The organism is Faunimonas sp. B44 (assembly GCF_052655945.1).
In genome coordinates this window covers 54,673-108,941 of sequence record NZ_JBQYEX010000009.1, presented here as the reverse complement: position 1 = coordinate 108,941, position 54,269 = coordinate 54,673, and the positions used below count along the sequence as shown (strand labels likewise).

55 protein-coding genes and 1 pseudogene (2 of these 56 only partly in view) are annotated in these 54,269 nt (G+C 68.6%); 29 read left to right on the top strand and 27 right to left on the bottom strand.

Annotated elements, in window-relative coordinates; all coding sequences use genetic code 11:
- The 4 genes in view from ACUN0C_RS15495 to ACUN0C_RS15480 are tightly spaced (at most 37 nt apart) and all read right to left on the bottom strand, a layout consistent with a single transcriptional unit that may run on beyond the window.
- Positions 1–377 carry the 5' portion of a Na+/H+ antiporter subunit D gene (locus ACUN0C_RS15495; RefSeq protein ID WP_445467300.1) on the bottom strand. 1,168 nt of this gene lie to the left of the window's left edge, so the window shows 377 of its 1,545 coding nt (coding positions 1–377); its start codon is at positions 375–377; its stop codon lies off the left edge, out of view.
- A 37-nt stretch (positions 378–414) separates the two neighbouring features.
- Entirely contained in the window at positions 415–792 is a 378-nt protein-coding gene (locus tag ACUN0C_RS15490; RefSeq protein ID WP_445467292.1) for a Na+/H+ antiporter subunit C, read from the bottom strand.
- Positions 792–1,208, bottom strand: coding sequence for a Na+/H+ antiporter subunit B (locus ACUN0C_RS15485; protein WP_445467291.1), 417 nt, complete (start codon positions 1,206–1,208; stop codon positions 792–794). The genes ACUN0C_RS15490 and ACUN0C_RS15485 overlap by 1 nt, the downstream gene beginning before the upstream one ends.
- Positions 1,205–3,550 carry a putative monovalent cation/H+ antiporter subunit A gene (locus tag ACUN0C_RS15480; protein ID WP_445467290.1) on the bottom strand — a complete coding sequence of 782 codons (2,346 nt, stop codon included), beginning with the start codon at positions 3,548–3,550 and terminating at the stop codon, positions 1,205–1,207. The genes ACUN0C_RS15485 and ACUN0C_RS15480 overlap by 4 nt, the downstream gene beginning before the upstream one ends.
- A 229-nt stretch (positions 3,551–3,779) precedes the next feature.
- On the opposite strand from ACUN0C_RS15480, the gene ACUN0C_RS15475 reads away from it, so the two are divergent.
- Positions 3,780–5,861 carry a S9 family peptidase gene (locus ACUN0C_RS15475; protein ID WP_445467289.1) on the top strand — a complete coding sequence of 694 codons (2,082 nt, stop codon included), beginning with the start codon at positions 3,780–3,782 and terminating at the stop codon, positions 5,859–5,861.
- Between the two features lie 60 nt (positions 5,862–5,921).
- On the opposite strand, the gene ACUN0C_RS15470 is transcribed toward ACUN0C_RS15475, so the two are convergent.
- Positions 5,922–6,158 carry a tautomerase family protein gene (locus ACUN0C_RS15470; RefSeq protein ID WP_445467288.1) on the bottom strand — a complete coding sequence of 79 codons (237 nt, stop codon included), beginning with the start codon at positions 6,156–6,158 and terminating at the stop codon, positions 5,922–5,924.
- A 139-nt stretch (positions 6,159–6,297) separates the two neighbouring features.
- On the opposite strand from ACUN0C_RS15470, the gene ACUN0C_RS15465 reads away from it, so the two are divergent.
- Positions 6,298–6,897 (top strand): superoxide dismutase, encoded by a 600-nt coding sequence (locus tag ACUN0C_RS15465; RefSeq protein WP_445467287.1) that lies wholly within the window; start codon positions 6,298–6,300, stop codon positions 6,895–6,897.
- A 99-nt stretch (positions 6,898–6,996) separates the two neighbouring features.
- Here ACUN0C_RS15465 and ACUN0C_RS15460 read toward each other — a convergent pair whose 3' ends face one another.
- Positions 6,997–7,200 (bottom strand): YgaP family membrane protein, encoded by a 204-nt coding sequence (locus tag ACUN0C_RS15460; protein ID WP_445467286.1) that lies wholly within the window; start codon positions 7,198–7,200, stop codon positions 6,997–6,999.
- 386 nt (positions 7,201–7,586) lie between these two features.
- On the opposite strand from ACUN0C_RS15460, the gene ACUN0C_RS15455 reads away from it, so the two are divergent.
- Complete coding sequence (locus tag ACUN0C_RS15455) at positions 7,587–8,042, top strand: c-type cytochrome (protein ID WP_445467285.1); 456 nt, start codon at positions 7,587–7,589, stop codon at positions 8,040–8,042.
- Between the two features lie 7 nt (positions 8,043–8,049).
- Positions 8,050–8,997 carry a c-type cytochrome gene (locus tag ACUN0C_RS15450; protein WP_445467284.1) on the top strand — a complete coding sequence of 316 codons (948 nt, stop codon included), beginning with the start codon at positions 8,050–8,052 and terminating at the stop codon, positions 8,995–8,997.
- A 3-nt stretch (positions 8,998–9,000) separates the two neighbouring features.
- Here the strand turns inward: ACUN0C_RS15450 and ACUN0C_RS15445 are convergent, their stop codons facing one another.
- Both ACUN0C_RS15445 and ACUN0C_RS15440 read right to left on the bottom strand, forming a co-directional pair.
- Positions 9,001–9,345, bottom strand: a complete 345-nt coding sequence (locus tag ACUN0C_RS15445) for a hypothetical protein (RefSeq protein ID WP_445467283.1) — start codon at positions 9,343–9,345, stop codon at positions 9,001–9,003.
- Between the two features lie 66 nt (positions 9,346–9,411).
- On the bottom strand, positions 9,412–10,263 hold the full coding sequence (locus ACUN0C_RS15440) for a branched-chain amino acid aminotransferase (RefSeq protein ID WP_445467282.1): 852 nt from the start codon (positions 10,261–10,263) through the stop codon (positions 9,412–9,414).
- Between the two features lie 123 nt (positions 10,264–10,386).
- Here ACUN0C_RS15440 and ACUN0C_RS15435 point away from each other — a divergent pair, with 123 nt between their 5' ends.
- Both ACUN0C_RS15435 and ACUN0C_RS15430 read left to right on the top strand, forming a co-directional pair.
- Positions 10,387–11,046, top strand: a complete 660-nt coding sequence (locus tag ACUN0C_RS15435; protein ID WP_445467281.1) for a haloacid dehalogenase type II — start codon at positions 10,387–10,389, stop codon at positions 11,044–11,046.
- A 152-nt stretch (positions 11,047–11,198) separates the two neighbouring features.
- Positions 11,199–11,378, top strand: a complete 180-nt coding sequence (locus ACUN0C_RS15430; RefSeq protein ID WP_445467280.1) for a hypothetical protein — start codon at positions 11,199–11,201, stop codon at positions 11,376–11,378.
- 6 nt (positions 11,379–11,384) lie between these two features.
- Here ACUN0C_RS15430 and ACUN0C_RS15425 read toward each other — a convergent pair whose 3' ends face one another.
- From ACUN0C_RS15425 to ACUN0C_RS15415, 3 genes are read right to left on the bottom strand one after another with little or no spacing between them, the layout of a single operon-like run.
- Positions 11,385–11,966 carry an LOG family protein gene (locus ACUN0C_RS15425; protein WP_445467279.1) on the bottom strand — a complete coding sequence of 194 codons (582 nt, stop codon included), beginning with the start codon at positions 11,964–11,966 and terminating at the stop codon, positions 11,385–11,387.
- On the bottom strand, positions 11,966–13,357 hold the full coding sequence (locus ACUN0C_RS15420) for a dipeptidase (protein WP_445467278.1): 1,392 nt from the start codon (positions 13,355–13,357) through the stop codon (positions 11,966–11,968). The genes ACUN0C_RS15425 and ACUN0C_RS15420 overlap by 1 nt, the downstream gene beginning before the upstream one ends.
- A 4-nt stretch (positions 13,358–13,361) precedes the next feature.
- Positions 13,362–14,888, bottom strand: coding sequence for a helicase HerA-like domain-containing protein (locus tag ACUN0C_RS15415; protein WP_445467299.1), 1,527 nt, complete (start codon positions 14,886–14,888; stop codon positions 13,362–13,364).
- Positions 14,889–15,015: 127 nt separating this feature from the next.
- On the opposite strand from ACUN0C_RS15415, the gene ACUN0C_RS15410 reads away from it, so the two are divergent.
- The 10 genes from ACUN0C_RS15410 to ACUN0C_RS15365 all read left to right on the top strand — a co-directional run bounded on the left by ACUN0C_RS15410 (position 15,016) and on the right by ACUN0C_RS15365 (position 26,160).
- On the top strand, positions 15,016–15,393 hold the full coding sequence (locus tag ACUN0C_RS15410; RefSeq protein ID WP_445467277.1) for a DUF2267 domain-containing protein: 378 nt from the start codon (positions 15,016–15,018) through the stop codon (positions 15,391–15,393).
- A 105-nt stretch (positions 15,394–15,498) separates the two neighbouring features.
- The gene (locus ACUN0C_RS15405; RefSeq protein ID WP_445467276.1) at positions 15,499–15,909 is read left to right on the top strand and encodes a DUF4332 domain-containing protein; all 411 of its coding nucleotides are present in this window, start codon (positions 15,499–15,501) and stop codon (positions 15,907–15,909) included.
- 71 nt (positions 15,910–15,980) lie between these two features.
- Positions 15,981–17,408, top strand: a complete 1,428-nt coding sequence (locus ACUN0C_RS15400; RefSeq protein ID WP_445467275.1) for a methylmalonyl-CoA mutase family protein — start codon at positions 15,981–15,983, stop codon at positions 17,406–17,408.
- Positions 17,405–19,564: a methylmalonyl-CoA mutase gene (gene scpA / locus ACUN0C_RS15395; RefSeq protein WP_445467274.1), complete on the top strand. Its 2,160-nt coding sequence runs from the start codon at positions 17,405–17,407 to the stop codon at positions 19,562–19,564. The genes ACUN0C_RS15400 and scpA overlap by 4 nt, the downstream gene beginning before the upstream one ends.
- 63 nt (positions 19,565–19,627) lie before the next feature.
- Positions 19,628–20,050, top strand: a complete 423-nt coding sequence (locus ACUN0C_RS15390) for a dihydrofolate reductase (protein ID WP_445467273.1) — start codon at positions 19,628–19,630, stop codon at positions 20,048–20,050.
- Between the two features lie 78 nt (positions 20,051–20,128).
- On the top strand, positions 20,129–21,397 hold the full coding sequence (locus ACUN0C_RS15385; protein ID WP_445467272.1) for a hypothetical protein: 1,269 nt from the start codon (positions 20,129–20,131) through the stop codon (positions 21,395–21,397).
- A gap of 92 nt (positions 21,398–21,489) precedes the next feature.
- The gene (locus tag ACUN0C_RS15380; RefSeq protein ID WP_445467271.1) at positions 21,490–22,830 is read left to right on the top strand and encodes a cytochrome P450; all 1,341 of its coding nucleotides are present in this window, start codon (positions 21,490–21,492) and stop codon (positions 22,828–22,830) included.
- Positions 22,823–23,791, top strand: coding sequence for a methylmalonyl Co-A mutase-associated GTPase MeaB (gene meaB / locus ACUN0C_RS15375; RefSeq protein WP_445467270.1), 969 nt, complete (start codon positions 22,823–22,825; stop codon positions 23,789–23,791). The genes ACUN0C_RS15380 and meaB overlap by 8 nt, the downstream gene beginning before the upstream one ends.
- A gap of 98 nt (positions 23,792–23,889) precedes the next feature.
- On the top strand, positions 23,890–24,732 hold the full coding sequence (locus ACUN0C_RS15370) for an EamA family transporter (RefSeq protein ID WP_445467269.1): 843 nt from the start codon (positions 23,890–23,892) through the stop codon (positions 24,730–24,732).
- 63 nt (positions 24,733–24,795) lie between these two features.
- Entirely contained in the window at positions 24,796–26,160 is a 1,365-nt protein-coding gene (locus ACUN0C_RS15365) for a TIGR03808 family TAT-translocated repetitive protein (RefSeq protein WP_445467268.1), read from the top strand.
- Here the strand turns inward: ACUN0C_RS15365 and ACUN0C_RS15360 are convergent.
- On the bottom strand, positions 26,144–27,160 hold the full coding sequence (locus ACUN0C_RS15360) for an asparaginase (protein ID WP_445467267.1): 1,017 nt from the start codon (positions 27,158–27,160) through the stop codon (positions 26,144–26,146). The genes ACUN0C_RS15365 and ACUN0C_RS15360 overlap by 17 nt on opposite strands.
- Positions 27,161–27,221: 61 nt before the next feature.
- Here ACUN0C_RS15360 and ACUN0C_RS15355 point away from each other — a divergent pair, with 61 nt between their 5' ends.
- Positions 27,222–27,953, top strand: coding sequence for a DUF3750 domain-containing protein (locus tag ACUN0C_RS15355; RefSeq protein WP_445467266.1), 732 nt, complete (start codon positions 27,222–27,224; stop codon positions 27,951–27,953).
- Positions 27,954–28,010: 57 nt separating this feature from the next.
- On the opposite strand, the pseudogene ACUN0C_RS15350 reads toward ACUN0C_RS15355, so the two are convergent.
- Together ACUN0C_RS15350 and ACUN0C_RS15345 are read right to left on the bottom strand one after the other, a co-directional pair.
- Positions 28,011–28,922, bottom strand: a pseudogene (locus ACUN0C_RS15350) (alpha/beta fold hydrolase); the annotation flags it as partial.
- A 68-nt stretch (positions 28,923–28,990) separates the two neighbouring features.
- Entirely contained in the window at positions 28,991–30,154 is a 1,164-nt protein-coding gene (locus ACUN0C_RS15345; RefSeq protein ID WP_445467265.1) for an acetyl-CoA acetyltransferase, read from the bottom strand.
- Positions 30,155–30,609: 455 nt separating this feature from the next.
- On the opposite strand from ACUN0C_RS15345, the gene ACUN0C_RS15340 reads away from it, so the two are divergent.
- Positions 30,610–31,080 (top strand): cell wall hydrolase, encoded by a 471-nt coding sequence (locus tag ACUN0C_RS15340; protein WP_445467264.1) that lies wholly within the window; start codon positions 30,610–30,612, stop codon positions 31,078–31,080.
- Between the two features lie 171 nt (positions 31,081–31,251).
- Here ACUN0C_RS15340 and ACUN0C_RS15335 read toward each other — a convergent pair whose 3' ends face one another.
- Positions 31,252–32,430, bottom strand: a complete 1,179-nt coding sequence (locus ACUN0C_RS15335) for an aminotransferase (RefSeq protein WP_445467263.1) — start codon at positions 32,428–32,430, stop codon at positions 31,252–31,254.
- Between the two features lie 137 nt (positions 32,431–32,567).
- Between ACUN0C_RS15335 and ACUN0C_RS15330 the strand changes: the two genes are divergently transcribed.
- Complete coding sequence (locus ACUN0C_RS15330; RefSeq protein WP_445467262.1) at positions 32,568–32,873, top strand: hypothetical protein; 306 nt, start codon at positions 32,568–32,570, stop codon at positions 32,871–32,873.
- A 3-nt stretch (positions 32,874–32,876) separates the two neighbouring features.
- On the opposite strand, the gene ACUN0C_RS15325 is transcribed toward ACUN0C_RS15330, so the two are convergent.
- The 3 genes from ACUN0C_RS15325 to ACUN0C_RS15315 form a co-directional block, all read right to left on the bottom strand.
- Entirely contained in the window at positions 32,877–34,667 is a 1,791-nt protein-coding gene (locus ACUN0C_RS15325) for an SLC13 family permease (RefSeq protein ID WP_445467261.1), read from the bottom strand.
- Positions 34,668–34,840: 173 nt separating this feature from the next.
- Positions 34,841–35,299, bottom strand: a complete 459-nt coding sequence (locus ACUN0C_RS15320) for a PAS domain S-box protein (protein WP_445467260.1) — start codon at positions 35,297–35,299, stop codon at positions 34,841–34,843.
- A complete protein-coding gene (locus ACUN0C_RS15315) occupies positions 35,272–35,553 on the bottom strand; it encodes a DUF6522 family protein (RefSeq protein ID WP_445467259.1) in 282 nt (93 codons plus the stop codon). Before ACUN0C_RS15315 ends, ACUN0C_RS15320 begins: the two co-directional genes overlap by 28 nt.
- 158 nt (positions 35,554–35,711) lie before the next feature.
- Here ACUN0C_RS15315 and ACUN0C_RS15310 point away from each other — a divergent pair, with 158 nt between their 5' ends.
- Together ACUN0C_RS15310 and ACUN0C_RS15305 are read left to right on the top strand one after the other, a co-directional pair.
- Positions 35,712–35,921, top strand: coding sequence for a hypothetical protein (locus ACUN0C_RS15310; protein ID WP_445467258.1), 210 nt, complete (start codon positions 35,712–35,714; stop codon positions 35,919–35,921).
- A gap of 81 nt (positions 35,922–36,002) precedes the next feature.
- Complete coding sequence (locus ACUN0C_RS15305; protein WP_445467257.1) at positions 36,003–36,422, top strand: OsmC family protein; 420 nt, start codon at positions 36,003–36,005, stop codon at positions 36,420–36,422.
- 78 nt (positions 36,423–36,500) lie between these two features.
- On the opposite strand, the gene ACUN0C_RS15300 is transcribed toward ACUN0C_RS15305, so the two are convergent.
- The 9 genes from ACUN0C_RS15300 to ACUN0C_RS15260 form a co-directional block, all read right to left on the bottom strand.
- Positions 36,501–36,923, bottom strand: a complete 423-nt coding sequence (locus ACUN0C_RS15300) for a TIGR02588 family protein (protein WP_445467256.1) — start codon at positions 36,921–36,923, stop codon at positions 36,501–36,503.
- 13 nt (positions 36,924–36,936) lie between these two features.
- Positions 36,937–37,794: a TIGR02587 family membrane protein gene (locus tag ACUN0C_RS15295; RefSeq protein ID WP_445467255.1), complete on the bottom strand. Its 858-nt coding sequence runs from the start codon at positions 37,792–37,794 to the stop codon at positions 36,937–36,939.
- Positions 37,795–37,929: 135 nt separating this feature from the next.
- Positions 37,930–38,937 (bottom strand): FAD:protein FMN transferase, encoded by a 1,008-nt coding sequence (locus tag ACUN0C_RS15290; RefSeq protein WP_445467254.1) that lies wholly within the window; start codon positions 38,935–38,937, stop codon positions 37,930–37,932.
- Between the two features lie 9 nt (positions 38,938–38,946).
- A complete protein-coding gene (locus ACUN0C_RS15285; protein ID WP_445467253.1) occupies positions 38,947–39,534 on the bottom strand; it encodes a nitrous oxide reductase accessory protein NosL in 588 nt (195 codons plus the stop codon).
- The gene (locus ACUN0C_RS15280; protein WP_445467252.1) at positions 39,531–40,358 is read right to left on the bottom strand and encodes an ABC transporter permease subunit; all 828 of its coding nucleotides are present in this window, start codon (positions 40,356–40,358) and stop codon (positions 39,531–39,533) included. Before ACUN0C_RS15280 ends, ACUN0C_RS15285 begins: the two co-directional genes overlap by 4 nt.
- Complete coding sequence (locus ACUN0C_RS15275) at positions 40,355–41,275, bottom strand: ABC transporter ATP-binding protein (protein WP_445467251.1); 921 nt, start codon at positions 41,273–41,275, stop codon at positions 40,355–40,357. The genes ACUN0C_RS15280 and ACUN0C_RS15275 overlap by 4 nt, the downstream gene beginning before the upstream one ends.
- On the bottom strand, positions 41,272–42,528 hold the full coding sequence (locus tag ACUN0C_RS15270; RefSeq protein WP_445467250.1) for a nitrous oxide reductase family maturation protein NosD: 1,257 nt from the start codon (positions 42,526–42,528) through the stop codon (positions 41,272–41,274). The genes ACUN0C_RS15275 and ACUN0C_RS15270 overlap by 4 nt, the downstream gene beginning before the upstream one ends.
- Before the next feature lie 2 nt (positions 42,529–42,530).
- The gene (nosZ, locus tag ACUN0C_RS15265; protein WP_445467249.1) at positions 42,531–44,447 is read right to left on the bottom strand and encodes a TAT-dependent nitrous-oxide reductase; all 1,917 of its coding nucleotides are present in this window, start codon (positions 44,445–44,447) and stop codon (positions 42,531–42,533) included.
- 15 nt (positions 44,448–44,462) lie between these two features.
- Entirely contained in the window at positions 44,463–46,892 is a 2,430-nt protein-coding gene (locus tag ACUN0C_RS15260) for a 4Fe-4S binding protein (RefSeq protein ID WP_445467248.1), read from the bottom strand.
- A gap of 111 nt (positions 46,893–47,003) precedes the next feature.
- On the opposite strand from ACUN0C_RS15260, the gene ACUN0C_RS15255 reads away from it, so the two are divergent.
- From ACUN0C_RS15255 to ACUN0C_RS15220, 8 genes are all read left to right on the top strand, one after another.
- Positions 47,004–47,933 carry a hypothetical protein gene (locus ACUN0C_RS15255; protein ID WP_445467247.1) on the top strand — a complete coding sequence of 310 codons (930 nt, stop codon included), beginning with the start codon at positions 47,004–47,006 and terminating at the stop codon, positions 47,931–47,933.
- A 265-nt stretch (positions 47,934–48,198) separates the two neighbouring features.
- Positions 48,199–49,389, top strand: a complete 1,191-nt coding sequence (locus tag ACUN0C_RS15250) for a tyrosine-type recombinase/integrase (protein WP_445467246.1) — start codon at positions 48,199–48,201, stop codon at positions 49,387–49,389.
- On the top strand, positions 49,386–49,862 hold the full coding sequence (locus tag ACUN0C_RS15245; protein ID WP_445467245.1) for a hypothetical protein: 477 nt from the start codon (positions 49,386–49,388) through the stop codon (positions 49,860–49,862). The genes ACUN0C_RS15250 and ACUN0C_RS15245 overlap by 4 nt, the downstream gene beginning before the upstream one ends.
- An 83-nt stretch (positions 49,863–49,945) precedes the next feature.
- The gene (locus tag ACUN0C_RS15240; protein WP_445467244.1) at positions 49,946–50,068 is read left to right on the top strand and encodes a hypothetical protein; all 123 of its coding nucleotides are present in this window, start codon (positions 49,946–49,948) and stop codon (positions 50,066–50,068) included.
- Complete coding sequence (locus ACUN0C_RS15235; protein ID WP_445467243.1) at positions 50,065–50,277, top strand: hypothetical protein; 213 nt, start codon at positions 50,065–50,067, stop codon at positions 50,275–50,277. Before ACUN0C_RS15240 ends, ACUN0C_RS15235 begins: the two co-directional genes overlap by 4 nt.
- Positions 50,277–52,493: a phage/plasmid primase, P4 family gene (locus ACUN0C_RS15230; protein ID WP_445467242.1), complete on the top strand. Its 2,217-nt coding sequence runs from the start codon at positions 50,277–50,279 to the stop codon at positions 52,491–52,493. Before ACUN0C_RS15235 ends, ACUN0C_RS15230 begins: the two co-directional genes overlap by 1 nt.
- A 496-nt stretch (positions 52,494–52,989) precedes the next feature.
- A complete protein-coding gene (locus ACUN0C_RS15225; RefSeq protein ID WP_445467241.1) occupies positions 52,990–53,199 on the top strand; it encodes a hypothetical protein in 210 nt (69 codons plus the stop codon).
- Positions 53,200–53,269: 70 nt separating this feature from the next.
- A protein-coding gene (locus ACUN0C_RS15220; RefSeq protein WP_445467240.1) for a phage major capsid protein crosses the window boundary here: on the top strand, positions 53,270–54,269 show its 5' portion. It continues 95 nt past the right edge of the window; only the first 1,000 of its 1,095 coding nucleotides appear in the window; its start codon is at positions 53,270–53,272; its stop codon lies off the right edge, out of view.

The following is a 54,269-nucleotide window of genomic DNA, read 5'->3' as shown; positions in this document are numbered from 1 at the left end:
GCCATCATCAGGACGAGGCACGGGTAGAAGCCGAACCGGCGCAGTCCCGAAGGCACATCCCGCACGCCGTAGACGGCGACCGCAAGGGCCACGACCGACGCGGTCAAGGCGAGCGTTGCGCCCAGAACGTCCGCGCTGAAGGAGATGCCGAACGGCGGCAGCCACCGCCCCATCGTCATCGTCAGCGGCCCCTCCGCCGCGACCCGCACCAGAAGGAGCGAATTGCTCAGGACGAGCGTCGCCATGGCAGCGATCGCGATGATCGGCTGCAGGCGCGGGAACGACCTGAGCATCACCAGGACGCTGCCGGCCAGGATGGTGACGACGACCGGCGCAACGACCAGCCAGTCCGCCGCCGGCGTCGCCGCCGTCACCATCGCGCGCGCGATATCCACTCCCGGAGCTACGGCCAAGTCAGTACCCCTCAGGAGCGATCGGGCCGCCAGGCGGCTCGGCCGCGTCGAGCTCCGGCGTCCGGTCGGAGCCGACGGCCTGATAGGTCCGGAACACCAGCACCAGCACGAAGGCGAAGAGCGAGAACGAGATCACGATGGCGGTCAGGATCAGTGCCTGCGGCAGCGGATTGGCGACGACGTTCTCCGGCACCATCGCGTCGATCGCGATCACCGGCGGCACCTCGCGGATGATCCGCCCGGCCGTGAAGATCAGGAGGTTCACGGCGTTCGAAAGGATCACCAGCCCCAGCAGGATGCGGATGAGGGAGTTCGACAGCAGAAGATAGATGCTCGCGCCGAACAGGATGCCGACGAGCACGGCGAGCGGTGCCTCCATCAGCGCTCCCTCTCCTCGAGCGTGAGCCCGATGGCGCTGATCGCCCCGACCACCACGAAATAGACGCCGATGTCGAAGAGGACGGGCGTGGCGATCGGCAATTCCGTCTCGCCCACATGCGGCGTCCACCAGAGGCCCGTGAGATAGGGCACGCCGGCGATCAGCGACGGCAGACCGGCGAGGGCTCCAAGGAAAAGCCCGAACGCCGACAAAGCCATCGGCGAGAAGACGAGCGCCCGGCGCACCGCCCTCACGCCGCAGGCGATGCCGTAGATCGAAAGTGCGGATGCGGCGATCAGGCCGCCGATGAAGCCGCCGCCCGGCTCGTTGTGTCCGCGCAGCAGCACGAAGATCGAGAACAGGATCATCAGCGCGGTCAGGAACGGCGCGATCGTCCGGAAGATGATAGTCCTCATGCCGGGCCCTCTTCGTCGCGGCGGCTCCAGGCGGCGCGGACGCGGAGGAGCGCCAGGATCGAGAGGCCGGCGATCATGACCACGCTGATCTCGCCCAGCGTATCGAGCCCGCGGAAGTCGACGATGATGACGTTCACGATGTTGCGGCCGTGCGCGATCGTCCGCGCGTTCTCCGCGAAGAAGTCCGACAGGCGCGCATCGAAGGGCGAGGCCGTGACCGCGAGAAGCGCCAGACCGAAACCGATCCCGCAGGCGGTCGCGATGCTGGCATCCTTCGTGAATTCGAAGGCGGAGCGGTGGTCGGACGGGCTCAGCGACAGGCGGGTCATCGCAAGAGTGATGATGACGACGGAGAGGGTCTCGACCATGAACTGCGTGAACGAGAGGTCGGGCGCGCCGTAGAGCATGAAGAGAACGGCGACCGCGAAGCCCTGCACGCCGAGCGAGACGATGGCGGTGAGGCGGCGCTTCGTGGCGAGGACGACGGCGACCCCGGCGACGGCGAGCGCGATCATCGACGCTTCCGGCAGCGAAGGCATCGTCACCGACGGCCAGCCGGGCCATTCGTCGAAGATCGCCATCGGTACGAGAAGCGCGAGCGCCGTCGCAGCCATCGTCACGAAGATGTAGGTCTCGAGGTTCCCGGTCTGGACGTTCCGGGTGACGCCCGCGGCGAACCGGGTCAACCCCGCGATGAATTGGTCGAAGCCGCGGTCTGGACCCCACCCTATGGCCGCAAGGATCCGCGCCATCGCCGCACGGGCATGGGCGATCCGCCACAGCACGAGCACGCCGATCGCCACCGTCACGAGCGAGAGCGCGAGCGCGAGATTGAAGTGAATGGCGGCCGATACGGCCGCCTCCGACCGGATGCCGGCAACCGCGTAGACCGTCGGCAGGACGAGGTTCCGGCCCGTCCAGGCGCCGAAGAGGATCGCAGCGATGCCCGCAAGCGCGAGCACGAGCGGCCCGATCCAGAGCCCGACCGGCCCCTCGTGGACATGGGCGTTCGGCGCGCGGCGCCGCCCGAAGAAGGGCAGCAGCGCGACGGCGAAACCGGCGGCGAACATCAGCCCGTTGCCGATGACAGCGACGAACAGTGCGGCGAACGCAAGCCCGGAGCCGTGCAGCAGGCCCTCGTACATCGCTTCCTTGCCGAAGAACCCGATCGTGAGCGGCAGGCCGCCCATCGAGATCGCGGCGCCGAGCGCGGCGGCGAGCGTGATCGGCATCTCGCGCGCAAGCCCGCCGAGTTTCGTGACGTCGCGCGTGCCCGCTTCGTGGTCGATCCCGCCGACGACCATGAACAGGGCACCCTTGAAGAGGGAATGCGCGAGCAGGTAGGTCGCCGCCCCGAGGATGGCACCGTCGAGGCTCGTGCCCGTCAGCATGACCAGGAGGCCGAGCGAGGCCATCGTGGTGTAGGCGAGCAGCATCTTGAGATCGGTCTGCCGCACCGCCAGCAGCGCGCCGGCAATCAGCGTGACCCCGCCGAAGATCGGCAGGATCGTCGTCCAGGCCGCCGTGTCGCCGAGCACCGGCTGAAACCGCATCAGGAGATAGACGCCCGCCTTCACCATGGTCGCGGAATGCAGGTACGCGGAGACCGGCGTCGGCGCCTCCATGGCGTTCGGCAGCCAGAAATGGAACGGGAACTGCGCCGACTTGGTGAAGGCGCCGCCGAGCACCAGGATCAGGAAGGCAAGGTAATAGGGATGGGCGCGGAGCGTGTCCCCGGCCGCGAGGGCACCCGACATCGAGGTGATACCGGTCGTCGCCATGATCAGGAGGAGGCCCGCCAGGAGCGCCAGCCCGCCGCCGCCGGTGACGACCAGCGCCTGCAGCGCCGCACGCCGCGCCGCGATCCGGTTGTGATCGAACCCGATCAGCAGGAAGGAGCTGATCGAGGTCATCTCCCAGAACACGAAGAGCGTCAGGAACCCGTCTGCCAGGACGAGGCCGAGCATCGAGCCCATGAAGAGCAGGATGAAGCCGAAGAAGCGCCCCTGCAGCGGATGCCCTTTCAGGTAGGCCCCGGAATAGATGACGATGAACGTCCCGATGCCGGTGATGAGGAGCGCGAAGAGGAGGCTCAACCCGTCGATGCGGAACGAGAAGTCGATGCCGAAGCGCTCCGACCAGACGAGCGCGCCGGTGAGCACCTGGTCCGCGCTGACCGCCGGCAGAAGCCTGGCGAAATGCAGGAACATCGCCGCCGGAGCGATTGCGAGCACCCAGCCTGCGGACGCGCCGAAGACCCGCTTCGCCGCCGGCGCGAGGAGCGCCGCCACGAACGGAGCGAGCATGGCGAGAAAGGTCCAGTCAGACGATACGGCGGGCATCCGGATGCAAGGTCGGCAGGACGTGGGCGACCCGACATAAACGGCGCTTTCGCGGCCGGCAACCGCCGAACATTCGAAACATTCCGGGAGGAACTCGGCTCCCGGCATTCCGGTCCCTTCTGCGAACCAGGGATCGGGCCGCAGCTGGGCATCGGCACGGCTCGCTTGATCGGGCGAGAAGGGCCCGCCCGGCTTGCCCCACCCCGCGTTTCCTCCTACCTCGGCTGCCATGCCAGAGCCCCTCGTCCCGCCGAATGCCGCGAAGCGCCCCGTGACGTTCACCCGCCACGGTCACGTCCGCACCGACGAATATTCGTGGCTGCGCGCGGAGAACTGGCAGGAGGTGATGCGCAATCCGGCCGCGCTCGATCCGGAGATCCGGGCCTATCTGGCGGCGGAGAATGCCTATTTCGCCGCGTGCATGACCGACACGGAGGGCCTGCAGGAGACGCTCTTCAAGGAGATGCGCGGCCGCATAAAGGAGGACGATTCGACGGTTCCCGCCCCCGACGGCCCCTATGCCTATGCCACGCGTTACGTCGAGGGCGGACAGCACCAGCTCTTCGTGCGCACGCCGCGCGAGGGCGGCCCGGAGGAGGTTCTTCTGGACGGCAACGCGCTCGCGGAAGGCCGCGCCTATTTCCGGATCGGCGGTGTCTCGCATTCGCCCGACCATACCAAGCTCGCCTGGGCGCACGACGATTCGGGCTCGGAGTTCTACCTCGTGTCGGTGCGCGACCTTGCCAGCGGGCATGATCTCGCCGACCAGATCGCCGACACGAGCGGAGGGGCCGTGTGGTCGGCCGACGGGCGCCACCTGTTCTACGTGAGGCTCGACGCCAACCATCGGCCGTCTCGCGTCTACCGGCACCGGCTCGGCACGCCGGCCTCCGACGACGTCCTCGTCTACGAGGAGGCGGATCCGGGGTTCTTCGTCGGGCTCGGCAAGACGCAGTCCCGGCGCTTCATCGTCATCCATGCGCACGACCACGAGACCGGCGAGGCGCGGCTGATCCCCGCCGACGAGCCGGAGGCCGAGCCGGTGCTCGTCGCGCCGCGGGAGCGCGGCGTCGAGTACAGCGTCGACGAGGGGAACGGCACGCTGTTCATCCTGACCAACCTTGACGCCAAGGATTTCAGGATCGTCACCGCCCCGGTCGCGAGCCCCGGTCGAGCCTCGTGGGCGGACCTGGTGCCGCACGAGCCGGGCCGGCTCATCCTCGGCCACGACGTGCTGGCGCGCCACCTCGTCCGGCTGGAACGCGTCGAGGGACTGCCGCGCATCATCGTGCGGCGCCTCTCCGACGGCGCGGAGCATGCGATCGGGTTCGACGAGCAGGCCTATTCGCTCGGGCTGATGGGCGGCTACGAGTTCGATACGGACTGGCTGCGCTTCACCTATTCCTCGATGGCGACCCCTGCGCGGGTGTTCGACTATCACATGGAGACGCGCGAGCGCGTGCTCCGGAAGGAGCAGGAGGTGCCGTCCGGCCACGATCCGTCGCTCTACGTGACGCGGCGGATTCTTGCGCCGGCCGCCGACGGCGAACTCGTGCCCATCTCGCTCCTCTACCGGAAGGAGACGCCGCTCGACGGCAGCGCGCCCTGCCTGCTCTACGGCTACGGCGCCTACGGCATCGTGATTCCCGCTGCCTTCTCCGTTTCCCGCCTCTCGCTGGTTGACCGCGGCTTCATCTATGCCGTCGCCCACATCCGCGGCGGCAAGGACAAGGGCTACGCCTGGTACGAGTCGGGCAAGCGCGCCCACAAGGCGAACAGCTTCACGGACTACATCGCAGCGGCCGAGCATCTCGTCGCGGAGAAGATCACCTCGCGCGGCCGGATCGTGGCGCAGGGCGGCTCGGCAGGCGGCATGCTGATGGGAGCCGTCGCGAACATGGCCGGCGATCTCTTCGCCGGCGTCATCGCCGTCGTGCCCTTCGTCGACGTGCTCAACACCATGCTCGACGAGACGCTGCCGCTCACCCCGCCGGAATGGCCGGAATGGGGCAATCCGGCGGAGAGCGCGGAGGACTACCACGCCATCCTCGCCTATTCGCCCTACGACAATGTCGAGGCGAAGGCCTATCCGCCGCTCCTGGTCATGGCGGGGCTCACCGACCCCCGCGTCACCTATTGGGAGCCGGCGAAATGGGTCGCGCGCCTTCGGGCGCTGAAAACCGACGACAACCTGCTCATGCTGCGGACCAACATGGAGGCCGGCCACGCCGGTGCGGCGGGCCGGTTCGACGCGCTGAAAGAGACGGCGATCGAGATGGCCTTCGCGCTGAAGGTGACAGGGAATACCTGACGTCTCAAACCCGCCGGCGGCGGGTCCGCCACCGGCCGCCGGGGCTGGACGGCTGGCCGGTCAGCGCTCGCTGAACGGCACGCCGCCTTTCGCCTTGTCCGTCTTGGGCGTCTCGACGATCGAGACCGTCACGTTGTCGGGCTGCACGGAGAAGTTCTTCGCGACAGCGTCGGTGATGTCCTTCATGAGCGCCTTCTTCTGCTCGGCGCTGCGGCCCGCGACCGCGTAGACGACGACTTCCGGCATCTCTTCCCCCTGCTCGTTCCCGGCGCCAGCCCGCCGGCGGCGCGCCCGCATTAGGGGCTCCGCTTCCGCCCGGCAAGTGCGTCCGGCCCCTCATCCACGGTTGCCCGGCGAAGCAACTCCGCTAAAAGGTCCGCGGGAACGCCGCCGCACCGCTTACGTTCCATTCGCGGCTTCACATGAGGAGACGAACATGGCCTTCACGCTCCCCGAGCTCCCCTACGCTTACGACGCGCTCCAGCCGCACATGTCGGCCGAGACGCTCGAGTACCATCACGACAAGCACCACAAGGCCTATCTCGACGCCATGACGCCGATGATCCAGGGCACGGAATACGAGTCCATGGACATCGAGGGCATCGTGAAGAAGAGCTATTCGGAGAACCCGAAGCTCTTCAATCAGGCCGGCCAGTTCTACAACCACGTCCATTTCTGGAAGTGGATGAAGCCGAACGGCGGCGGCCGCAGCCTGCCGGGTGCGCTGGAGAGCCAGATCAACTCCGACCTGGGCTCGTTCGACGAGTTCCGCACCAAGTTCATCGACGCCGGCAAGACGCAGTTCGGCTCGGGCTGGGCGTGGCTTGCCATGAAGGGCGGGAAGCTCGTCGTCATGAACACGCCGAACGGCGAGAACCCGCTCGTTCATGGCGGGGTGCCGCTGCTCGGCGTCGACGTGTGGGAGCACTCCTACTACATCGACTACCGGAACCTCCGGCCGAAGTACCTCGAGACCTGGTTCGACAACCTGGTCAATTGGGACTACGTGGCCGAGCTTTACGAGAAGGCGCGCTGAGTATCGGCGACCAGTTTTCGATCCGGGGCCCCGGTCGTACGCCCGTGGCCTTTCTTATTCCCGCAGGACGGCCGACGGATCTCCCGTCGGCCAGCGCGCCTACTGGAATGCAACGCCCGTCCTGCAGCCGATCTTCTTGAACAGGAACGCAGCCGGGCAGAACCCCGTGAAGGAGGCCTGGAAGAGGTTCACGCCGACGAAGGCGGTCAGCAGGTACCAATAAGGCGAGACGTAGAAGCCGAGCGCCAGCGATCCTAGGATCATGATCCCGGCGAACATCATCACGGCACGATCGATCGTCATGGCGGGCCCTCCGCTGCAAGTGTCGGCTCATCCATGCACCACGGCAGAGCCGCGCGCGTTGATCGAGATCAACCTTGCAGGCCGGCGGAGCTTCGCGCGGGCAACTGACACGGTCATGCAGGGCGCGGGTGATGCGGAACTGCGGGAAAGTCAGCCGAACGGTTGGCGATGCCCTCACGGCTCTTAGCGGCCATGAGGGTGGCGGGGAGAAGAGTGACGAGAGCGTCGGCGCCTCATCCGCCGCGAAGATCACGGTCTGCGCGTGCATGGACCGGAAACACAGTGTTCATCGCTCCTCAACCAGTTGTCATTTCATCGTGAACAGCTGCGGCCCTTCAACTCCTCTTCCGGATGTGCCCCACTGGGTCCCCACATGGAGGATTCGCATGAACCGCACCGTCTTTTTTGCCGCGGCCGCCGCGACGTTTGCGCTCTCGGCCTCGGCCATCGCCCTCGAGGACCCGATCGCGACCCGGAAGATCCTGATGGACGCGAACGGAGCGGCCTCCGCGCTCGGCGGCGGCATGATGAAGGGGGAGATCGCGTTCAACCCGGTTGCGGCCCGCGCCGTGCTGCAGACGAACCACTCGGTGTCGGTTGCCTTCGGGGACTATTTCCCGGAAGGCAGCGAGCTGGGCGACACCAAGGCCGACCCGAAGATCTGGACGGACGCGGAGGGCTTCGCAGCGGCGCTGGAGAAGTTCCGCAGCGATTCGGAAGCCGCCCTCGCGACCGTGCCTGAGGACGTCGCCGGCTATACGCAGGAGCAGTTCCAGGCTGCGTTCGGCCAGGTCGCCCAGAACTGCAGGAACTGCCACGAGCAGTACCGGATCAGCAACTGAGCCCGCCATGAGGCGTGCCGCGGCCGTCGTTCTCCTCCTTGTTCTGGCGGCGGCGGCGGCCGGCTGGCTTCTGACGGCGCCCGATCCACTCACGGCCGCGGACCTGCCGCGACACGAGCCCGACGCCGCCAATGGCGAGCGCATGTTCTACGCTGGCGGCTGCACCTCCTGCCACGCGGCGCCAGGCGCGAGAGGCGACGAGAAGCTGCGGCTTGCCGGGGGGCTCGATCTGACGAGCCCGTTCGGCACCTTCCGGGTACCGAACATCTCGCCCGATCCGGACTCCGGCATCGGCGGCTGGTCCGATGTCGACTTCGTGAATGCCGTCATGCGCGGCGTGTCGCCGGACGGCGAGCACTATTATCCGTCGTTTCCCTACCCCTCCTATGCGCGAATGCGGGTTGAGGACGTCCTCGACATGAAGGCCTTCATCGACACGCTACCGGCGGTCCGGAGCACCGTTGCCGGCCACGCCCTCGCCTTCCCCTACAGCATCCGGCGCGCGGTCGGCGTTTGGAAGCGTCTCAACATGCATCCCGAGCCGGTCGTGGCGCTTGCCGGAGCCGGTCCCGAGGTGGCGCGCGGGCAGTACCTCGTTGAAGGGCCGGGGCATTGCGGCGAGTGCCACACGCCCCGCGACGCGCTTGGCGGCGCCAGGCTTGACCAGTGGCTCGCAGGCGCGCCCAACCCGGAGGGCCGCGGCACGATTCCGAACATCACGCCCCATGCCGACGGCATTGCGCGCTGGTCGACCGGCGACATCGCCTATTCGCTGGAGACCGGGTTTAAGCCGGACTTCGATTCATTCGGCGGCTCGATGGTGGCCGTGCAGGACAACATGGCGAGACTGCCGGCCGAAGACCGGGCCGCCATCGCGGCCTATCTGAAGGCTGTCCCGCCGCTGCCCGATGCCGTCACGTCACAAGCCCGTACCGGTGCCGAAAGCGGCGGCTGAGCTTCACCTGTAGCGGCCGGGAAGACCTGGCCGGCAGGACGTCACGACGATCGGCCCGAGCGCGTAGGTGATCGACCGCTGCTGCCAGACGCGGCACGCCGCCTCGCTGGCGAAGCAGCCCTCGGCGGAATAGGCGCGGTGGCGGTCGTTGGCCGTGTTCAGATACTTCCCCGCATAACGGCCGTACCAGACCGCGCCCGGCCCGATCGCCGCCGCGAGCGCGGCACAGTCCCCAGCCCGCGGTTCGACGCGCGGCTCGTACCGGAAGAGATCGCCCAGGAAATCCGCGTGCGCGGCCGACGTGCCCAGCACGAGAGCGACTGCCGCAAGCCCTGTCAAAGCGCGCATCATCCCCTCCTCTCGAACCTTCGCCGGTAACGTGGGGCGCAACCGATCGGTTGCCGCCGGGCGGCCTCAGGAATGCGCCCACTCCCAGTAGAGGGCGCGCGCGCGGGCGCCGATCGGCCCCGGCTGCAGCGCGCGCTCCTCGATCTGCGTGATCGGCACCACCTTCGAGTAATTGCCGGACGAGAAGATCTCGTCGGCGCCCATCAGGTCGGCGGGCGTGAGCGTCACCTCCCGCACCTCGACGCCGTCCTCGCGCAGCAGCCGGATCACGCGTTGGCGCGTGATCCCGTTCAGGAAAGAGCCGTTCGGCAGCGGCGTGAAGACGACGCCCTCCTTCGCCATGAACACGTTCGAGGTTCCGGTCTCCGCCACGTTCCCGATGAGGTCACGCACGATCGCATTGTCGAAGCCGCGGGCCTTCGCCTCCATGATGGCGCGGCCATTGTTGGGGTAGAGGCAGCCGGCCTTGGCATCGGTCGGCATGCATTCGAAGCTCGGCCTGCGGAACGGCGAGACGGTCACCGAAAACCCGCGCGGCTCCGGCAGGGGGGTCTCGTAGAGGCAGAGGCAGAAACGCGTGGAATCGGGGTCGGCCGGCACCGACATGTAGCCGCCCTGCTCCGCCCAGTACATCGGGCGGATATAGACCGCGTCTGCCGGCGAGAACCGGCGCAGCCCCTCCGTCGCGAGGTCGAGCATCGCTTCGACGGACATCGTGGGGCGGAGGCCGAGCGCGAGCGCGGATGCGTTGACCCGCGCGAGATGGAGTTCGAGGTCCGGCGTCACGCCCTCGAAGGCGCGCGCGCCGTCGAAGACGCTCGAACCCAGCCAGAGCGCATGCGAGCGGGGTCCGACGATCGGCGGGTTGCCTTCGTGCCAGTCGCCATCGACGAAACTCCATGTCTGCGACCACGCCATGCCGTCCTCCCTTTAACTGCGATCAAAGCCGCGTCGCCCGGGGTGGTCAACGGCGCCTTTGCCCTTTCAACGAAACGCGGGATCGGTGATGGTCCTGGTTCCGCGTGGGCTGGGGGAATTGTCGTGGCGATCTCGGTCTATGTCTTCGATGCCTACGGGACGCTCTTCGACGTCCACTCCGCCGTGCGCCGCCATGCGGGAGCGGTCGGGCCGGACGCCGAGCGCCTCTCCGCCGTCTGGCGGGCCAAGCAGCTCGAATATTCCTGGGTCCGCACCCTGATGGGCCGCTACCAGGATTTCTGGACGCTGACGGAACAGGCGCTCGACGTCGCGTTCGCCGCCTGCCCTTCTGCCGATCCGGCGCGGAAGGCCGATCTCCTCGAAGCTTATCGGTCGCTGGACTGCTATCCCGAGGTGCCGGGCGTCCTCGACGGCCTGAAGAAGCGCGGCTGCCGGCTGGGTGTCCTCTCGAACGGTACCGCCGACATGCTCGCCGACGCCATCTCCGCCGGCGGCCTCGCCGGCCTGTTCGACGCCGTCCTCTCCGCCGACGAGATCAGGACCTACAAGACCGCCGAGACCGCCTACGAGCTCGCCACGACGCATTTCCGCGTCTATCCCGAAGCGATCTCGTTCCAGTCGTCGAACCGGTGGGATGTCGCGGGTGCCTCCGCATGCGGCTTTCGAACGATCTGGATCAACCGCGCAGGCGCGCCCGAGGAGTATGTCGATCTCCCCCCTGCGGCGACGCTGTCGACCCTCGACGGGCTGCTGTCACTCTGACCCGTAGCCGGCAACATTCATAAACTCTCAGCAACCCGGCGGCGAATCGGAAACGGCGCGTTAAGACGTTTCCCACTTGGCGCGTGCGTCGGAGGGAACTGATCGGCTCCCTTGCAGATTGTGGCCGCACAACCTTTGCCCTGGAGAGCTTCATGCCGAACCAGCCGCAGTTCCCGCGCCTCTTCTCGAACCGCCATCTGGGCTACGACGGCGACGCGCCGCAGTCCGGCCCGGCGCCGGCCGAGGGCGACTCTCGCGGCCGCTACGGGTACGGTCGGCCGGCGCACGGCTCCGATCCGCGCGCGACCTACACGTTCGGCCGGCGCAGCTGAGGCGCGTCAGCGTTCGTCTCGGCCGATCCATTTTGTGACGGTCGGCGCCACGTAGGCATCGAAACGGTCGAGCAGGCGATCGGGATCGGAGTCCGCCACGATCATGTCGCGATGCGCCGGCCGCATGAAGCGCTCCGCCATCTGATGGTCGAAGAAGGCGAGCAGCCGGTCGAAGTAGCCGGCCGCGTTGAGCAGGCCGACCGGCTTCCGGTGGTAGCCGAGCTGGCCCCAGGTCCAGACCTCGAACAGTTCCTCCATCGTCCCCGCCCCGCCCGGCAGCGCGACGAAGCCGTCCGAGAGATCGGCCATCAGCGCTTTCCGCTCGTGCATGGATTCAACGATGCGCAGGTCGGTCAGCCCGGGATGGGCGATCTCGCGCTCCACGAGGGCACGGGGAATGATCCCCACGACCTCGCCGCCACCCTCCAGCGCGGCATCCGCGACCACCCCCATCAGCCCGGCCTTGGCGCCGCCATAGACGAGACGCACACCCCGCGCCGCAATCCTGCCGCCCATCGCCCGGGCCGCATCCGAATAAACCTCGCCGGCCCCGAAATTGGAGCCGCAGAACACGCAGATTGAACGCATCAGGCGCGGCTGCCGAGCGCGTCGAGGATGCGCGCCCAGGACCGCATCCCGCCGTGGAAGCTGCGGAGATTGTACTTCTCGTTGGGAGAGTGGATGCGGTCGTCCTCCAGGCTGAATCCGACGAGGACGGAATCCATGCCGAGATGGCGCTTGAACTGAGAGACGATGGGGATCGAGCCGCCCATGGCGATGAGAACGGCCTCTTTGCCCCATTCTTGGGAGAGCGCCTTCTTCGCCTTCTCCACATGGGGGCTGTCGCCGGGCAGCGTCACGGCGCGGTCGCCGCCGTGCGACTGGAACGAAACCTTGCAGTCGGCCGGGACGTGCTCGGTGACGAACGCCCTGAACGCCTGCTGGATCTTCTCGGGATCCTGGTCCCCGACGAGGCGGAACGAGACTTTCGCCGACGCCTTCGCCGGGATCACAGTCTTGGCGCCGTCGCCGGTATAGCCGCCGACGATCCCGTTCACCTCCAGGCTCGGCCGCGCCCAGACCTGTTCGAGCACGGAATAGTCCTTCTCGCCGGCGGCATGGCTGAGGCCGATGTCGCCCAGGAAGGCGCGCTCGTCGAAGCCGAGCGTGCTCCACTGCCGCTTCTGCTCCGCGCTCACCTCCGGAACGCCGTCGTAGAAGCCCGGCAGCGTGACGCGCCCGTCCGCGTCCCGGAGCCGCGACAGGACGTCGATGAGGACGTGGATGGGGTTTCGCGCCGCATTGCCGTAATAGCCGGAATGCAGGTCATGGCTCGCCGCCTGCACGAACACCTCCTCGTAGAGGAGGCCGCGCAGCTGCGTCGCGATCGCCGGCGTCTGGCGGTCCCACATGTTGGTGTCGCAGACGAGCGCCACGTCCGCCTTCAGCTCGTCGGCATTCGCCGTCAGGAACGGGAGCAGACTGGGGCTGGCGGATTCCTCCTCCCCCTCCAGGAGCACGGTGACGTTGATCGGCAGCTTGCCCGTCACCTCCATCCAGGCCCGCGCGGCCTCGACGAACGTCATCAGCTGGCCCTTGTCGTCGGAGGAGCCGCGCGCGAGGATCCGCTTCTCCCCCTCGACCTCGACGACCGCCGGGTCGAACGGATCGCGATCCCAGAGCGCGATCGGATCGACGGGCTGCACGTCGTAATGGCCATAGAAGAGCACGTGCGGCGCGCCCTCGCTCGCGCCGCGATAATGGCCGACGACCATCGGATGGCCGATCGTGTCCCGGACGGAGGCTTCGAAGCCGGCGCCGTTGAGCGTGCCGGCGCACCAGTCCGCAGCGGTGCGGCAGTCAGCCTTGTAGGCCGGATCGGCAGAGATCGACCTGATGCGGAGCAGTTCGAAGAGCCGCGCCAGGCTGTCGTTGAGGCCGTCGTCGAGGCGGCCGAGCACATTGTTGAGATCCGACATGGTCCTACCGTTTCAATGAGCCGAGGATGCCGCGCACGATGGCGCGGCCAAGCGAGGAAGCGACCGAACGCGCCGCCGACTTCACGGCAGCCTCGGCGACGCTCTCCCTCCGGGAAGCCCGGGGTGCCGGGCGCTGCTGGGCACGGTCGCCTGGAACCGGCAGCCGGAGCCCGGTATCGGTGCGGCGGGCCGGCGGGCTCCCCGCCGCGGCTTCGTCCGCCGCCTTGGCGGCCGCGCGGGCCAGCATCTCGTACGCCGAATCGCGGTCCACCGTCTTGTCGTACTGCCCGAGCAGCGGGCTTGCGGCGATCGCGCCGCGCCGCTCCGCCGCGTTGAGCGGACCCATGCGCGACGCGGGCGGCCGGATCAGCGTGCGCTCCACGACCGAGGGAACGCCCTTGTCGCCGAGCGTGGAAACCAGCGCCTCGCCGACCCCGAGCTGCGTGATCGTCTCGTAAGTGTCGAATTCCGGGTTCGGCCGGAAAGTCTCGGCGGCGACCTTCACGGCCCTGACCTCCCGCGGCGTGTAGGCCCGCAGCGCGTGCTGGATCCTGTTGCCGAGCTGGGCGAGCACGCTCTCCGGCACGTCGAGCGGATTCTGCGTCACGAAATAGACGCCGACCCCCTTGGAGCGCACGAGCTTCACGACCTGCTCGACCTTGTCGACGAGGACCTTCGGCGCGTCGTCGAAGAGCAGGTGCGCCTCGTCGAAGAAGAAGACGAGCCGCGGCCTGTCGGGATCGCCGACTTCCGGCAGGTCCTCGAAGAGTTCCGAAAGGAGCCACAGCAGAAAGGTGGCATAGACGCGCGGCGCCTGCATCAGGCGCTCCGCCGCGAGCACGTTGACATAGCCCCGGCCGTCGCGGGTCGTGCGCATCAGGTCCTCTATCCCGAGCGCCGGCTCGCCGAAGAAGGGCGCGCCGCCCTGGTTCTCCAGCACGAGGAGCTGCCGCTGGATGGCGCCGACGGAGGCCTTGCTCACATTCCCGTAGAGCTTCGTCAGCTCGCCGGCGCGATCGGCGACGTGCGCGAGCAGCGCCTGAAGGTCCTTGAGGTCGAGCAGGAGGAGGCCGTCCTCGTCCGCGATCCGGAAGGCGATGTTGAGGATGCCCTCCTGGGTCTCGTTCAGGCCGAGAAGACGGGCGAGCAGCAGCGGTCCCATTTCCGAGACGGTCGTGCGGACGGGATGGCCCATCTCGCCGAACACGTCCCAGAAGATGGTCGGGGCCGGCTCGGCCTCGTAGCCGACGAGACCGACCTCGGCGGCGCGCTGCCGCAGGCGGTCGTTCAGCGTCCCGGCCGCCGCAATCCCCGCGAGGTCGCCCTTCACGTCCGACGCGAAGACCGGCACGCCGGCATCCGAGAACGCCTGCGCCAGCACCTGCAGTGTGACCGTCTTGCCTGTGCCGGTCGCCCCCGTCACCAGCCCGTGCCGATTGGCGAACTTCAGCTGGAGGAAGGCCGGCCGCGGCGCCTCGCCGTCCGGGCCACGGCTCGCGCCGATCAGGATCCCGTCCGCCTCCGCCACCATCTCCTCCAAGCCTGCAAGCGGGCTCTTATAGAAAGGGCGCCGCCGGTCGGCAATCGACGGATCGTCGCCTTGTCTTTTGGGCCGGGCTTGCCCAGTGTTCCCGGTCACGGATCCAGGAGCGGTGGAAATGGAAGAACTGGTGCAGCGCCTCGTCCAGCGGACGGATCTCGACGAAGCGACCGCCCGAAAGGCGATCGGCGCGATCTTCACCTTCCTCCATCAGGAAGGTCCGGCCGACAAGGTGAAGGACCTCATGGCCCGGATTCCCGACGCACCCGCCTATGTCGACACCGAAGAAGGCGACGCCGCGACGCTCGGTGGCCTCGGCGGGCTGATGGGCGGCGGTGTGATGGCGGTCCTCTCGAAGCTGCAGGGCCTCGGCCTCGGCATCGGCGACATTCAGGCCGTGACCCAGGAAACGATCGGGTTCGCCCGGGAGAAGGCCGGCCGCGAGGCCGTCGACGACGTGATCGCAGGGATCCCCGGCCTAAGCCAGTTCGTATGATCAGGCGATGCTAACCAACATCGTACAGGGGGGCGGGCCCGGGCGCCTCCTGTCTGGCTCCGGCGGGAGCAGCAGCATAGAAGACCCGCTCGACGGGAGGGCCTGATGGCGTCCTATTCGATCGCGCGGATGGACGCGGTCGGCGCATTCTACTGCACGAAACTGAAAGCGGCCGGCATCCGCTCGACCTCGGCGCTGCTCGAGCGGGCCTGCACGCCAAAGGGGCGGAAGCTCCTCGCGGAGAAGACCTCGATCCCGGAACCGGAGATCCTCCGCTGGGCGAACATGGCCGACCTGATGCGCGTGAGGGGGGTGGCCCGCGAATATGCCGAACTCCTGGAGGCCTCCGGCGTCGGCACGGTCAAGGCGCTCCGCCACCGCAACGCCGCCAAGCTCGCCCTGCGCATGGCCGAGATCAACAAGACGCGCCCGCTTGTGCAACTCCTGCCATCGGAGAAGCGCATCCAAGGCTGGATCGACGAGGCGAAGACACTCGAGCCGGTGATGACGTACTGAACCCCGGCCTGCATCCAAAGGCCGACTTGCCGCCCGCTTCGCCCGGCCTGTAGAACGCGTTGGAGGTCATGATGTCCGAAACGCTCGCCCTCAGCGCCGGTGCGGCTCCTTCCGATTTCGCGGAGTGGGAGGCGCTCGCGGCGAAGTCGCTCCGGGGGGCTTCCTACGAAACGCTGCGCTCGGCGACCGCGGACGGCATTTCCATTGAGCCCCTTTACCCGGCCGCGACCGGGACGGAGCCGCTCTTCGCCCGGCATGGGCGGCCGTGGGCGATCGTGCAGCCGCTCGACCAGACCAGCGCCGAGAGCGCCTGTGCACAGATCCTCCGCGACCGCGAAGGCGGTGCGACCGGCTTCTCGCTTCGATTTGCCGACGCCCCCGCCGCGGGCGGCTTCGGACTGCCACTTGCATCATCCGCCCTTTCGCAGATCGCAGCGGCGCTCCCGGGCGAGCTGCGCGCGTTGCGCATGGAACCCCATCCCCACAGCGATCAGGTCGCGCGTTGGATCCGCCCGTTTCTCGCGGAAGATCGCGACCGCACCGTCTGGGCGGAAGCATCGCTCGGGCTCGACCCCGTCGGCATGCTGGCAGCGAAAGGCCTCCAATCGTTCCCGGCGGACGCCGCTCTGGCGGCAGCGATCGAGCTTCGGACCTGCGGCTTTGCCGGGCATGCATTCGAAGCCGACGGGCGCGTCTGGCACGAGGCCGGAGCGTCGGAAGCGCAGGAGCTCGCGGCCATCCTGGGCGCCGCCGCCCATTATCTCCGCCTGTCGGAGGGGGACGGGCAGGACATCGCGGCGGCCTTCGGCGCGATCGGCCTCACCGTAGCCGTGGATGCCGACCAGTTCCTCGGGATCGCCAAGCTCCGCGCCCTCCGTCTCCTCTGGGCGCGACTCCAGGAAGCGTGCGGGGCCGCTTCCGCCCCCTGCCGCATCCATGCCGAGACGAGCCGGCGCATGGTCGCTGCAGCCGACCCGCATACGAACCTCCTCCGCGCCACCATCGCCGCCTTCGCGGCGGGTGTCGGCGGCGCCGACAGCGTGACGGTGCTTCCCTTCACGGCCGCGCTTGGCCTTCCGGAGCGGTTCGCCCGGCGCCTTGCGCGGAACACCCAGCACCTCCTCGTCGAGGAGGCGCATGTCGGCGTCGCCGCCGATCCGGGTGCCGGCTCGGGGGCGGTCGAGGCGCTGACCGAGGCGTTGGCCGAGCGGGCCTGGGCGGAGTTCCAGGCGATCGAGGCCGAGGGCGGCATCGTCTCGAGCCTTCATGCCGGGGCGATCCGGTCCCGCATCGCCGAGAGCGCCGAGCGTCTCCGCCGGCGCCTGAATGCCGGCACACTGCCGCTCGTCGGCGTGACATGCTATCCCAACCCGGCGTCGATGCAGGCGCCGGTCGAAGACCTCGACCGGCTCCCCTCCGAGGCACCGGCGACCCTCGATGCGGTAGCGCTCCTCCCGGTCCGGCTGGAGGCCTGGGCAGCCGAGGACATGGGATCATGAGCCTGCCGGACTTCTCCCGCGTGCCCTGGCGGCGCCCGCAGCTCCGGCCGGCGGCGCCAGGCGGATCATGGCATTCGCCTGAAGGGATAGAGATCAAGCCGGTCTATGGGGAAGCCGATCGTGGCGGCCTCGGGTTCGTCGACACGCTCCCCGGCCGTCCGCCCTTCCTGCGCGGCCCCTACCCGACCATGTACGTCCAGAAGCCCTGGACAATCCGCCAGTACGCCGGCTTCTCCACGGCGCGGGAATCGAACGCCTTCTACCGGCGCAACCTCGCCGCCGGCCAGAAGGGGCTCTCCGTCGCCTTCGACCTCGCCACGCACCGCGGATATGATTCCGATCATTCCCGTGTCGCCGGGGATGTCGGGATGGCTGGGGTCGCCATCGATTCCATCCTCGACATGGACGAGCTCTTCGCCGGCATACCGCTCGACGAGATGAGCGTGTCGATGACCATGAACGGCGCGGTCCTTCCGGTATTGGCGCTCTATATCGTCGCGGCCGAGCGGCAGGGTGTTCCGGCCGGGAAGCTTATGGGGACCATTCAGAACGACATCCTCAAGGAGTTCATGGTCCGCAACACCTACATCTACCCGCCGCGACCATCGATGCGGATCGTATCGGACATCTTTGCTTACACGTCCGAGCGCATGCCGAAGTTCAACTCGATCTCGATTTCCGGCTACCACATGCAGGAGGCGGGCGCGACGGCGGATCTGGAGCTCGCCTACACGCTCGCCGACGGCCTGGAATACCTGCGCGCCGGACTCGACGCCGGACTCGACGTCGACGCCTTTGCGCCGCGCCTCTCGTTCTTCTTCTGCATCGGAATGCACTTCTTCATGGAGGTGGCGAAGCTCCGCGCCGCCCGCCTCCTGTGGTCGAACCTCGTCCGCGAACGTTTCGGACCGAAGGACGAGCGGTCGCTGGCGCTGCGCACCCATTGCCAGACCTCCGGCTGGTCGCTCACCGCCCAGGACGTCTTCACCAACGTCATGCGCACCACGATCGAGGCGATGGCGGCGACCCAGGGCGGCACGCAGTCGCTCCACACCAATTCCTTCGACGAGGCGCTCGCGCTGCCGACCGACGCCTCGGCCCGGATCGCGCGCAACACGCAGCTCGTCCTCCAGCTCGAATCCGGCACCACGCGCACCGTCGACCCGTGGGGCGGGTCCTTCTTCGTGGAGCGGCTGACGCACGATCTCGCCGCCCGCGCGCTCGGCCACATCGAGGAGGTCGACCGGCTCGGCGGCATGGCCAAGGCGATCGAGGCGGGCGTGCCGAAGATGCGCATCGAGGAAGCCGCCGCCAGAACCCAGGCCCGCATCGACGCCGGCCGGCAGACCGTCGTCGGCGTCAACCGCTATGCCGGGCCAGACGAGGCGGAGTTCGAGGTCCTGAAGGTCGACAACGAGGCCGTCCGGGCCGAACAGGTCGAGAAGCTCCGCAGGCTGCGCACCGAGCGCGACCCTCAGGCCGTCGCAGGCGCGCTCGACGCGCTCGCCGATGCCGCGCGCAGCGGCCGCGGCAATCTCCTGGCGCTCAGCATCGAGGCGGCGCGTGCAAGCGCCACCGTCGGCGAAATCTCCGACGCGATGGAGAAGGCGTTCGGGCGCCACACCGCCGAGATCAGGACGCTGTCCGGCGTCTACAAGCGGGAGGTCGGCACCATGAACCGTGCCGTCGAGCGCGTGCTCGCATTGACCGCGAGGTTCGAGGAGGACGAGGGCCGCCGCCCGCGCATCCTCGTCGCAAAGGTCGGCCAGGACGGCCACGACCGCGGGCAGAAGGTGGTCGCCTCGGCCTTTGCCGACCTCGGCTTCGACGTCGATGTCGGGCCGCTCTTCGCAACCCCGGAGGAGGTCGCCCGCCAGGCGGTGGAGAACGACGTCCACATCGTCGGCGTTTCCTCGCTCGCGGCCGGACACCTGACCCTCGTCCCGGCGCTCAGGCGCGCGCTCGAGGCGGAGGGCCGCGGCGACATCCTCATCGTGGTCGGCGGCGTCATCCCGCCGCAGGACCACCCTGCGCTCGAGGCGGCCGGTGCTGCGGCGATCTTCCCGCCCGGAACGATCATCGCCGAGGCGGCGGGAAAGCTCCTGGCGCGCCTCAACGCCCAGCTCGGCCACGCGCATCAGGACGCGGCCGAATAGGCGGGTGAACCGCAGGCCTGCGGCAACGTTCTGGCGTAAGAGAGCGAGACCCGGAGAGGCTCGATGCCGGACATCAGGGCGATGTGTGCGATCGGCCGGCGCGGCCAGCTCGGGCTGCACGGCGGCCTGCCGTGGGAGGGCGAGACCGGGCCGGAATACAAGGCCGACGTCCGCCGTTTCTGGCAGATGACGAGCGGGCACGTGCTGATGGCGGGACCTCGGACGATCGCCTCCATCCCGCCGGAGTTCCACGAGACGCGGACCATTGTCGCGATCCGGTCCAGCATGGAGCCCGAGGAGGTGGTCGCCCGGTTTCCCGACCGCGTCATCTTCATCGGCGGCGGGCCGCCGGTCTGGGACGCCTATGCGCATCTCATCCGCCACTGGGACATCACCCGGCTGCCCTATGACGGCGAGGCCGACCGCTATTTCGACCCGAACTGGCTGCTGATGGCGGAATCCGTCGAGCGGACGGAGGAGCCCTAGCCGCCGGGATTCTTTGAACCTTCGGCCGGCGTTCTGCTATGCGGGACGGATGAGAGTTTCTGCCCGCCGCCGCGCAGGATGAACGACGGCCGCCCGGTTCGTGGCGCGAGGGCTGATCGTGCCCGTGCGCAGCGGCTCGAGCCGAGCGTGCGCCGGCGCAGGGTGCTCTATCTGAGCGGCTTCGACCCCCGCGGCCCGAGCTTCTACCACAAGACCTACCGCGAGGAGGCGGAACGCCATTCCGCGCTCTCGGGCGCGCCGATCGAGGTGGGCCCCCGCCGCAGCCTCGGTCCGCTCGTCCAATCCTGGGCCGTGACGGCGGCCATCGACGGGCATCCCGTCGAAACCCGCTACGACTTCCTCCGATGGGACGACATCATCCGCGCGCACTGGCCGCGCCGGCAGCTGGCCGTCTGGGTCAACACGCTCTGGGCCTTCTCGGTGTTCCTGCGAACGGGTGCCCTCGGCAGGATCTTCCGGGCGACCTGGCCCGTCCTCATCACGGTTTCGCTCCCTGCGCTCTTCGTCCTTCTCCAGGTGCTCCTCGCTCTCGGCGCCGGCTGGGGAGCGGCCGCGCTCGTGAGCGCGTTCGGCGCGCCGACCGTCGCCGCGGTCCTGGCAGCGCTTCTCGCGGCGGCCGGAATCATCCTGCTCGGCCGCTGGCTGGAAGGCCGGCTCAACGTCTATTGGCTCGGGCGCATCTACGCCTTCACGGTGCGTGACGCGCGCGGCGAGGTTGCCGGCCTTGATGAACGCCGCGACGCATTCGCCAGGATCGTGGTCGAGGCGGCCGCCGCGGGCGACGCCGACGAGATCCTCCTCGTCGGACACAGTCTCGGCACGCCGCTCGCCGTCTCCGTGATGGCGCGCGCGCTCGCCCTCGACCCGGCGATCGCCCGCCGCGGGCAGCGGCTCGCGGTCCTGACCCTCGGGCCGACCACTCCGATCCTGAGCCTGATGCCGGAGGCGGGCTGGTTCCGCGACGAGCTGCGCACCCTCGCGGCCGCGGACGTGCCCTGGCTCGACTTTTCCGCTCCACCCGATGGAGCATGCTTCGCGCTCGTCGATCCGGTGCGGATTTTCGACCCTGCTTTCCCCCGCGGGGAAGACGCCCCGGCCTGGCCGAAGCTCCTCAACGTCCGGATGATGGACCTCGTCGACCGCGCCACGTACGACCGCGCGAGGCGAGACTGGGCACGGATGCACTTCCAGTATCTCATGGCGGGCGACCGCCTGGCGGAGTATGATTATTTCATGATCACAGCCGGGGCCGTTCCCCTGCAGGACCGCTACGCGCATCGTGCCGGCGTGAAGGACTATGCGGGGCTGAGGCCGTTCCGGACATGAGCGAGTTCTGCCCGCCGAAGCCGCCCTCGCAAGAAAAGAAACTCACTCTTTTCAAACGTCTCCGCAGGGGGCGGCACTCGGCTCTGTCGGTCATGTACGACCGCTCCTATTCCATGAAGATGGGGCAAATCTCGACGCCGCTGCGCAATGTCTACTTCGTCAACGAGGCGAAGCTCATCGATCGCATCCTGATCGCCGAAGCCGACCAATTCCCGAAGAGCAACGCCATGGAGCGGATGCTCAGATACCTGCTCGGCAACGGCATCTTCGTCTCGAACGGCGAGACCTGGCGGCAGCAGCGGCGGATGCTCGACCCCGCCTTCGAGAGCGCGCGCGTCCAGGACGTCTTCCCGCTGATGCGCGACGCCGTCGACGCGCTGAAGGACCGCCTCGACCGCGCGGCGCGGGGACAGCCCGTGGCGGTCGACGTGGAGACGACGCACGTCACGGCCGACATCATCTTCCGCACGATCTTCTCGCGCCCGTTCGCGCGGGAGGAGGCCGAACTCATCTTCGACGCGTTCGGGAAGTTCCAGGAACTCGCCTACAGCCAGGGGATCTGGACGATGGCCGGCCTGCCGGCGGTCATCTTCCTCCGCTATTGGCAGGCCGCCCGCCACGCGAGGGAAATTCGTGGGCTGCTCGAGCGGGCGGTGGAGGAACGGCTGTCGGCTGTCGCCGGAGGCTCGCGAGTACCTAAACGCGACATCCTCGCCTCGCTGCTCGAGGCGCAGGATCCCCTCACCGGCAAGCGTTTCACGCGCCGGGAACTCGTGGATCAGATCGCCGTGCTTTTCCTAGCCGGCCACGAGACTTCCGCCTCCGCGCTCGCCTGGGCGCTCTATCTCATCGCCATGCAGCCGCACGTCCAGGAGCGGCTGCACCAGGAAGCCATGGCCGCGTTCGGGGGACGGGAGCCGGAGTTCGCCGACATGCGCCGTCTGCGGTTCGCGCGCGACGTGTTCCGCGAAACGCTGCGCCTGTACCCGCCCGTCTATTCCTTCGCCCGCGACACGACTCGCTGCGAAAGGATGCGCAACAAGGAACTCGCTCCCGGTTCGGTCGTGCTCATCTCACCCTGGTTGTTGCACCGGCACCGGAAGCTCTGGGACCGGCCGGACGTCTTCGATCCCGACCGCTTTCAACGCGCCGAAACGAAGGATTCGCTCCGCTGCGCCTATCTCCCCTTCAGCGCCGGTCCGCGCGTCTGCCTCGGCGCCTCCTTCGCCATGCAGGAGGCGGTGCTCATCATCGCGGCGCTCGCCCGGGACTTCCGGTTCACGCCGGTGGAGGGGCATGTCCCGGAACCGATCGCGCGGCTGACGCTGCGCTCGGCGAACGGGATAAGGCTGCTGGTGGAGCGGCGGACAAGCGAGGAGGAGGTCGAAGTGCCCGTGACTGCGACCAGCGAACCGCCGCTCATCGGTGCCTGACCTCGACGGCCTCTCGCGGGGGATCGCGGACGGGTCGCGGGCGGCGCTCGCCCGGGCGATCACGCTCGTGGAGTCGCGCAGGCCGGATCATCAGGCGGCCGCCGCGCGCCTGCTCGACCGCCTGCTGCCACAGACCGGCCGGGCGGTCCGCATCGGCATGACCGGCGTGCCCGGCGTCGGCAAGTCGACCCTCATCGACGCCTTCGGGACCCACCTCACCACCGCCGGCAATCGGGTCGCCGTGCTCGCGGTCGATCCGTCATCGCGCCGGACGGGCGGCTCCATCCTCGGCGACAAGACCCGGATGGCGCGCCTCGCCCTCGATGCGAACGCCTTCGTCCGCCCCTCCCCCGCAGCCGGGACGCTCGGCGGAGTGGCCAGCCGGACGCGGGAGGCGATGCTCCTGTGCGAGGCGGCCGGCTTCGACGTCGTGATCGTGGAGACGGTGGGAGTCGGGCAGTCCGAGACGACGGTCGCCGACATGGTCGACGTCTTCGTCGCCCTCATGCTTCCCGGCGCCGGCGACGAGCTGCAGGGCCTCAAGAAGGGCCTGCTCGAGATCGCCGACGTCATCGCCATCAACAAGGCGGAGGGCGAGAACGCGCAGCGCGCCGGACTGGCCGCGGCCGAGTACCGGTCCGCACTCCGCATCCTCTTCGCCCATTCGGACGAAGCCCCGCCCGTGCTCACCGTCTCGGGCCTTGCCGAAACCGGGCTCGACCACCTGTGGGCGGCGACGCAATCGCTGCTGGAACGGCGACGCGCGGACGGCTCTCTCGCTGAGCGGCGCGCGGAGCAATCCGTCCGCTGGTTCCGGAGCCTGCTGGAGGACCGTATCCGCGCGCGCTTCCTGGCCGGCGAGCGCGCCCGCGCGCTTTCCGAGCTGGAGAAGGCAGTCGCAGAGGGGCGGACCACCGCTCCGGCCGCGGTCGAACATGCCGCGGAAACGCTCCTCGGCTAGACGGCCGCCTCCGCTCAGCTCGGCACGCGCACGATCGCCGGGGAGGCTGGCGCCCGCCATCGCTGCGGCGTAGAAGCGTGCGCCTTCCGCGAGTGCCCATGACCGCCGCCGTCACCTTCGCCGTCCTCGTCGCAGCGTTCTGCCACGCCTCGTGGAACGCCATCATCCGGATGCGGAGCGACAAGGTGGTGTCGATGGCGCTGCTCGTCACCGCGTCCGGGCTGATCGCGCTGCCGACGCTCTTCTTCTTCCCGATCCTACCCGCGGCGGCGTGGCCCTTCGCGATCGCCTCGGCGATCATCCATACCGGCTACAACACCTTCCTGGCGCTCGCCTATGTTCACGGCGAACTCAGCAAGGCCTACCCGCTGGTGCGCGGTTCCGCGCCGCTCGGGACCCTCGTCCTGTCGGTTCTCCTGCTCGACGAAGGCGTCGACTGGGGAACAGCCGTCGGCATCGTCGTCCTCGCCGCCGGGATCATGGCGCTCGCGCTCGACCAGGGCTGGCGGGCGCTCACGTCGTCTCCGCGCGGGCTCGCCTATGCGGCGGCGACATCGGTGTGCATCACGCTCTACACGCTGAGCGACGGGCTCGGCGCCCGCCAGGCCGATTCCGCCCACCAATACGTGATGTGGCTCTTCGCGCTCGACTTCCCGCCTTTGCTCCTCGGGACGCTGATCTTCCGCCGGCGCGTCTTCCTGGATGCCGCGAAGGCGAACTGGTGGCCGAGCCTGCTCGGCGGGGCGCTGTCGCTCGTTGCCTACTGGATCGTCATCTGGGCGATGACGGTGGCGCCGATCCCGATCGTGGCGGCGCTGCGCGAGACGAGCATTCTCTTCGCCGCGCTCATCGGCATGGTGGTGCTGCGGGAGCGCCTGACGCCGATCCGCTTCGGATCGATCCTGCTGGTCCTCGCCGGCCTCGCGCTGATGCGCCTGTAGAGGGCCTTAACCTTTTCTTAAAATTGTATGTGTCTCCGGCGGGGAATCGTCCATTTTTATCGGATGGTCGTTCAACCCAGCCGCAGAGCCGTTCTCGCCGGTCTCGCCGCCGCCGCGGCGTCGGCCGGCTCCGCCCTGGCCGAGCGGCGCGCGCTCGCCGACATGCGCGGCTCGTTCGACGCCTCGGAGGGCGTGCGGCCGCGCGACGGCGGCGACCAGAGCGCCGCGCTGCGCGACGCGCTGGTGCGGGCGGAGGCGACGGGCCGGCCGGTCTTCATGCCGCCCGGCCGCTACGAGATCGCCGACATCGACCTCACGCCGACCGCGAAGATCGTCGGCATCCCGGGCGAAACCCGCCTCGTCTTCCGCGGCGGCAACTACCTGCTGCGTGCCGAAGGGACGAAGAGCTGCCGGCTGGACGGCCTCATCCTCGACGGCGCCGGGCGCGCGCTCGCCGACGGCATCGACGGGCTTCTCCATTGCAGCGGCCTCGAAGCGGCGATCGTCGAGGACTGCGCGATCACCGGCAGCAGTGCGTCGGGCGTCGCGCTCGCGGGTTGCGCGGGCCGGGTCGCGCGGTCGAGCATCGATTCGGCCCGCGTCGCCGGGATCCGGCTGGTGCAGTCCCGCGGGATGGCCGTGACGGAGAACGACGTCTCCGATTGCGGCGACACGGGCATCCTGATCCACCGCTACGACGAGGGGGCGGACGACACGATCGTCCGCGGCAATCGCGTGAGCCGCATCCGGGCGCGTTCCGGCGGAACGGGCCAGTTCGGCAACGGCATCAACCTCGCCAAGGCTAACGGGGTGATCGTCTCCGACAACCGCATCGACGACTGCGACTTCTCGGCGATCCGCTGCTTCTCCTCAGACGACCTGCAGGTGACGGGGAACATCTGCACGCGCTCCGGCGAGACGGCGCTCTACGTCGAGTTCGCCTTCGAGGGCGCGATCGTCTCCGGCAACCTCATCGACGACGCCGCGCTCGGCATTTCCTTCGCCAACCTGATGGACTACGGCGGGCGGCTCGGCGTCTGCTCCGGCAACCTGATCCGGAACATGCGCGGGCATACACGGCTGCCGAACGGCGGCGAGCCGGTCGGCGCGGGTATCAGCGCCGAAGCCGACATCGCCGTCACCGGCAACGTGGTCGAGAACGCCTGGATCGGCCTTCAGCTCGGCTGGGGACCCTATCTCCGCGACGTCTCGGCGACCGGGAACGTGATCCGGCGGACGCGGATTGGCATCGGCGTCAGCGTGGTGGAAGGAGCCGGCCCCGCACTCATCAGCGGCAACCTCATCTCGGGCGCCGGGAAGGGCGCGATCCTCGGCATGCGCTGGGCCGAAGCCGTGACGGGGGATCTCGCAAGGGGCGGGGCCGAGCGCTTCCCGCACCTCACGGTCGCGCTCAACCGCGCGGATTGAGGCCCGCGAAGGCGGCGCCGATGGCGCGGACCTCGCCCGCTCGGGCGCCGCGCCGCGTCAGCACGGGCGCGGTCGCGCGCGCGCCGAGAACCGCCTCATCCTCGGGGAAGAGCCGGGCGAGCACGGCGGCGATCATCGCCTCGGACGCCCGCGACGCACCGTCCTCGCATTTGACGGCGATGCCGAGACCGCGGCCTGGCACCGCGGCGCAGAACACGCCTTCCGCGCCACCCTTCACGAGCGCCCGGCCCGCGAGCGTGGCCATGATTTCGGTGCAGGCGCGCCCCGTTCCCGCCACGAAAAAGGGCTCGGAGGTCGCCGCAGCGTAGAGCGACCGGGCGGCCGACGCGCGCTCCGCCGAGAGGCCGGTGCCGGTGCCGAACCTTGCGAAGCCGTGCGCAAGGGCCTGGAGGGGCACCGCCCAGGTCGGGATGGAGCAGCCGTCCGTGCCGCACATTTCCGCCGAATGATGGGCTTCGGTGACGTCCTGCAGCGCCTCGCGGACGGCGCGCTGCACCGGATGGCCCGCCTCGACATAGCCTTCGTGCGGCACGCCGAGCCGTCGGGCAACGGCGAGGAAACCGGCATGCTTGCCCGAGCAGTTGTTGTGGATCGCACGCGGCTCCTGCCCTGCCCGCACCAGCGCCTCCGCGGAAGGCACATGGGCCGGCGCATGCGCCCCGCACTCGAGCGCCGGCTCGTCGAGCCCGATGGCGGCGAGCATGGCGGCCACGCCGGAAACGTGCCCCGGTTCGCCGCCATGCGAGGCCTGCGCCAGCGCCAGCTCGCGCGCGCCGAACCCGAATGCGTCCGCCGCACCGGATTCCACCAGCGGAAGCGCCTGGATCGGTTTCACCGCCGAGCGCGGGAACACCGGCCGCTCGATCCGGCCGAGCGCGAAGACGATGCTGCCGTCCGCATCGACGACCGCCACGGCGCCGCGGTGGCGGCTCTCCACGCGTGAACCGCGGGTCACTTCTACGAGAACGGGGTTTGCCATGGTGAACGCCGCCGGTATTTATCGGCCACCGGATTAAGCGAGGCGAGGGAGAAGGGAAAGCATGCGGCGCGCGCTCCGATGGTCGGCGGGCCTGATCATGCTCTTTTTCATTGCTCCCGCGCTTGCCCACGCCGTCATGTGGATCGCCGCCGAACGCCCTGCGAGCTGGCGGGAAGCCGACTGGAGCTCCGCGGGTATTCTGCCCGCGCCGGGCGAGGCGCCGGAAGCCTCCATCCGCATTCTCGCCGCGCGCACAGGGGGGTTGAAGGGCGTACTCGCCGTCCACAGCTGGATCGTGCTGAAGCGCGCGGGCGAGGCGACCTATCACCGCTACGATGTCGCGGGCTGGGGCAATCCGGTCCGCCGCAATCGAGGGCCCGCCGACGGCCGCTGGTATTCGAACGAGCCGGAGATCGTGTTCGAGCTCGTCGGCCGGGAAGCCGAGCCGCTCATCCCGAAAATCGAGGCGGCGATTGGGGATTATGCCTGGTCCGCACCCGGAACCTATCGCGTCTGGCCGGGCCCGAACTCCAACACGTTCGTCGCGACCGTCATCGCGGCGGTGCCCGAGATCAGGGCCGATCTGCCGCCGACGGCGATCGGGCGCGACTACCGGACTGGCATATTCGGGACGCCGGCGGGCGGCTGGGCGGTGTCACTGGCGGGCGTCGCCGGTCTCGCCGCCGGCCCGCGCGACGGCCTGCAGATCAACCTCTTCGGCCTCGTCGCCGGAATCCGGTTCGCCGAGCCCGCGCTCATCCTGCCGGGCTTCGGCGCGATCGGCGGGAGCTGATCCGCGATTGGCCGAGGCGGCCATCGAATCGGCCTCCACGATTGCGGCCATGACGGCCTCGGGGGCGTTCTGGTGCAGCATGTGGCCGACCCCGGGCACCAGGTGCAGCCGGCTCTCCGCCACCGCCTGGTGCAGCGCTTCCGAATGCCAGTGCGCGTCGACCTGCCGGTCGTCCCGGCCGGCAGCGATGACGGTGGGCACGGCGATCTCCGGATAATGCGGCGCCAGGCGAAGGGCCGCAGGGATCATCAGCGCAGCTTCGGCGGCGCATGCCCGCAGGTGCGTGGGTCGAAGAGCCAGCTGCCGCGGAAAGGCCTCGAACCGGCGCGGGATCTCGGCCGGACCGAACAGGCGCCGCATCAGGAGCGGCCAGATCGCAAGCACGGTCAGCGGCGTCACGGTGTAGCGCAATACGGTCCCGACGAGCGGGATGCCGGAAATCGCGGCGAGCGGCACGTCGAAGCGAATGCTTGGGTAGAAGTAGCCCGAGGCGAGCACGAGCGCCCGCGTGTCCCTCGGGTAGAGCAGGCCGTACGCGGCCGCGACCAGGGCGCCCCAGGAATGGCCGAGCACGATCGGCTGGCGTACTTCCAGCCGCTCGAGCGCGGTATGGACGAGGCGCGCCTGCGCCTCCGGCGTCCAGACCCTGCCGCGCGGGCGCGAACTGTAGCCGTAGCCTGGCCGGTCGAACACGATGACGCGGTAGCGCTCCGCCGCCTGCGCGACGAGGCCGCTCGCCACGAGTTCCTGGATCAGGCTGCCGTTTCCGTGGAGGAGGACCAGCGGCGGGCCGCTGCCGGCTTCCAGATAGTGAAGCCTGACGCCGTCGACATGGATGAAGCGGCCTACCGGCGGATGCCGTTTCTCGGCGCGCCGCGCGCTCAGGGCGAACCAGGCGGCGAGCCCGGCGAGCGTGACCCCTGCCGCCAGCCCTGCTGCGGCGCGAGGGCGAGTGATGCGATGCAACATGGAGGCGGAATCGGCGAGCCGGGCGCCGGTTCCGCGCAGCCGGTCCTGCCGCGCCCGGGCGCGCCGTGTCACCTCAGCCGTTCGAGGATGGAGACGTAGTTCGCGACCGCTGCGCCGCCCATGTTGAAGATGCCGGCGAGCGCCGCATCCTCGACCTGCATCCCGCCCGCCTCGCCGGCGAGCTGCAGCGCCGTGAGGACGTGCATCGACACGCCGGTCGCGCCGACCGGATGACCTTTCGACTTCAGCCCGCCCGACGGATTGACGGGGAGCCGCCCGCCCCGCTCGACCCAGCCCTCCTCGATCGCCCGGTGCCCCTCTCCGGCGGGTGTGAGGCCCATCGCCTCGTACTCGATCAGCTCCGCGATGGTGAAGCAATCGTGGGTCTCCACCAGGTCGAGATCGTCGAGGCTCGTTCCGGCCGACGCGTGCGCCTGCCGCCAAGCCTCGGCGCAGCCTTCGAACGCGATGATGTCGCGCATCGACATCGGCAGGTAGTCGTTCACCTGGACCGCAGCGCGGACGTGAACCGCCTTCTTCATTCTGAGCGCGGTTTCCGTGTCGGTCAGCACCAGTGCTGCGGCGCCGTCGGAGACGAGTGAGCAGTCGGTGCGGCGGAGCGGACCGGCCACGAGCGGGTTCTTGTCCGAAACCGCATTGCAGAACTCGAAGCCGAGATCCTTGCGCAGTTGCGCGAAGGGGTTGTCGACGCCGTTGCGGTGGTTCTTCGCCGCAATCCGCGCCATCGCGGCCGACTGGTCGCCGTAGCGCTGAAAGTAGCGACGCGCGATCTGGCCGAAGATGCCGGCGAAGCCGCCTTCGGTGTCGCCCTCCTCCTTGCGGTAGGAGGCATTGAGAAGGATGTCGCCGACCTGTGCCCCGGGGACGGCGGTCATCTTTTCGGCGCCGACGACCAGAACGAAGCGCGCGCGCCCCGCGCCAATTGCATTGAGGCCCTGGTGGATGGCGGCCGAACCCGTGGCGCAGGCATTCTCGACCCGCGTCGCCGGTCGGAAGCGCAACGCCGGATCGGCAGCGAGCGCGAACGAAGCCGGAAAGGACTGCTTTTCGAAGCCGCCGAAACTGCCGACGTAAATCTGCCCGATTTCGGCCGGCTCGACGCCCGCATCCTGGATCGCCTCCGCGGCGACGTCGGCGATCAGCGTCTCGAGATCCTTGTCGTCGAGCTTCCCGAAGCGGCTGTGCGCCCAGCCGATGATGCACCCGGTCACCTTTGCCTCCCCTCTGGAGCGGTTCCCTCGCAATATGGCGGTCGCAGCCGATCCGCTCAACACCACTTGGGAGCGGGGGCATCCGACCGGAACGGCAGAAAACTACGCCGTGGCGGCGATCCAATGCAATTCGGAATGCGGTTCCACTCGGGAGGTTGTTCGCCGGCCAATCAACCTGTGATCTTCGGTCCCTTATGATCATTCAAGTGCACCTGAAGAACAATTGAGACGGCTGAAGGTCTGTAAGCGAGGGATAATCATATGTCACCAGTTCCGAAACTCGTCTGAAACTATCTTTTTCTCGCCACATCTCGTGCGATCCGCCGCCTTCTTTCCCTGTCATCAGCGCCCGGCCTCCGGGAAGGGGCGCGGGTTCACGCCCGCTGACAATGGGACAGAAGCGAGGGTTATGGATGCATCGTGCGTGCCGGGTGGCCGTTTGTGCGTTTTTTCTGGTGTCCGCCGCGTTCTCGGCGGAGGCCGCTCAAGCCAGGGACGAAGCCGAGCCCGACAAGGAGCTGGAATGCCTGGCCAAGGGGATCTACTTCGAAGCCCGCGGCGAGCCGATGGACGGCCAGCTGGCGGTCGGTCAGGTGATCCTGAACCGGAAGTCCAGCAAGCACTATCCGGACACGGTCTGCGGCGTCGTCTACCAGAACTCCCACATGAAGAACCGTTGCCAGTTCTCGTTCGCGTGCGACGGAATCCCTGACCGCATCACGGAACGGCCGCTCTGGGAGAAGATCCTCGCCTCGGCGGCGGAGCTGATGGAGTGCGGCGACGACTGCGCCTCGCTGGCCGAATGGCCGAGCAATCTCAGCGTCTCGACCCACTATCACGCCGATTACGTCAGCCCGCGCTGGTCGAAGAAGCTCAAGAAGACCGGGCATATCGGCCGCCATCTCTTCTACGCCAGCGCAAGCTGACCAGCTTGGTGATCCATCGGTCGCTTTCGGCGGCCGGTGAGAGCGCGCGCCGAAGTCAGACGCAATTCGGGCAGAAACCCGCCGCAATCTGGCAGCGCGCGCGAGAAGCCACGCGGCTTTTTCGGGGATCGTGCCGCAGCGACGGGCCGGGCCGCGCGTAGGCCGATGGGCTCAGGCGGCTGAGCGGCCGGAAGAGGCGAGCCAACGCTCCAGCCGGCCAGCCGCCTCGTCGAGCACCTCGTCGCGCTTGGAGAAGCAGAGCCGGAGGAACGAGCGCGGCGCATCGGAAACGTAGAAGGCCGAGACCGGGATCGCGGTCACGCCCGCCTCCTCCGTCATCCGGCGGGCGAGCGCCACGTCATCCTCACCGAGGTCGAGCGGCTTGCAGTCAACCGTCAGGAAGTAGGTCCCTCGGCACGGGATGATCCCGAAGCCGAGCCGCCGGCACGCGCCGGCGAGGCGGTCGCGCTTCGCTTCGAGCGCTCCGGCGAGTTCGCGATAGTACGCCTCCTCCTTGCGCAGGCCGTAGGCGACCGCCTTCTGCAGGTCGGGCGGCGTGGTGAAGGTGGTGAACTGGTGCGCCTTTGCGATCGGGTCGAGGAGTGCGGGGGCGGCGGTCACGTAACCGACCTTCCAGCCGGTCAGCGAGAAGGTCTTGCCCGCCGATCCGATCGCGACGGCGCGCTCGCGCATGCCCGGCATCGACAGCATGGAGCGATGCCGCGCGCCGTCGAAAACGATATGCTCGTAGACCTCGTCGGCGATGACATAGGCATCGTGCTCGACGGCGAGGCGGGCGATCAGCTCGAGTTCAGCGGCCGTGTAGACCTTGGCCGCGGGGTTGTGCGGGTTGTTGAGGAGGATCGCCTTTGTCTTCGGCGAGAAGGCCGCGCGCAGCGCCGCCTCGTCCATCGTCCAGTCCGGCGGGGCGATGCGAACGAGGCGCGGGACAGCGCCGGCCCGGCGCACCAGCGGCAGGTAGCAGTCGTAGAGCGGCTCGACGAGGACGATCTCGTCGCCGGGCTCGACCAGAGCGGCGATCGCGTCTGCAAGAGCCTCGGTCGCGCCGGAGGTGACGAGCACCTCGCGCGCCCAGTCGACATCCAGCCCGCGAAACCGGCGCCAGCTCTCCGCGACGGCCTGCCTGAGATCGGGCCAGCCGAGCATCGGCGGATACTGGTTGGGGTCGGCGAGGAGCGCGTCGGCCGCAACGCGCCGGACGTCCTCCGGCCCGTCGGTGTCGGGAAAGCCCTGGCCGAGATTGACCGCCCCGTGCGCCAGGGCAAGCCGGCTCATCTCCTCGAAGATGGTCGTCGGCAGGCCGGTATAGATGCTGTTCGTCGGCTTCATCGGGCACCCCGCCACGGCAGGATTCCGGTAAAGCGCAACGCGGGCGGGACCGCAAGGCGAGCGCAGGACTCGTGCTCCGGGACCTTCGGCGCCCGCCATGCGTTGACGGCGCTGCCGCCCCGTCGAGCGAGAGAAGCATGATCCTCGTCCAGATCCTCCTCCCTGTCCGCGACAATTCCGGCAGACTCTTCGGGGCCCCGGCGTTCGACCGCGTGCGGGGTGAACTGACGGAGCGCTTCGGCGGCCTCACGGCGTTCACCCGTGCCCCGGCCGAGGGGCTCTGGCGCGAGGGCGGCAGCACGAGCGTCGACGACATCGCTGTCTTGGAGGTGATGGCCGAGACGCTCGACCGGGCCTGGTGGACAGCGTACCGCGAGGATCTCCAGCGGCGGTTCGCGCAGGAGGTCATCGTCGTCCGCGCGCAGGCGATCGAACTGCTCTGATCGTCAGCGCAGCGGCCAGACGAGCGGCACGACGGCGATCGTGACGAGGCCGGCGATGATGTTGAGCGGCAGCCCGACGCGGACGAAGTCGGTGAAGCGGTAGCCGCCGGCCGAATAGACCAACGTGTTGGTCTGGTAGCCTATCGGCGTCGCGAAGCACGCGCTCGCGCCGAACATCACGGCCACCACGAAGGGGCGCGGATCGATCCCGAGCTGCATGGCGAGCGCCACCGCGACCGGGGTGACGACCACCGCCACGGCATTGTTGGTGACGATCTCCGTGAGCGCCGAGGTGAGGAAATAGACGACGGCGAGCATCACGATCGGCGGCATGCCGCGCGCCCACGGCTCGACCGCGCCGACGATCAGCTCGACCGCGCCGGTGTTCTCCAGCGAGCTGCCGATCGCGAGCATCGTGTAGATGAGGACGATGATGCGCCAGTCGACGGCCGCGAACGCCTCCTCCGAGTCGATGCAGCGCGTGACGAGCACGAAGGCCACGCCGATCCAGGCCAGCCCGACGATCGGCATCAGCCCGAGTGTCGCCGCGACGACCACGCCGAGGAGGGCCAGCCCGGCAAACGGTGCCTTCGCCCGCCGCAACCCCTTCTCCCGCGGCTCGGCAAGGCTGACGAGTTCCATGTCGTCGGCGAAGCGGCGGAGGTCCTCCGGCGAGCCCTCGATCAGCAGCGTGTCCCCGACGGCGAGGGGGGTGTCCTCGATGCGCGACGCGAGGTTCTCGCCGTGGCGGTGGAGGGCGAGCGGATAGAGGCCGTAACGGCGGCGCATCCGGGTCTCCCGCAGCGTCGCGCCGAGGAGACGGGCGGACGGGCCGAGGAGCGCTTCCACGACGACGGTCGAGCGTGCCGCGACCGGCTCGACGAGGTCCTCACCGCCGACGCTCAGCTCCTTGCCATCCCGCATCGCAAGCACGTCGGAGACCGGCGACTTCAGCACCACGATGTCGCCCGGAGCGAGCGCGACGGAGGCCATGTCGCGGCGGAGCGACAGGTCGCCGCGCACGACGTCAACGACGCGGCGGTCTGGGGTCTGGAAGAGCGGCACTTCGGCCGGGTTGCGCCCGATCATGGGGGAATCGTGCGGAACGAGCACCTCGACCAGGAAATGCGGCCGGTGCCGGCCCTGGAGGAGGTCGGAAACGTTCGTGCGGTCGGGGAGGAGCCGCTGGCCGATCGTCACCATGTAGAGCCCGCCCGCGAGCGCCACGAGGATCCCGACCGGGGCGATCTCGAAGAGCGAGAAGGGCGCGACGCCGAGATCGCGGGCGACGCCGTCGACCAGGATGTTCGTGGACGTGCCGATCAGAGTGACGGTGCCGCCGAGGATCGCCGCGAAGGAGAGCGGCATGAGGATCTTCGAAGCCGGGATGCCGGCATTCCGCGCGAGCCCGATCGCCACGGGGATGAGCATCACGACGATGGGCGTGTTGTTGACGAAGGCGGACGCCGCCATCGTCATCAGGAGGAACGCCCCGAGGGCCACGCCCGTGCCGTAGCGCGACAGGAGGTGCAGGCGGTTCATGAAGCTCGCGAGAACACCCGTCCTGACCAGGGCCGCGCTCAGGATGAACATCGCCACGATCGTCCAGGGGGCGCTGTTCGACAGCACCCCCAGCATGTCGCGCGTATCGATCAGGCCGAGGAGGAGGAGCAGCGCCATGCCGCAGATCGCCACCACCTCCGGCGGCATCTTCTCGCTTGCGAAGGCGGCGAAGAGCGCGAGCACGACCGCCAGCGCGACATAGGGCGCAAACGCCTCCGCTCCGGGAATCACGCCAGCCGCTCCAGGGGGGCGCGGCGCGCCCTTCGGCAGTTCACGACACGCAAGGGAGACCTTTTCGCCGTCTGCGAGGTTCGGCAAAGTGTCAGCAACGCCGCGCGCGGTCCAGTGCCGCGGACCGCGACGTAAAGCCTCCTCCTCTCCGGCTTGCCGTCGACGGGCCTCGCTCAGCCGGCCGCGTGGTCGGCCAGTTGCCTGCGGAGCCGGCGAAGCTCCTCGAACCGGGCTGTCACGTCCCGCAGCACGGCGGCCATGCCCGACATCTCACCGTCCTCGCGGAGAGGCACGATGGTGAACTCGAGCGAGATGCGCCGCCCGTCCTTGCGCAGGCCCGGCACGGCGAGGACGTCGCCCTCGCCGTAACGGCTCCGTCCGGTCCGCATCACCTCGGCGTAACCCTGCCAGTGACGCGCGCGCAGGTTCTCCGGGATGATGATGTCGAGGGACTGCCCCAGCGCCTCCGAGGCGGGGTACCCGAACATCCGCTCGGCCGCCTTGTTCCAGGCCCGGATGATGCCGGCGCTGTCGGTGACGATGACTGCATCCGGACCGGACTCCACGATCGTCCGGGCGAGCGCGGCGGGATCCTGGAACAGGCTCACGGCTGCGCCACGGAGTCCCGGCATGCGGCCGCCGGCACGATCTCCTCGGCCACGATCTCTCCCCGGTCCAGGACCATCCGGAGCGCCCGTCCGCGGTAGCTGAAGTTGAGCCTGTAGCGTCCTGCGTCCTCGCCTTCGCCCCGCTCGACGAAGGCCTTCACATTGCCGCGGCGCATCTCGGCCATGAAGAAGGCGACCGGCACGGAGTAGGCGCGCGCGACCGTGTCCGCATCGACTTCGATGCCCGGCGCCTCCACCTGGGTGTGGCTGTCGTCCACGGGAAACCTCCTCGGCCCGGCGGCAGCGACGGAGTGATCGCTGCGGATAAAAACATGCGCGTACTTTATTGCTTTAGGCCGGGGGCTGCAAATAGGATGAACGGGCAGCGCAGGCCGGCAGATCTCGCCGAGTGCGGATCGGAGTCGAGGAGGGCGGAATGGCCGAACTGGCGGAGAGGCTCGCGGGCAAGCGCGTCTTCGTGAGCAGCGGGGTCGATCCCGGCACGATCGCGATCATGAGCGAGTGCGGCCGCGTCATGGCTGTCGAGCCCATTGCAACGCTGACGGATCGACTGCTCGACCTGACGGACACGGTCTGCCTGAACTATGACGACGCGCAGGGCATCCCGTTCCGCCGCGAGGCGTGACTGCCGGACAACGCGGCCGGTTGACGCCGGATCGGCAATGGCGTGGTCTCGGCCGCGGCGATCCTAACGGGAGGGGCTGCAATGAGCAGGAGCATCTCGTTCAGCTTCTCGGCCATCGGCGAGACAGGCGCCGGATTGGGCCGCAGCGCAGGCGGTCACACGCTCGTTGCGGATCGCCCGCCGGGAACGGACGGCGGCTCGGGACTGGGCTTCAACGGTGGTGAGTTGCTGGCGGCGTCGCTGGGCGGCTGCTTCTGGAACGATCTCCATTACGCAGCGGATGCGGCGACGGTGCCCGCGTTCCAGGTCGAGCGGCTTGAAGCCCGTGTCGACCTCGCGGGCAATCCCGCGCGCGTCATCAGGGCACAGATCGCCGTGAAGCTGAGCGGCACCGATGCCGCGACCCTGGCGCGGATCTTCGATGCAGCATGCGAAGACAGCACCATCGCGAACTCCCTTCGTCCCGCCTTCCCCATCACGTTCAGACTGCTCGAGACCTGATCTCCGGCCCCGGCGACGACCCATCCGCAACGAAGGTTCGGCCAGGGGAACGCGGCCGGAGCGGATTCCCCGATTGGCTCACGGATCGCTGTAGCCGGTCGGCCTGATCAGGAGCTCGTACCGGCTGGGATCGTGCCGGAAGAGGAGACCGCCCTTCCGCTCGGAGAACGGCGGAAGGTAATCGAGCACGGCCTCGCTCCGCTCGATCGCAACGTCACCGTCCCGCAATTCCCCCTCGACGCGGAGTTCGGCCGCGGTCGCCCCGCTCCCGTTCACGACCCGGAAGCGCACGACATGGGCATCGCCGGCCGCAACCACATCGGTGCGCTCGACCCTGACGGCCGGCACCTCGTCCCTGTGGGTGAGCCCGAAATGGATCAGGTAGCCGATCGCGCCGGCCACGAGCACGAGACCGACTGCCGCGGCGAGCCATTCCCACGGCGACGTCCGCGGGATCTGCTTTTCCCGGCCTTCGCCGCCGCGACCGTCCTGACGCTTCACGCCGCTACCCTCCTCACAGGACGATCCGCGCCGCCGCCGCGCCGATCGCGCACGGAAAGCCGAGCACGACCACTGCGCTGATGATCTCCTGCAGGCCCGTTCCGTCCGTCCGGCCGAAGGTCCAGAGCAGATAGAGCCCGATGACGAGAACGAGGGCGTAGCCGACCAGCGTGAAACGCAGGAAAAGGCTCAGGAACGGGACATGGCGGGGAACTTCCGGCGCCCCGGAGAAGCCCACGGCGTAGACGAAGCCGTGCATCAGAACCAGCGACAGGACCGCCAGCGCGATCTCCTGCCAGGGGCTCATCATGTAGGAGAGAAGCACGATCTCCTCGGTCGGCGCGATGTTGAGGCCGAGGAAGAGCGCACCCGCGCCCATCATTAGGAGCTCGGCGGGATAGCTGTTCCGCCGCTCCTTCTGCTCGCGGTCCAGGTCCTCCTCGCCGGACAGCTGATCGGTGGCGAGGACCGCCCCGATGCTCGCGGGGAAGACCTGAAGCGCGATCTTCCCGATGACCTCGCGCGGGCTCATGCCGGCGTCGACGACCCCGAAGATCGTGAGGATGGCAACCGCCATCGCAACCGCCACGGCTACGGCGACGAAGGAATCGACGACCTCGTCGGCGAGGCCTGTCGTTTTCCTGAACCCGCTGAAATAGGAGAGGCCGGTGAGAAGCGGGATGAGGAGAAGAAGAAGAAGCACCAGCCTGAACGGCTCGATGTAGAAGCCGATCGACCACATCTCCATTGTCATCAGCATGGGCAGAGCAAAGATCAGCGCCCCGGCGAAGGCGCGCGCCAGGCCCATGAAGAAGGCGCGGTCGCGATCCTCGGCCGCCCCGGCGGAAATCCCCTTGTCGGTGTCGGCCATGCGGTCCCGTCGGCTCCCGCCGTCGCGAATCACGTCGCTCCCCCGGAACTACGCGCCCGATTGCGCAGCTTCCGCAAGAACGGTCGATCAGCCGCTGGAGCGGGAGCTCACGCGCCGACGATCCCGCGAGCCGCGCTAGGAGAATGCCGACTGCGAGACCCGGCCGTCGGATGCGACGAAGAACGCCCTGACCGGTCCGTAAAGCGACAGAAGCGCCTCCCCGGCCACACCCGAGAGAACAGACAATGCCGTGGAAAGCCCGTCGGCAAGCACCGCCGTCGGCGCGGCGACGGCGACGGCGAGGTGCCGGGCGGCGCTCCTGCCGGTGCGGGGATCGAAGATGTGGTGATGCCGGCCGGCCGGGTCGAAGCGAGTGCCGAGGCCGGCCGAGGTTGCGAGCGCCGGAAACGCTCCACGCTCGTCGCCGAGCGGCAGGTCGAGAAGCACGCCGTTTTTGTCGGGGGGATTCCCGAGCGCCGCGCGCCACGGCTCGCCATCGCCCCGGCGGCCGATCGCCCGGGTCTCCCCCAGGTCGACGAGGACACTCGTCAGGCCCTCGCGCCGCAGGAGCTCGGCGATGCGGTCGGTCACGTAACCTTGCGCGATGCCGTTCAGCGTGACGGCCATTCCGCGCCGCGCGAGCCGCACCGAAGCCTCGTCGAGAACCACGCCCTCGTGCCCCACGCATGCGAGGGCTGCCGCGATCGCTTCGTCAGAAGGCCCGTCCGGATCGGCGCCCCCGGTCCCGAAATGATCGGCGTAGAGCCTGAAGAGCGGCTGCACCGTCGGGTCGAACGCGCCGCCGCTCCGCCGGGCGAGCGCGAGGCTGGTCCCCATCAGTTCGAGGAACTCGAAGGGCGGGTTCTCGACGATGCCGGCACCGTTCAGCCGGGAAAGCGTGGAATCGCCCCTGTAGAGGCTGAAGATGCCTTCGAGCCGGTCGATTTCCGCGACGGCACGGGAAACGAGCCTGTCTGCCAAAGCGCGGTCGGGATGGTCGATCCGGATGCTCGCCTCGGCTCCCATGGCCGACCCGCGCCAGACGACCGCGTCGTTCGTCGGGGCACCGGCGGCGCGCACGCCGGCGAGCGGCAGCGCTCCGGCGGCGGCGGCGATCGTGATGAAGCGTCTGCGGGTCAGCATCGCGGTGCCTCAATGGCCCGAATGGCCGGAAGCGCCGGCCTGCTCGTCGTGCGCCGGCGCCGGATCCGACGCGGCGGGCTCCTCGCCCAGCTGAACCTCGCCGAGCACGTAATCGTCGGGAATGTCGGCGAGCGGTACCACGCGGCCGCCGTTCTCGTCGGCAAACCTGCGCGCGTCCGTCTCCGCGCCGAAGGGAACCGCTTCAGGTGCGCCCATGCCGCCGCGCTGCCGGCTTCCGATGACGAACCACGCCCCGCGCGCCTCGATCCAGGTTCCCGCCGCGGGCGAGTCCCAGTCGCCCGCGCGGGCCATGTCGTTCACGTAGATCGCCTTGATGTCGTCCGGCTCCTCGGGGAGCCGCGTGAAGGCGACGGTGTCGCGAACGGAGGAGAACCAGACCGGCTCGGCGCGGCTCGCGAGGTGGATCTGCCCCTTCGGGCCGGCATGGTCCTGGAGCAGCATGCCGCAATAATGGCCGGTGGCCTCGGCCGAGACCTCGACGGGGTCGGGCACGGCCGCGGCCTGCTCCCCGCCGCCGTCGCAGCCGGCGAGCAGGAGCGCGGTGAGCGCCGTCCCGAACAGTGCGCGCAGCGTCATATCTGCTTTCTCCGGAAGGACAGGATGGCGAGGACGAGCGGCAGGACCACCCAGCCGAGGAGCGCGCCGAGCAGCAGGCCCGGCGAGAGCCGCCCGGCCTCGCCGAGGCCGGCCATGCCGCTGTAGACCGAGGCGCCTTCGGTCGCCGTCATGTTGAAGAGGCGGTACGCGTCCGCCGGGTTGAAGAGGAGGAGCACGTCGAGCACGCCCGCGGTGACCGTCTTGCCCTGGTCCGCGACCAGGATGCCGAGGAGCGCCGTGTCATAGAGGATCACGAAGAAGAGCCAGGCGCCGACGGCGAGGCCCGCCGCGGTCGCGCGCTCGCGCACGAGGATGCTGGCGAGCGAGCCGATCGCGACGAAGGCCGCGCCGAGCAGCACGGACGAGCCGATCATGCCGGCGAAGCCGCCCCAGGCGGCAGGGCTGATCTTCGTCGAGACGGCGAGCGCGGCCGCCGCCGCGCCGTAGCCGATCACGGTGGCGATCGCGATGATCGCCGCCTGGCCGAGGAACTTGCCGACCACCACCTGCCAGCGCGCCACCGGATAGGACAGGAGGAGCGTCAGCGTGCCGCGCTCCTGTTCGCCGACGATGGAATCGAAGGACAGCAGCAGCGCGATCAGCGGCAGCAGGAAGATGGTCAGGCTGGCAAGGCTCACGACGACGACCGAGAGCGGGTCTGCGCCGACTGTTCCCGTCGGCGCGCTGCCGAGGAGGACGAGGCTCAGCGCAAGCGCCCCGAGGAGCAGCGTGGTGGCGACGACCCAGCGATTGCGGAGCCCGGCGCGGATCTCCTGTCCGGCGATGGTGGCGACCGGCATCACGCTTCCTCCGTCGGCCGCACGAGCCGCCGATAGACGTCTTCGAGGTCGGGCGTCTCCGTCTCCACGTCGTGGACGAGGTCCGTCATCGCCGCGAGCTGCCGGATGAGGTCCATCTTCCGGCCGCCTTCCACGGCGAGGGCAAGGCGGTCCTCGGCCCGCGAGAGGCAGCGGACCCCCTCCGGGACGCGGCGCAGCACCTCCGCCGTGCTGCACGGCCGGACCTTCACCGTGACGACCGCATCGCCCGCCGCCTGCTGGCGGAGCGCCGGCACGGTGCCGAGCGCGATGAGCCTGCCCCGGTGCATCACCGCCACCCGGTCCGCCCGCGCCTCGATCTCGCGCAGCGCGTGGGTGGAGACGAGCACCGTCGCGCCGTCGGCCTTGAGCGCGCGGATCATGTCGTAGACGTCGGCCCGCGAGGCGGGATCGAGGCCGCTGGTCGGCTCGTCGAGGAGCATCAGCCTGGGATCGCCGATCAGAGCTTGCGCGAGCCCGAGGCGCTGCCGCATGCCCTTCGAATAGGTCGAGACGCGCCGGCCGGACGCGCCCTCGAGGCCTACGCGGGCGAGGAGCTCGGCGTTGCGGTCGCGCGGCTCGCCCTTCAGCTTCGCATAGAAGCGCATCAGCTCGCGGCCGGTCATCGCGCCGTGGAAGGCGACGTTCTCGGGCAGGTAACCAAGGCCGCGGCGGGCAGTCGCGCCGCGCGCATCCGCGGGGTCGGCGCCGAGCACCGTGACCGCGCCTTCGCTCGGGCGGATCAGGCCGAGCATCATCTTGATGAGGGTGGTCTTGCCGGCACCGTTGTGGCCGACGAGCGCCACGACCTCACCGGCCCCGAGCTCGAGCGACACCCCCTCCACCGCCGTGACGGAGCGGTAGCGCTTGGTGACGTCCCGCAGTGAGACGAGCGCGTTCACGACGGGGATCTTGCCGGCTGGGGCGGCCGCATCAGCGGTGCGCTGTCGATCACGCCGCCGGGCTTCAGCGCCGGGAAGCGGGACTGCGCGGCCCTGAGCAGATGGACGGCCGGGCTGTTCACCAGCGCCTTCGCCTGCGGCAGCGTCCACAGGATCTCGTCCATGACGTCGTTCGGGCGATAGGGCTGGTCGGCGATGCCGTCGCCGTCGAGATCGAAGGCAGGATTGTCGCTCCAGTAATTGCCGCGCCCCTCGGCCGCCCAATCGACGAAACGGGTGCCGACATATTTCACCTGGCTGCGATTGCCGATGAAGGCGTTGCCGCTGATCGCGTTTCGCTCCGATCCGGCGGTGAAGTGGATGCCGATCGGGCAGCCCTCGAAGCGGTTGTCGACGAGCCGGTTCTTGTTCGCGTTGTAGACGAAGACGCACTTCTCGCCGCCGTTCTCCACGCTGTTTCCGCGGATCTCGGAGGAATTGGCGGTGTTCAGCATGAGCCCGTGATCGCGGTCGCCGATCGAGGCGTTCCCGACGACCTCGAGATTGTTCGAGTACATCAGCGCATAGCCGACATGGTTGCCGCGCGAGACGTTCCCCGCGATCCGGCTGTCGTGGGTGTACATGTAGTGGATGGCGAAACGGAGGTCGGAGAAGCGGTTGTTCTCGAAGCGGTTCTGCTTGCTCGTCGTGACGAAGATGCCGTCGCGCACGCCGCTCATCTCGTTGTCCACGACCGCGGAACCGGGTGCGTTCCAGATCGAGACCCCGTTCCCCTTCTCCGCCAGCCGCACGTCGTTCCGGCCCGTGATGAGGTTGCCCTCGACCAGCGAGTTGGCGGCGCCGTGGAGATAGACGCCGAAGAGGTTGCCCGCGAGGCGGTTTCCGATGATCGCCGCATTGCCTGCCGTGCGCTTGACGAGCACGCCGGAATCCATGCCCGGGAGATCCTTGCCCGAGCCGCGGATCTCCAGGCTCTCGATCCGCACGTCGGGCGCCGTGACCGTGATGACGCTGCCGGTGCCGGGCCCTGCCACGACGCTGCCTTCCGAGCCGGCCAGCGTGAGCCGCTTGTCGACAGTGACGGCGCCGGCGTGCACGCCGGGCTCGAGCCGGAGCACGTCGCCCGGCGCCGCCCGCGCGACGGCCGCGGCGAGATCACCGCCTGCGGGCACGACGGTCTCGGCTGCACCGGCAGCCGCCGCGACTAGGGTCGCGGCGGCCAGAACCAGAACTCTGGTCAGGGAGAGCGCCATGGTCAGGCGGAACGCGGCTCGACCAGCATGCGCCCCTTCATCTCCATGTGCAGCGCATGGCAGAACCACTGGCAGTAGTACCAGTAGACGCCCGGCCGATCGGCCCGGAACGTGACCGACGCCGTCGCCTGCGGCCCGACCTCCATCGCGATGCCGTAGTTCTCGATCGTGAAGCCGTGCGTCAGGTCCTCCACGTCGTCGATGTTGGTGACGTAGACGGTGACCTCGTCGCCTTCCTTGACCGTGAACTCCTCCAGGCTGAATGCCGGCGCGACCGAGTGCATGTAGACGCGCACCTTGTCGCCGTCCCGGATGACGTCGGCGGCCGTCTCCAGATCGATCCCGTCGGCGGCAGCCTGCTGGCGGGCGTCCTCCCAGTACGGGTCGTTGCGGTCCCAGACATGGACCGGGTTGACCTTGGAGCGGTGGACGATGGTGGCGTCGTGCGGCTCGGCGAAGCTCGGCCCGTCATGCACGATCACCATCTCGTCGCCGGAGATGTCGATCAGCTGGTCGTTCTCCGGCTTCAGCGGCCCGACGTTCAGGAAGCGGTCCTTCGAGAACTTGTTGAGCGACAGCAGCCACTTGCCGTCCGCTTCCTTGGTCTGGCCCATGGAGGTGTGGTTGTGGCCCGGCTGGTAGTGGACGTCGAGCTTCTGGATGATCGGGTCGACGTCCTCGCCGTTGAAGGCCTGGATCGCCTTCTCGATCGACCACTTGCAGATCTGGCTGTCGAGGAAGAGCGTCGTGTAGGCGTTGCCCTTGCCGTCATAGGCCGTGTGCAGCGGGCCGAGGCCGAGCTCGGGCTCGGCGACCACCGTGTCCCGGGGCTCGATCTTGTCGTCGAACAGATCGTCGAACTTGCGCACGTCGAACACGGTGACCGTCGGCGACAGCTTGCCGTTCGCCACGACGTGGATGCCGTCCGGGGCCGTGTTGATGCCGTGCGGCGAGTTCGGGACCGGCACGTAGCGCGTGAAGGGCGACCCCTTCCTGCCGTCCACCACCGGCACGCCGCTGATCATCTCGGCCTCGCCGCGCGCGACGGCCTCCTCGATCCGCTTCAGGTTGAAGATGACGATCCAGTCCTGCTCGGCCGCCGTCATTTCGGCCAGCGTCACGCCCTCTTCGGAATTGTAGCAGGTCGCGAAGCAGTACTTGCCCTGGTAGTCGCCGTCGACGTTGTCGAGGTTGCCGTCGACCATCACCTGCCAGGCGACCTCCATGGTGTCGCCGTCGAGCGCCGTGAAGATGCAGGTGTATTCCTCGGGCTTGTCGAGGCTGCGGCCGTCGTTCGGGAGCGGCACCCGGTTCTCGCCGTTGCAGAAGACGTAGCCGGTCTTCGGGTACTTCTGGACGCGCAGGCCGTGGACCGTGCACTGGTTCGGCAGCTCGATGATCTTGTCGCACTTCATGACGTCGGCGCGGACCCGGGCGACGCGCGTGTTCGCCTTGTCGTTCATGAAGATGTAGCGGCCGTCATAGGTGCCGTCGGTGAACGACATGTGCGGATGGTGGAGGTCGCCGTTCATGTAGATCCCGCCGCGGGTCTCCAGGTACTTCCTGGTCTCCGGCGTGAGCCCCTCCGTGAGGATCTTGATGCTCTCGTTGGTCTGTCCCCAGCCGGTGGCGCTGCAGCGGTTGAAGACGGGCACGCGCATCAGCTCGCGCATCGACGGCAGCCCGACGATGCGCATCTCTCCGGTCTGTCCGGACGAGAAGAAGACGTAGTACTCGTCGAGCTCGCCCGGTCCGACGCTCGCCGCGCCTTCCGCGGCCCTTGCCCGGCTCGGGGCCGCCAGCATGCCGCCGCCCAGCCCGGCCGTCGCCCCGGCAACGCCCGCGAGCGCCGCGAGCCTTCCCGTTCCGCTCAGCAGTCCGCGACGGCTTACGCCTGCATTCGGTTCCTTGTCAGACATGGGTCCTCTCCTCTTTCAAGCTTCTGCTTCGGTGACGATCTGGCCGGGTTGCGGCGGCGGTCTGCGCACCGAGCCCTTGGCCGGCAGCTTCAACTCGGTCCCGGCCGCACCCGTCGGCTTCGCCGACTGGCCCTGCAGCTTTTCGCGCCGGATGCGGCGCTGGATCACGACGGGGCACTTCTGTTCGTGGTGGTAGAGTACCTGGCAGTGCAGGCACGAGATGCACTCGTTCGGGTTGATGTGCCCCTCAGGGTGGATCGCCTCGACCGGGCATTCCTTGAAGCAGCGCATGCAGGGATTGCCGCATTCGCGGTAGCGCTTCAGCCAGTCGAACATCCGCATGCGGCCGGGGATCGCGAGCGCCGCGCCGAGCGGGCAGAGATAGCGGCAGAAGAAGCGCTCCACGAACAGCCCGGCGAAGAGCAGCCCGAGCGCGAAGGCGACGAACCACCATTCCCGCATGAAGCGCAGGATGATCGCGGTCTTGAACGGCTCGATCTCCGCGAGCCGCTCCGCGAAGGCGAGCGAGCCGAGCGCGACGCCAAAGAGCAGCAGGAAGATCATGTACTTGACGGGCCAGAGCCGCTCGTGCACCGCCCACGGGATCTTCAGCTGCGGCACGCGGAGCGCCTTCGCCGCGCGGTTCGAGAGCTCCTGCAGCGCGCCGAACGGGCAGAGCCAGCCGCAGAACGGCCCGCGTCCCCAGAACAGGAGCGCCGCCGCCACCGAGAACCACAGGATGAAGACCAGCGGGTCCATCAGGAAGTAGGACCACTGGAAGTCGGTCCGCAGTGCGCTCGCGAAGGTGAGGACGTTCACCACCGAGAGCTGCGCCTGCGCCACCCAGCCGAGCCAGAACAGGGTCACTGCCAAATAGGCGAGCCGGATGCGGTCGTAGAGCTTCTCGTGGCGGACGATGAGGTCCTGGAAGAAGAAGATGCCGGTGAGCGTGCCGAGCATGGCGACGAGGACGCCGATCGCGACCGCCTTGCTCCGCCAGATGCGCACCCAGAGCGGTTCGCCCTCGTCCTCGTCGTCGAAGAGCGTCGGGGCGGCGGCGGCCGGCTGGCTCGGCTGCGCTGTCTCGCCGGCCGGAGCCGGTGCCGGGGCGGCCTCGGCCGGGGCCGGGGGCGGAGCCGGTTCGGGTACGGCCGCGAGATACTTCTCGGGCAGCTGGTACGGCAGCGCGAAGGCCACGAACGCCTTGTCGAGCGCGCCGGTCGCGCGCTGGACGAGGAGCTTCAGCTCCCACGGCTCGGCCGGGTCGAACTCTACGTCTGGCATGCCGGCTGCGCCGCCGCCACCTTGAGCCGGTGCGCCCCGGCGGCCATGATCGTCCCCCCGTTCGCCGGTCGGGATGAGGAAGATGCCGATCTCGCGGAAGGCGGGCGCACCATCGGCGGCGATGTCGCCGACGCGGCGGTGCAGACGGTCCCGGAACCGGATCGTCTCCGTCCCCTGCACCAGCTCGATCCGGTCGAAGATGCCGCCGCGGACATAGCCCGACCCCTTGAAGGAATAGCGCCCCTCGCCGGCCACCAGGATGGCGTGCTGGCCGGGCGCCAGCATGCGGGCGAGCGTGTTGTACTCGGCCTCGCCGAGAAGGCTCCGCCCGATCGCGGGTTGGCTGACGAGCGCGGCGTAGAGGTCGATGAAGACCTCGTCCGGCTCGCCGCGCTCGGGCCGGCTCGCCGCCCTCTCGTTGCCGCTACGGGCGAACGCGTCGTTGACGTCGCCGACGGTCAGGCTCAGGCGCCGGATGGAGCCGTCGCCGAGCAGCGTCGTCCAGTCCTCGATCGTGCCAGCTTCGGGATCGACCTCGCGCTTCGGGCCGGCGACCGCCTCTCCGGCCCCGCCGATCCTGAGCGCGCGGGCGACGCGCGCCGCCGAGCGGGTGATGCTCTCCGCCATGACCAGCACGGTCACGGTCGCGCCGCTCACGATGTCGATGCGCGGCGGACCGGCACCCTCGGCCACTGCCCTGAGCGGGTTGTAGCCGACCACACCCGCGATCGCGTCCACCACCTTCTGCTCGGGAATCCCGACCAGCACGATCGGCTCGTGATGCTCGACGAGCTTGGCGCCGAGGATCGTCCCTTCCGGATCGATGCCGACCAGCACGTCGATCGGCTTGCCGGAATAGCCGACGCTGTTCACGTAATCGGAGTTGAGGAAGACGTAGCCGGCGAGTTCGTCGCCCCTGAAGGCGCGCACGAGCCGCGGCTCGGCCTCGACCTGACCGAGCCGGTCGGCACCTGGCACGAGTTCCCCGGGCGCCAGCCCGGCGACGAATCGCTCGAGCCCGGCGCCCTGGGCCGCGGCATGCCCTGTGCCGAGGAAAGCCGGGAGGAGCGCAACGAGAAGGAAGAGAAAGTACGCGCACGTGCGGCGGAGCCTGTCCGCCGCCGCACCGCAGTTTCCTCCCGCGCCGTTCTTCCTTGTCATCGCATCTCCGTTCGGGGTGCGAATTATCGCGCCGCGGCGGGGGCGACGTTGCGATAGAACAACGATGCCACGAATTTCCCGCCGAGAATATGACGGCGGAGGGATGGGACCATGCGCAGGCAACTGTTGGTAAACCCGCCGGAACCCGGCAACTGCTCGCTCGCCGATCTTTACGGCATTGCCCGCGCGATGGAGAGCGACGCGGCCGAACGGTATCGCGGCCTCGCGCTCGATGCCGAACGTCGGGGCCAGCCCCGCGCCGCCGCCACATTCGAGCGGCTCCGCAGGCAGGCTGAAGAGCACGCCGCCGAACTGTCCGGCCAGGCAAGCGCGCTGACGGTCGCGATGGACGAGCGCCGCGCCCTAAGGCGCATTCCGGCGGAGTTCGCTGCCGCATGGGACGACATTCGCGGCAGCGCGCTCGTGACGCCCTACCGCATTCTCGCCAAGGCGGTCGAGAACGAGGAGCGTGCCTTCGTCTTCTTCGCCTATCTCGCGGCCCAGGCGGCGGACCGCGCCGTCATGAAGGAGGCCGAGCGGATCGCGATGGAGAGGCTCGCCCGCGCGGCGGACCTGCGGCAAGCGCGGCGCGCCGCGTTCCGGGAGACGCGGAGGGAGATCCCGCCGGCGGAGGTGGATGGCCTCGCCGAACTCGAAGCTCTGATCGCTGCGGGAGAGCGCGACATCGAGGCCCGCCACCGGGAAGTCGCTCGAGCGCTCGCGGAATGCGGCGACGAAGGGAGCGCGCAACTCCTCCTCAACGGGCTTCCGCCCCAGGCGGGCGTGCTGCCCGCATCCCCGGCCGAGCCGAAATGGCGCGGAAGCGATCCCGTGCATTTGCTGACGGCCGCCCTGACGCCGCTCGAGCGGCTCGGCGAAGCGCTCGAATCCGTGCTGAAGACGACCTCCGACGAGGCCGTGTACCGCCTCGCCCAGGCCCGCCTCGAGCCGACCGTGCGCAGATCGTCTGCGCTCCGCCGCCGCATCGAGGGGCTCATCACCGCCGAGCAGGATGGCGCCGCCACGCGCGCGCCGGCCTGACGAGGCGGGCGGGCGGCCTTGCGGGCAAGTCCAGGCAGGCCCTCCCGCAACTGGCGATACGGAAAGACTGGTGACCCCGACAGGATTCGAACCTGTGACCCTCAGATTAGGAACCGGGGAAAATGCGCCAAACGCGGCACAAGCTGGCTCAACTTGCGGGATCGGCAACCGGCTGAGACTCCTTGCATTTTAGCTCTTGTTAGCCTAGCGTTAGCCGGTGTTAGACGGTCGTGTTGTTAGCCGATCGTTAGCCCGGAGCGCCATGATGAGCCGTCGCAGGTCCCTCTCCGACACGGGAGTCGCCGCTCTGAAGCCGCGCGCCGCGCGCTATGCGGAACCCGATCCGGAACTTCGCGGCCACTATGTTCGTGTGACGCCTGGAGGCGCGAAGTCATTCGTCGCGGTCGCCCGCAATCCTTCCGGCAAGCAGGTATGGGCGACCATCGGACCGGCCGACGCGCTGCGCATCAACGAGGCTCGGGATCGCGCGCGGACGGCAATCCAGCGCATCCGGGACGGGCTCCCCGCCTTCGAGGAGAAGCCGCAGGTCGAGACCTTCGCGATCGTCGCCGGGCGATGGCTTGACCGCCACGTCAAGGCGAAGGGGCTTCGCTCCGAGGCGGAGATTACGCGCCTGCTCGACAAGCACGTGCTGCCTTCGTGGCGCGACCGCGAGTTCATAGCGATCCGCCGCGGCGACGTGGCAGCCCTCCTCGACGAAGTAGAAGACGATCACGGCGCCCGGCAGGCCGACTACGTCCTTGCCATCATCCGTGCCTGCATGAACTGGTACGCCGCCCGCCACGACGACTACCAACCGCCAATCGCCCGCGGCATGCGGCGGACCGACCCGAAGAGCCGAGCGCGCGACCGCGTCCTCGACGACGATGAGCTTCGTTCCGTGTGGGCGGCAGCCGAGACGAGCGGCAAGTTCGGCGCGATGGTTCAGCTTGCGCTGCTGACCGCCCAGCGCCGCGAGAAGCTCGCCACGATGAAGTGGGCCGACGTGTCGGTCGACGGCACATGGCGCGTTCCGATCGAGGATCGCGAGAAGGGCGCCGGCGGCGAGCTTGTCCTGCCGGAGATCGCCATCGGGATCATCCGCGCCCAACCGCGGTTCGCGTCCAATTCGTACGTCTTCCCCGGACGCGGCGATGGCCATTTCAACGGCTTCTCGCCTTGCAAGCGGGCGCTCGACAAGAAGTTGCCGGGGATCGAGCCGTGGCGCTTCCACGACCTCAGGCGCACCGCGCGCTCACTCATGTCCCGTGCCGGCGTTCGCCCGGAGATCGCCGAGCGGGTGATGGGGCACGTCATTGCCGGCGTCGAGGGCGTCTATGATCGGCACCGCTACCGAGACGAGAAGGCGGAGGCGCTGCGAGCCTTGGCGGGGCTGATAGGCGGCATTGTCGATCCGCAAAACCGCGTTGTGCCAATGGCGAGGGCTGAGGCATGACCAAGGCACCCGATGTGATCGCTGCACGAGTGCGCGCGGACGAGCTCGTCGCATTCTTCAGAGACACGCCCATAGAATTTTTCGGAATAGAGGTTCGTCTCCTAGCCAAAAGCGATAATCGCCGCCTGGCGGTTACCGTAATGAAGCGCCTCGCAATCTCCGATGAAGCGCAAATGGGAGAACTGGTCGACTATGCACGACAAGGATGGGGGCTGGCGGCAACAGCAATGCGTGAGTTGATCGCGGAACACGCAGAACGCGGGAAACCACTTCCATCCCCTCTTCTCGTTTTGAGTGTCGACTTGGCGGCGCGCCGAATACCGGCGGGGATTCGTGGTCAGTCAAAGGCCGACCTATTCCTTCGTGATGTTGCGGTCTCGATAATGGTCGAGAAATTGATCGAGGAGTTCGGCCTCAAAGCTACGGCCCGAGGCGGGAACACCGCGACCGGGCTTGGAATAAGGATCAGCTGACGGGCTTGATCAGTACACATCATAGTCCCCGCCCCGCCGATCGACAAGCCGGTGCCCGCGCCTTCGCCTCGACCTTCGGCAACATGTTCGCGGTCTACGTCGTCTCCGGCAGCCGTGTCGACCGCCGCGGCATCTTCGCTTCTGAGGCGATGGCCACCTGGGCAGCGCGCGAATTGAATTTTTGGTTCGGGAGGGCGGCGTCATGAGCGCCGCCATCCTTCCCTTCACGCCGCTCGATCCTGGCATCCTCGTCTATGCCGACCACGGTCACTGGCACGTCGACCACGAGTCGGCGAGCGGGGATTCGTGGTGGCGCGTCGGCACGTTCGCCACGCTCGCCGAGGCGGCCGCCGCTGCCTCTGCTGCGACTGACGAGCTTCGGCGCGTCCGGTCCATTTCTCGGGAGGGCCGCTGATGCTGGCGCGCGCTCCCGATAACCTGAGTGCCGAGGCGGTGGCGCGCGCGCTCGGCGGCGACGTGCAGTCGTGCGGCCGTTCCGTCCTCGCACCAGGTCCGGGCCATAGCCCGGCCGATCGCTCGCTCTCTATCACTCTGGACCCGAAGGCCGCGGAGGGCTTCCTGTGTCACTCCTTCGCCGGCGACGATTGGCAGGCATGCCGCGACCACGTGCGTCACAAGCTCGGCTTGCCCGACTGGCAGCCGGCTGCACCGGCGAATGGCCACGCATTCGAGGCGAAGGCCGCTCGTGCGAGCCGGACCATTGTGGCCACCTACGACTACCGGGACGAGCGCGGGACGACGCTCTTTCAGGCCGTCCGTTTCGAGCCAAAGGGCTTCGCCCAGCGCCGGCCGGACGGTCGCGGCGGGTGGCTCTGGGGCGTCCAGGGTGTCCGGCTGGTGCCGTACCGTCTGCCCGACATGCTGGCGGCCGTGCCCGACACGGTCTTCATCGTCGAGGGCGAGAAGGACGCCGACCGCCTCGCCGCCGCCGGCTTCGTCGCTACGACGAATCCAATGGGGGCTGGCAAGTGGCGCGCGGAGTACGCCGCCCATTTCGCGGGGCGCGACTGCTACATCCTGCCGGATAACGACGAGCCGGGCCGGAAACGCGCGGAGCAGGTCGCGGCGAGCCTCCTGCCAGTGGCGGCGACGGTCCGGATCGTCGAGTTGCCGGGACTGCGGCCGAAAGGCGACGTTTCGGATTGGCTGGACCTCGACCCGGGCAACCGGGGTCGGCTCGTCGATATCGCGAAGGCCGCGCCTCCGTTCGGCGAGGACGATCGGCAGATACCGCCGCACACTGACGAGGCCGCGCTCGACAGGCTCCCCGATAATCACGACGCGCGTCCGCCGGCGTTCACCGACGAGGCGCTGGCGCTCCGCTTCGCAGAAAAGCACCGGCATGACCTCCGCTATGTCGCCGGCTGGGGCAAGTGGCTCCAATGGGATGGGAAGCGGTGGACCCTCGACGACACGTTGCTCGCCTTCGACAAGGCGCGGAACGTCTGCCGGGCCGCGGCGGCGGAGTGCAACAAGTCCAAGATCGCTGCGGCGCTGGCCAGCGCCAAGACGGTCGCGGCGATCGAGCGGCTTGCGAAGGCCGACCGCCGGCTCGCCGCGACCGCCGGACAATGGGACGCCGACCCGTGGTCGCTGAATACGCCGGCCGGGATCGTCGACCTCCGCACCGGGCGCATGCGCGACCACGCTCCCGACGAGCACATGACGCGCATGACGGCCGTGGCGCCGGCAGGGAAATGTCCGACGTTCCTGGCCTTCCTGGGCCGCATCATGGCAGGTGACGAGGAGCTCGTCGCCTTCCTGCAACGGGTGTTCGGTTACGCCCTCACCGGCTCCACGCGCGAGCACGCGCTGTTCTTCGGCTACGGCACTGGAGCGAACGGCAAGTCGGTTCTGCTCTCCACCGTCGCCGGGATTCTCGGCGACTACCACAAGACCGCGCCGATCGAGACCTTCACCGCGTCCTCCGGCGACAGGCATCCGACCGACCTCGCCGGCTTGCGCGGCGCGCGGCTGGTGACGGCGGTGGAAACGGAGGAAGGCCGCCGCTGGGCCGAGAGCCGGATCAAGACCCTCACCGGCGGCGATCCGATCTCGGCGCGGTTCATGAGGCAAGACTTTTTCGAGTACGTGCCGCAGTTCAAGCTCGCCATCGCCGGCAACCACAAGCCGGGCCTCCGGAGTGTCGACGAGGCGATCCGGCGGCGCTTCCACCTCATTCCCTTCGCGGTGACGATCCCGCCGGCCGAGCGCGACACCGATTTGACGGAAAAGCTGAAGGCCGAGTGGCCTGGCATCCTGGCGTGGATGGTCGAGGGCTGCCGCGAGTGGCAGGCGAGCGGGCTGCGGCCGCCGAAGGCGGTGACGGACGCGACGGCGGCGTACCTGGAAGCGGAGGACGCTGTTGCGGCGTGGCTCGACGAAGCCTGCGAACGTGACCCGAGTGCTACCGCGCTGTCGAGCACGGCCTTTGCGTCCTGGAAGCTATGGGCCGCAGCCGCGGGCGAGCACGTTGGGAGTCAGAAGAAGTTCATCGCCGCGCTGGAGAACCGCGGGTTTCACCGCCGCCATACGATGCACGGATCAGGGCTCGACGGGCTGAAGATCAAGCCGCGGCCAGAAGGCTCGGACCCATGGTGGGACCGGTGAGAATGGAGGCCCATGACACTTCTGACACTTCATCTGGTTATCGGCGTCACGCGCGCGCGCGTAACGGGGATAATCCGGCCAACTGTCAGAAGTGTCATATGCGGGCTCGACGCCCACTGCCCCGGGGGGCCGATCCGAACCTGTCGGCCGTCATTCAGGACACCGATTGGGACCGAAAACTTGCGCAAAGCCAGATTAACGTCTTGGGATTGCCAATCTGCAAAATCGGGGCGGAAACCGTCGCCGCCAATTCCACAACGGTCGGGGATTTGGCCGGGGGGGTAGTCGCAAGTCCGGCGAGGCGCGCTTCTCCGGGACCAGTGCTGGCTACATGCGGAGAATTTTTCCTCCCGTTTGGAATTCAAGTATTCAAACGGGCGCCCCGCGCGAGCAGGTTTGTTGACCCTAGAAAAAGGCTGTCCCCACCGTCAGGTGTCGCAGATTGCGACGCCCTCGGGCGAGCGCGACGTGCCGACTACAAAAAAGGGACCACGTGATGGGCGCTGATAGGCAGCGGCGCTATCGCCGGCGGCAGGCCGAAGGGCTGCGCGTCGTCGCAATCGAAATTGACGAGGCGGCACTCGGCGACCTCCTGGTCGACATCGGGCTCCTGTCCCTCGCCGAAGCCGACGACCTCGACAACATCCGCGCGGCGCTCCAGCAACTCGTTGCCGATATGGCAATCGCCAATCTTGAGCTGGAGTAGAGCGTTACGCGTAACGACACGGCCTCTCGCGCGCGCGTAGTTTCGGGACAGAACAGGAGTCCCGAAACCTATGAAAGCAGCAATTTCAATTCCGAGGACAACGCCTGATACGGCCGGGTTGATGCTTTGGGCGAAGTCACTCGCGTTGTCGGGTGGGCGGATTCACGAGGCAGTACGAATTGCCGAGCAAGTCGGCGCGCCGGAAAGCGTCAAGCGAGCGATGACGCTCGGCGGCGGAAGTATCGATGCGATCGTGAAAGGCGGAATGTCTATCAGCGAGGGTTCCGCCGAGGGCATTGTCGCCGCAAGGCAGATCGCAACATCCTTCGCAGCGTCCCTCCGAAATTCCTCGATATTCTTCGGGCTGCTCGAATCGGGCGCGATGACGCGCGTCCCGCTCAGAACCCGGTTTTCCAGCACGACAGCGCGCGCGACCGCATTCGTCAGTGGCGAAGGTTCAGCAACTCCCATCTCGCGGCTGGAAATTGCCGGCGATCTCGTCGATCTTCAAAGGGCTGCGGGCTTCATCATCTTGAGCCGGGAGCTACTGGAGTCGGCCGGTTCGGCCGCTGAAGCGTTCCTCAGTCGCGAGTTGAGGCGTGCCATGGCGGCAGTGGTCGACGAGGGGCTCCTCAACACGATCGTCGATTCCGGCACGGCTGCCTTCCCTTCGGCTGGCGCTGATGCCGATGCGGCGCTGGAGGACATCCGCGGATTGGCTGAAGCGGTCAACCTCACAGCCGAATCGCGACCCATGTTCGGCCTGGCGCCCGACGTGGCGCGGAACGCGGCGCTTCTCTACGGCTCGGGAGGCTCGAAAATCTTCCCGGCCTTCGGCCTGGCGGGCGGGACCATCCTGGACGTGCCGGCGATTGTGACCGACGGCCTCCCGGCCGGAACGCTGGCGCTATTCGATGGCGCCAAGCTCGGCGGCGACCTTGAAACCATGTCGGTGACAGCATCCGCCGATACGACATTGACGCTGTCGGATACGCCGACGATGGACTCGACCACGCCGACTGCGACCGAAGTTGTCTCGCTCTACCAAACGGACTGCATCGCCGTCCTGG

Excerpts from the sequence above, each read along its gene's own strand:
- ACUN0C_RS15490 (WP_445467292.1), bottom strand. The coding sequence starts at position 792 with ATGGAGGCACCGCTCGCCGTGCTCGTCGGCATCCTGTTCGGCGCGAGC.
- ACUN0C_RS15485 (WP_445467291.1), bottom strand. The coding sequence starts at position 1,208 with ATGAGGACTATCATCTTCCGGACGATCGCGCCGTTCCTGACCGCGCTG.
- ACUN0C_RS15480 (WP_445467290.1), bottom strand. The coding sequence starts at position 3,550 with ATGCCCGCCGTATCGTCTGACTGGACCTTTCTCGCCATGCTCGCTCCG.
- ACUN0C_RS15475 (WP_445467289.1), top strand. The coding sequence starts at position 3,780 with ATGCCAGAGCCCCTCGTCCCGCCGAATGCCGCGAAGCGCCCCGTGACG.
- ACUN0C_RS15470 (WP_445467288.1), bottom strand. The coding sequence starts at position 6,158 with ATGCGGGCGCGCCGCCGGCGGGCTGGCGCCGGGAACGAGCAGGGGGAA.
- ACUN0C_RS15465 (WP_445467287.1), top strand. The coding sequence starts at position 6,298 with ATGGCCTTCACGCTCCCCGAGCTCCCCTACGCTTACGACGCGCTCCAG.
- ACUN0C_RS15460 (WP_445467286.1), bottom strand. The coding sequence starts at position 7,200 with ATGACGATCGATCGTGCCGTGATGATGTTCGCCGGGATCATGATCCTA.
- ACUN0C_RS15455 (WP_445467285.1), top strand. The coding sequence starts at position 7,587 with ATGAACCGCACCGTCTTTTTTGCCGCGGCCGCCGCGACGTTTGCGCTC.
- ACUN0C_RS15450 (WP_445467284.1), top strand. The coding sequence starts at position 8,050 with ATGAGGCGTGCCGCGGCCGTCGTTCTCCTCCTTGTTCTGGCGGCGGCG.
- ACUN0C_RS15445 (WP_445467283.1), bottom strand. The coding sequence starts at position 9,345 with ATGCGCGCTTTGACAGGGCTTGCGGCAGTCGCTCTCGTGCTGGGCACG.
- ACUN0C_RS15440 (WP_445467282.1), bottom strand. The coding sequence starts at position 10,263 with ATGGCGTGGTCGCAGACATGGAGTTTCGTCGATGGCGACTGGCACGAA.
- ACUN0C_RS15430 (WP_445467280.1), top strand. The coding sequence starts at position 11,199 with ATGCCGAACCAGCCGCAGTTCCCGCGCCTCTTCTCGAACCGCCATCTG.
- ACUN0C_RS15425 (WP_445467279.1), bottom strand. The coding sequence starts at position 11,966 with ATGCGTTCAATCTGCGTGTTCTGCGGCTCCAATTTCGGGGCCGGCGAG.
- ACUN0C_RS15420 (WP_445467278.1), bottom strand. The coding sequence starts at position 13,357 with ATGTCGGATCTCAACAATGTGCTCGGCCGCCTCGACGACGGCCTCAAC.
- ACUN0C_RS15415 (WP_445467299.1), bottom strand. The coding sequence starts at position 14,888 with ATGGTGGCGGAGGCGGACGGGATCCTGATCGGCGCGAGCCGTGGCCCG.
- ACUN0C_RS15410 (WP_445467277.1), top strand. The coding sequence starts at position 15,016 with ATGGAAGAACTGGTGCAGCGCCTCGTCCAGCGGACGGATCTCGACGAA.
- ACUN0C_RS15405 (WP_445467276.1), top strand. The coding sequence starts at position 15,499 with ATGGCGTCCTATTCGATCGCGCGGATGGACGCGGTCGGCGCATTCTAC.
- ACUN0C_RS15400 (WP_445467275.1), top strand. The coding sequence starts at position 15,981 with ATGTCCGAAACGCTCGCCCTCAGCGCCGGTGCGGCTCCTTCCGATTTC.
- scpA (WP_445467274.1), top strand. The coding sequence starts at position 17,405 with ATGAGCCTGCCGGACTTCTCCCGCGTGCCCTGGCGGCGCCCGCAGCTC.
- ACUN0C_RS15390 (WP_445467273.1), top strand. The coding sequence starts at position 19,628 with ATGCCGGACATCAGGGCGATGTGTGCGATCGGCCGGCGCGGCCAGCTC.
- ACUN0C_RS15385 (WP_445467272.1), top strand. The coding sequence starts at position 20,129 with ATGAACGACGGCCGCCCGGTTCGTGGCGCGAGGGCTGATCGTGCCCGT.
- ACUN0C_RS15380 (WP_445467271.1), top strand. The coding sequence starts at position 21,490 with ATGTACGACCGCTCCTATTCCATGAAGATGGGGCAAATCTCGACGCCG.
- ACUN0C_RS15370 (WP_445467269.1), top strand. The coding sequence starts at position 23,890 with ATGACCGCCGCCGTCACCTTCGCCGTCCTCGTCGCAGCGTTCTGCCAC.
- ACUN0C_RS15365 (WP_445467268.1), top strand. The coding sequence starts at position 24,796 with ATGGTCGTTCAACCCAGCCGCAGAGCCGTTCTCGCCGGTCTCGCCGCC.
- ACUN0C_RS15360 (WP_445467267.1), bottom strand. The coding sequence starts at position 27,160 with ATGGCAAACCCCGTTCTCGTAGAAGTGACCCGCGGTTCACGCGTGGAG.
- ACUN0C_RS15355 (WP_445467266.1), top strand. The coding sequence starts at position 27,222 with ATGCGGCGCGCGCTCCGATGGTCGGCGGGCCTGATCATGCTCTTTTTC.
- ACUN0C_RS15335 (WP_445467263.1), bottom strand. The coding sequence starts at position 32,430 with ATGAAGCCGACGAACAGCATCTATACCGGCCTGCCGACGACCATCTTC.
- ACUN0C_RS15330 (WP_445467262.1), top strand. The coding sequence starts at position 32,568 with ATGATCCTCGTCCAGATCCTCCTCCCTGTCCGCGACAATTCCGGCAGA.
- ACUN0C_RS15320 (WP_445467260.1), bottom strand. The coding sequence starts at position 35,299 with ATGCCGGGACTCCGTGGCGCAGCCGTGAGCCTGTTCCAGGATCCCGCC.
- ACUN0C_RS15310 (WP_445467258.1), top strand. The coding sequence starts at position 35,712 with ATGGCCGAACTGGCGGAGAGGCTCGCGGGCAAGCGCGTCTTCGTGAGC.
- ACUN0C_RS15305 (WP_445467257.1), top strand. The coding sequence starts at position 36,003 with ATGAGCAGGAGCATCTCGTTCAGCTTCTCGGCCATCGGCGAGACAGGC.
- ACUN0C_RS15295 (WP_445467255.1), bottom strand. The coding sequence starts at position 37,794 with ATGGCCGACACCGACAAGGGGATTTCCGCCGGGGCGGCCGAGGATCGC.
- ACUN0C_RS15290 (WP_445467254.1), bottom strand. The coding sequence starts at position 38,937 with ATGCTGACCCGCAGACGCTTCATCACGATCGCCGCCGCCGCCGGAGCG.
- ACUN0C_RS15285 (WP_445467253.1), bottom strand. The coding sequence starts at position 39,534 with ATGACGCTGCGCGCACTGTTCGGGACGGCGCTCACCGCGCTCCTGCTC.
- ACUN0C_RS15270 (WP_445467250.1), bottom strand. The coding sequence starts at position 42,528 with ATGGCGCTCTCCCTGACCAGAGTTCTGGTTCTGGCCGCCGCGACCCTA.
- nosZ (WP_445467249.1), bottom strand. The coding sequence starts at position 44,447 with ATGTCTGACAAGGAACCGAATGCAGGCGTAAGCCGTCGCGGACTGCTG.
- ACUN0C_RS15260 (WP_445467248.1), bottom strand. The coding sequence starts at position 46,892 with ATGACAAGGAAGAACGGCGCGGGAGGAAACTGCGGTGCGGCGGCGGAC.
- ACUN0C_RS15255 (WP_445467247.1), top strand. The coding sequence starts at position 47,004 with ATGCGCAGGCAACTGTTGGTAAACCCGCCGGAACCCGGCAACTGCTCG.
- ACUN0C_RS15250 (WP_445467246.1), top strand. The coding sequence starts at position 48,199 with ATGAGCCGTCGCAGGTCCCTCTCCGACACGGGAGTCGCCGCTCTGAAG.
- ACUN0C_RS15245 (WP_445467245.1), top strand. The coding sequence starts at position 49,386 with ATGACCAAGGCACCCGATGTGATCGCTGCACGAGTGCGCGCGGACGAG.
- ACUN0C_RS15240 (WP_445467244.1), top strand. The coding sequence starts at position 49,946 with ATGTTCGCGGTCTACGTCGTCTCCGGCAGCCGTGTCGACCGCCGCGGC.
- ACUN0C_RS15235 (WP_445467243.1), top strand. The coding sequence starts at position 50,065 with ATGAGCGCCGCCATCCTTCCCTTCACGCCGCTCGATCCTGGCATCCTC.
- ACUN0C_RS15230 (WP_445467242.1), top strand. The coding sequence starts at position 50,277 with ATGCTGGCGCGCGCTCCCGATAACCTGAGTGCCGAGGCGGTGGCGCGC.
- ACUN0C_RS15225 (WP_445467241.1), top strand. The coding sequence starts at position 52,990 with ATGGGCGCTGATAGGCAGCGGCGCTATCGCCGGCGGCAGGCCGAAGGG.